At 71.3% G+C, this 57,088-nt stretch carries 50 protein-coding genes (1 of these 50 cut by a window edge); 30 read left to right on the forward strand and 20 right to left on the reverse strand.

Annotation, left to right across the window (positions count from 1 at the left end):
* Window positions 1-95: 95 nt before the first annotated feature.
* Window positions 96-218, reverse strand: coding sequence for a hypothetical protein (locus tag IF83_RS35310; RefSeq protein WP_279617220.1), 123 nt, complete (start codon window positions 216-218; stop codon window positions 96-98).
* Window positions 219-526: 308 nt separating this feature from the next.
* Here IF83_RS35310 and IF83_RS0115900 point away from each other — a divergent pair, with 308 nt between their 5' ends.
* Window positions 527-1,195 carry a lytic polysaccharide monooxygenase auxiliary activity family 9 protein gene (locus tag IF83_RS0115900; RefSeq protein WP_030544845.1) on the forward strand — a complete coding sequence of 223 codons (669 nt, stop codon included), beginning with the start codon at window positions 527-529 and terminating at the stop codon, window positions 1,193-1,195.
* Between the two features lie 149 nt (window positions 1,196-1,344).
* Here the strand turns inward: IF83_RS0115900 and IF83_RS0115905 are convergent, their stop codons facing one another.
* Window positions 1,345-1,887: a helix-turn-helix transcriptional regulator gene (locus IF83_RS0115905; protein ID WP_030544846.1), complete on the reverse strand. Its 543-nt coding sequence runs from the start codon at window positions 1,885-1,887 to the stop codon at window positions 1,345-1,347.
* A 105-nt stretch (window positions 1,888-1,992) separates the two neighbouring features.
* Window positions 1,993-2,403: a VOC family protein gene (locus tag IF83_RS0115910; RefSeq protein WP_030544847.1), complete on the reverse strand. Its 411-nt coding sequence runs from the start codon at window positions 2,401-2,403 to the stop codon at window positions 1,993-1,995.
* A gap of 215 nt (window positions 2,404-2,618) precedes the next feature.
* On the opposite strand from IF83_RS0115910, the gene IF83_RS0115915 reads away from it, so the two are divergent.
* Window positions 2,619-3,194, forward strand: a complete 576-nt coding sequence (locus IF83_RS0115915; RefSeq protein ID WP_030544848.1) for a hypothetical protein — start codon at window positions 2,619-2,621, stop codon at window positions 3,192-3,194.
* Window positions 3,195-3,219: 25 nt separating this feature from the next.
* On the opposite strand, the gene msrA is transcribed toward IF83_RS0115915, so the two are convergent.
* The gene (gene msrA / locus IF83_RS0115920; protein WP_030544849.1) at window positions 3,220-3,882 is read right to left on the reverse strand and encodes a peptide-methionine (S)-S-oxide reductase MsrA; all 663 of its coding nucleotides are present in this window, start codon (window positions 3,880-3,882) and stop codon (window positions 3,220-3,222) included.
* Between the two features lie 302 nt (window positions 3,883-4,184).
* Complete coding sequence (locus IF83_RS0115925) at window positions 4,185-5,291, reverse strand: hypothetical protein (protein WP_030544850.1); 1,107 nt, start codon at window positions 5,289-5,291, stop codon at window positions 4,185-4,187.
* Between the two features lie 165 nt (window positions 5,292-5,456).
* Here IF83_RS0115925 and IF83_RS0115930 point away from each other — a divergent pair, with 165 nt between their 5' ends.
* A complete protein-coding gene (locus IF83_RS0115930) occupies window positions 5,457-6,620 on the forward strand; it encodes a cystathionine gamma-synthase (RefSeq protein WP_030544851.1) in 1,164 nt (387 codons plus the stop codon).
* Between the two features lie 91 nt (window positions 6,621-6,711).
* Here IF83_RS0115930 and IF83_RS35465 read toward each other — a convergent pair whose 3' ends face one another.
* The 3 genes from IF83_RS35465 to IF83_RS0115945 all read right to left on the reverse strand — a co-directional run bounded on the left by IF83_RS35465 (window position 6,712) and on the right by IF83_RS0115945 (window position 8,502).
* A complete protein-coding gene (locus IF83_RS35465; protein WP_347877105.1) occupies window positions 6,712-7,059 on the reverse strand; it encodes a hypothetical protein in 348 nt (115 codons plus the stop codon).
* Entirely contained in the window at window positions 7,056-7,727 is a 672-nt protein-coding gene (locus tag IF83_RS35655; protein WP_208605884.1) for a sigma factor-like helix-turn-helix DNA-binding protein, read from the reverse strand. The genes IF83_RS35465 and IF83_RS35655 overlap by 4 nt, the downstream gene beginning before the upstream one ends.
* Window positions 7,728-7,980: 253 nt before the next feature.
* Window positions 7,981-8,502, reverse strand: coding sequence for a MarR family winged helix-turn-helix transcriptional regulator (locus IF83_RS0115945; protein WP_030544854.1), 522 nt, complete (start codon window positions 8,500-8,502; stop codon window positions 7,981-7,983).
* Between the two features lie 154 nt (window positions 8,503-8,656).
* On the opposite strand from IF83_RS0115945, the gene ilvA reads away from it, so the two are divergent.
* From ilvA to IF83_RS0115960, 3 genes are all read left to right on the forward strand, one after another.
* The gene (gene ilvA / locus IF83_RS0115950) at window positions 8,657-9,907 is read left to right on the forward strand and encodes a threonine ammonia-lyase (RefSeq protein WP_030544855.1); all 1,251 of its coding nucleotides are present in this window, start codon (window positions 8,657-8,659) and stop codon (window positions 9,905-9,907) included.
* Between the two features lie 213 nt (window positions 9,908-10,120).
* Window positions 10,121-11,104, forward strand: coding sequence for a daunorubicin resistance protein DrrA family ABC transporter ATP-binding protein (locus tag IF83_RS0115955; protein WP_030544856.1), 984 nt, complete (start codon window positions 10,121-10,123; stop codon window positions 11,102-11,104).
* On the forward strand, window positions 11,101-11,961 hold the full coding sequence (locus IF83_RS0115960) for an ABC transporter permease (RefSeq protein WP_030544857.1): 861 nt from the start codon (window positions 11,101-11,103) through the stop codon (window positions 11,959-11,961). Before IF83_RS0115955 ends, IF83_RS0115960 begins: the two co-directional genes overlap by 4 nt.
* A 105-nt stretch (window positions 11,962-12,066) precedes the next feature.
* Here IF83_RS0115960 and greA read toward each other — a convergent pair whose 3' ends face one another.
* Together greA and IF83_RS0115970 are read right to left on the reverse strand one after the other, a co-directional pair.
* On the reverse strand, window positions 12,067-12,567 hold the full coding sequence (gene greA, locus IF83_RS0115965; RefSeq protein WP_030544858.1) for a transcription elongation factor GreA: 501 nt from the start codon (window positions 12,565-12,567) through the stop codon (window positions 12,067-12,069).
* A 143-nt stretch (window positions 12,568-12,710) separates the two neighbouring features.
* Window positions 12,711-13,121: a DUF4307 domain-containing protein gene (locus IF83_RS0115970; RefSeq protein ID WP_030544859.1), complete on the reverse strand. Its 411-nt coding sequence runs from the start codon at window positions 13,119-13,121 to the stop codon at window positions 12,711-12,713.
* Between the two features lie 115 nt (window positions 13,122-13,236).
* Between IF83_RS0115970 and mca the strand changes: the two genes are divergently transcribed.
* The 5 genes from mca (at window position 13,237) to IF83_RS0115990 (ending at window position 15,493) form a co-directional block, all read left to right on the forward strand.
* Window positions 13,237-14,109, forward strand: a complete 873-nt coding sequence (gene mca, locus IF83_RS0115975) for a mycothiol conjugate amidase Mca (protein ID WP_030544860.1) — start codon at window positions 13,237-13,239, stop codon at window positions 14,107-14,109.
* A gap of 4 nt (window positions 14,110-14,113) precedes the next feature.
* Window positions 14,114-14,467 (forward strand): hypothetical protein, encoded by a 354-nt coding sequence (locus tag IF83_RS0115980; RefSeq protein WP_051722816.1) that lies wholly within the window; start codon window positions 14,114-14,116, stop codon window positions 14,465-14,467.
* Window positions 14,468-14,796: 329 nt separating this feature from the next.
* A complete protein-coding gene (locus IF83_RS0115985; protein WP_030544862.1) occupies window positions 14,797-15,264 on the forward strand; it encodes a hypothetical protein in 468 nt (155 codons plus the stop codon).
* Complete coding sequence (locus IF83_RS35660) at window positions 15,201-15,344, forward strand: hypothetical protein (protein WP_394297328.1); 144 nt, start codon at window positions 15,201-15,203, stop codon at window positions 15,342-15,344. The genes IF83_RS0115985 and IF83_RS35660 overlap by 64 nt, the downstream gene beginning before the upstream one ends.
* A complete protein-coding gene (locus IF83_RS0115990; protein WP_158711049.1) occupies window positions 15,332-15,493 on the forward strand; it encodes a hypothetical protein in 162 nt (53 codons plus the stop codon). Before IF83_RS35660 ends, IF83_RS0115990 begins: the two co-directional genes overlap by 13 nt.
* A 24-nt stretch (window positions 15,494-15,517) precedes the next feature.
* On the opposite strand, the gene IF83_RS0115995 is transcribed toward IF83_RS0115990, so the two are convergent.
* The gene (locus IF83_RS0115995; RefSeq protein ID WP_244177093.1) at window positions 15,518-16,033 is read right to left on the reverse strand and encodes an SMI1/KNR4 family protein; all 516 of its coding nucleotides are present in this window, start codon (window positions 16,031-16,033) and stop codon (window positions 15,518-15,520) included.
* The gene (locus IF83_RS35315; protein ID WP_051722817.1) at window positions 16,026-23,675 is read right to left on the reverse strand and encodes a ricin-type beta-trefoil lectin domain protein; all 7,650 of its coding nucleotides are present in this window, start codon (window positions 23,673-23,675) and stop codon (window positions 16,026-16,028) included. Before IF83_RS35315 ends, IF83_RS0115995 begins: the two co-directional genes overlap by 8 nt.
* A 706-nt stretch (window positions 23,676-24,381) precedes the next feature.
* On the opposite strand from IF83_RS35315, the gene IF83_RS0116005 reads away from it, so the two are divergent.
* Entirely contained in the window at window positions 24,382-27,897 is a 3,516-nt protein-coding gene (locus IF83_RS0116005; RefSeq protein WP_158711050.1) for an FG-GAP-like repeat-containing protein, read from the forward strand.
* An 81-nt stretch (window positions 27,898-27,978) separates the two neighbouring features.
* On the forward strand, window positions 27,979-28,767 hold the full coding sequence (locus tag IF83_RS0116010) for a hypothetical protein (protein ID WP_051722819.1): 789 nt from the start codon (window positions 27,979-27,981) through the stop codon (window positions 28,765-28,767).
* A 343-nt stretch (window positions 28,768-29,110) separates the two neighbouring features.
* Here IF83_RS0116010 and IF83_RS0116015 read toward each other — a convergent pair whose 3' ends face one another.
* Complete coding sequence (locus IF83_RS0116015; protein ID WP_030544868.1) at window positions 29,111-29,677, reverse strand: Uma2 family endonuclease; 567 nt, start codon at window positions 29,675-29,677, stop codon at window positions 29,111-29,113.
* 231 nt (window positions 29,678-29,908) lie between these two features.
* Here IF83_RS0116015 and IF83_RS0116020 point away from each other — a divergent pair, with 231 nt between their 5' ends.
* Complete coding sequence (locus tag IF83_RS0116020; RefSeq protein WP_030544869.1) at window positions 29,909-32,023, forward strand: thioredoxin domain-containing protein; 2,115 nt, start codon at window positions 29,909-29,911, stop codon at window positions 32,021-32,023.
* 117 nt (window positions 32,024-32,140) lie between these two features.
* Here the strand turns inward: IF83_RS0116020 and trhA are convergent, their stop codons facing one another.
* Window positions 32,141-32,860 carry a PAQR family membrane homeostasis protein TrhA gene (gene trhA / locus IF83_RS0116025; RefSeq protein ID WP_078843519.1) on the reverse strand — a complete coding sequence of 240 codons (720 nt, stop codon included), beginning with the start codon at window positions 32,858-32,860 and terminating at the stop codon, window positions 32,141-32,143.
* A gap of 338 nt (window positions 32,861-33,198) precedes the next feature.
* Between trhA and IF83_RS0116030 the strand changes: the two genes are divergently transcribed.
* Complete coding sequence (locus IF83_RS0116030; protein WP_030544871.1) at window positions 33,199-35,004, forward strand: phosphoenolpyruvate carboxykinase (GTP); 1,806 nt, start codon at window positions 33,199-33,201, stop codon at window positions 35,002-35,004.
* A gap of 173 nt (window positions 35,005-35,177) precedes the next feature.
* Here IF83_RS0116030 and IF83_RS0116035 read toward each other — a convergent pair whose 3' ends face one another.
* The 5 genes from IF83_RS0116035 to IF83_RS0116055 all read right to left on the reverse strand — a co-directional run bounded on the left by IF83_RS0116035 (window position 35,178) and on the right by IF83_RS0116055 (window position 41,672).
* Complete coding sequence (locus tag IF83_RS0116035) at window positions 35,178-35,615, reverse strand: SCO4983 family protein (protein WP_030544872.1); 438 nt, start codon at window positions 35,613-35,615, stop codon at window positions 35,178-35,180.
* Window positions 35,616-35,715: 100 nt separating this feature from the next.
* A complete protein-coding gene (locus tag IF83_RS0116040; protein ID WP_030544873.1) occupies window positions 35,716-36,927 on the reverse strand; it encodes a pyridoxal phosphate-dependent aminotransferase in 1,212 nt (403 codons plus the stop codon).
* A 357-nt stretch (window positions 36,928-37,284) separates the two neighbouring features.
* Window positions 37,285-38,640 carry an amino acid deaminase gene (locus IF83_RS0116045; protein WP_078843521.1) on the reverse strand — a complete coding sequence of 452 codons (1,356 nt, stop codon included), beginning with the start codon at window positions 38,638-38,640 and terminating at the stop codon, window positions 37,285-37,287.
* Between the two features lie 210 nt (window positions 38,641-38,850).
* On the reverse strand, window positions 38,851-40,203 hold the full coding sequence (locus tag IF83_RS0116050) for a M14 family metallopeptidase (protein WP_030544875.1): 1,353 nt from the start codon (window positions 40,201-40,203) through the stop codon (window positions 38,851-38,853).
* A gap of 206 nt (window positions 40,204-40,409) precedes the next feature.
* Window positions 40,410-41,672 (reverse strand): APC family permease, encoded by a 1,263-nt coding sequence (locus IF83_RS0116055; RefSeq protein ID WP_030544876.1) that lies wholly within the window; start codon window positions 41,670-41,672, stop codon window positions 40,410-40,412.
* Window positions 41,673-42,001: 329 nt separating this feature from the next.
* Between IF83_RS0116055 and IF83_RS0116060 the strand changes: the two genes are divergently transcribed.
* From IF83_RS0116060 to IF83_RS0116125, 14 genes are all read left to right on the forward strand, one after another.
* The gene (locus tag IF83_RS0116060) at window positions 42,002-43,387 is read left to right on the forward strand and encodes an Nramp family divalent metal transporter (RefSeq protein ID WP_030544877.1); all 1,386 of its coding nucleotides are present in this window, start codon (window positions 42,002-42,004) and stop codon (window positions 43,385-43,387) included.
* 249 nt (window positions 43,388-43,636) lie between these two features.
* Window positions 43,637-44,485 carry a hypothetical protein gene (locus IF83_RS0116065; RefSeq protein WP_030544878.1) on the forward strand — a complete coding sequence of 283 codons (849 nt, stop codon included), beginning with the start codon at window positions 43,637-43,639 and terminating at the stop codon, window positions 44,483-44,485.
* An 89-nt stretch (window positions 44,486-44,574) separates the two neighbouring features.
* Entirely contained in the window at window positions 44,575-45,285 is a 711-nt protein-coding gene (gene cpaB, locus IF83_RS0116070) for a Flp pilus assembly protein CpaB (RefSeq protein ID WP_030544879.1), read from the forward strand.
* 7 nt (window positions 45,286-45,292) lie between these two features.
* Window positions 45,293-46,948, forward strand: coding sequence for an AAA family ATPase (locus IF83_RS0116075; protein WP_030544880.1), 1,656 nt, complete (start codon window positions 45,293-45,295; stop codon window positions 46,946-46,948).
* Entirely contained in the window at window positions 46,945-47,463 is a 519-nt protein-coding gene (locus IF83_RS35470; RefSeq protein WP_030544881.1) for a TadE/TadG family type IV pilus assembly protein, read from the forward strand. Before IF83_RS0116075 ends, IF83_RS35470 begins: the two co-directional genes overlap by 4 nt.
* A 77-nt stretch (window positions 47,464-47,540) precedes the next feature.
* Entirely contained in the window at window positions 47,541-48,878 is a 1,338-nt protein-coding gene (locus IF83_RS0116085) for a CpaF family protein (RefSeq protein WP_030544882.1), read from the forward strand.
* 5 nt (window positions 48,879-48,883) lie between these two features.
* Window positions 48,884-49,834, forward strand: coding sequence for a type II secretion system F family protein (locus IF83_RS0116090; protein ID WP_030544883.1), 951 nt, complete (start codon window positions 48,884-48,886; stop codon window positions 49,832-49,834).
* 124 nt (window positions 49,835-49,958) lie between these two features.
* Window positions 49,959-50,846, forward strand: a complete 888-nt coding sequence (locus IF83_RS0116095; RefSeq protein WP_030544884.1) for a DUF5936 domain-containing protein — start codon at window positions 49,959-49,961, stop codon at window positions 50,844-50,846.
* A 26-nt stretch (window positions 50,847-50,872) separates the two neighbouring features.
* Entirely contained in the window at window positions 50,873-52,462 is a 1,590-nt protein-coding gene (locus IF83_RS0116100; RefSeq protein ID WP_394297329.1) for a sensor histidine kinase, read from the forward strand.
* On the forward strand, window positions 52,422-53,420 hold the full coding sequence (locus IF83_RS0116105; RefSeq protein ID WP_051722820.1) for a response regulator transcription factor: 999 nt from the start codon (window positions 52,422-52,424) through the stop codon (window positions 53,418-53,420). Before IF83_RS0116100 ends, IF83_RS0116105 begins: the two co-directional genes overlap by 41 nt.
* A 215-nt stretch (window positions 53,421-53,635) precedes the next feature.
* Window positions 53,636-53,890, forward strand: a complete 255-nt coding sequence (locus tag IF83_RS0116110) for a hypothetical protein (protein WP_051722851.1) — start codon at window positions 53,636-53,638, stop codon at window positions 53,888-53,890.
* A complete protein-coding gene (locus tag IF83_RS0116115; RefSeq protein ID WP_030544887.1) occupies window positions 53,890-54,483 on the forward strand; it encodes a pilus assembly protein TadG-related protein in 594 nt (197 codons plus the stop codon). The genes IF83_RS0116110 and IF83_RS0116115 overlap by 1 nt, the downstream gene beginning before the upstream one ends.
* A gap of 32 nt (window positions 54,484-54,515) precedes the next feature.
* Complete coding sequence (locus tag IF83_RS0116120) at window positions 54,516-55,121, forward strand: hypothetical protein (RefSeq protein WP_030544888.1); 606 nt, start codon at window positions 54,516-54,518, stop codon at window positions 55,119-55,121.
* Window positions 55,122-55,128: 7 nt separating this feature from the next.
* Window positions 55,129-55,812 carry an OmpA family protein gene (locus tag IF83_RS0116125; RefSeq protein ID WP_078843522.1) on the forward strand — a complete coding sequence of 228 codons (684 nt, stop codon included), beginning with the start codon at window positions 55,129-55,131 and terminating at the stop codon, window positions 55,810-55,812.
* Between the two features lie 93 nt (window positions 55,813-55,905).
* Here IF83_RS0116125 and IF83_RS0116130 read toward each other — a convergent pair whose 3' ends face one another.
* Complete coding sequence (locus IF83_RS0116130; RefSeq protein WP_037680274.1) at window positions 55,906-56,214, reverse strand: DUF192 domain-containing protein; 309 nt, start codon at window positions 56,212-56,214, stop codon at window positions 55,906-55,908.
* 478 nt (window positions 56,215-56,692) lie between these two features.
* Here IF83_RS0116130 and IF83_RS0116135 point away from each other — a divergent pair, with 478 nt between their 5' ends.
* Window positions 56,693-57,088: the start of a prepilin peptidase gene (locus tag IF83_RS0116135; protein ID WP_030544891.1), read on the forward strand. The gene runs 612 nt beyond the window's last position; 396 of the gene's 1,008 nt are visible here — the first part of the coding sequence; it begins with the start codon at window positions 56,693-56,695; its stop codon lies off the right edge, out of view.

Consider the following 57,088-nt stretch of genomic DNA (forward strand, 5'->3'; position numbering starts at 1 on the left):
GGCGCGCTCAACGTCGCACACAGGGCCGGGCTGGTCCTCTGTGACGGTGCATAGCCACCGCCACAGGAAGCCCGCGACTTCAGTCGTGGGTGGAGTCACTGCAGGCACTTCTCCAGCCGGGGCCGCAGAACGAGATCGACCATGGTCTCGTCGGCCGAAACCGGTTCGAGGACGGTGGGCTCGTGTTCCAGGTGGGGGGCGGAGTGGATCGAATACACCGGAAGCCATGTGCCATTCACCAGAATCTCGGCGCGCACCTGAGTCATCACAACAGCATGGCCCACACACCGCGCCCACGCCCCCCGGCGGCGGCAGCCTGTGACCGAGGGGGCGGGTGTGGTGCCGGGGACCGGTCGTCGGCGGGGGTGCGCGCGGCCCGGGGCGGGTACGGGCGGCCGGCGAGCAGCAGGCCCCCGGCGGACTCCGTCTCCGGGCCCCGGGGGAAGCGTTTGACGCTTCACACAGCCGGGTAGGTGTGGGAGCGCTCCCAATTCCGAAGCCCACAGCCGGAAGGCGGAGATCGCCGATGCATTGGCATGACCCCGCAAACCCCTCTCCGTGGCCGCTTCGCGTCCTCACCCTCCTGTCCGCGGCGCTGCTGTTTCTGATCCCCTGGTCGGGCACCGCTGTCGCCCACGGCTCGGTCACCGACCCGCCGTCCCGCAACTACGGCTGCTGGGCGCGCTGGGGCAGCGACTTCCAGAACCCGGCCATGGAGCAGCAGGACCCCATGTGCTGGCAGGCGTGGCAGGACGACACCAACGCGATGTGGAACTGGAACGGGCTGTACCGGGAGAACGTGGGCGGCGACCACCAGGGCGCGATCCCGGACGGGCAGCTGTGCAGCGCGGGCCTGACCGGGGACGGCCGCTACGCCTCGATGGACACGCCCGGGCCGTGGAAGACCAAAGACGTTGGCGCCGCTTTCACGGTGACGCTGACGGACCAGGCGCATCACGGCGCGGACTACATCCGGGTCTACGTCACCAAACAGGGCTTCGCCCCGGCCACACAACGGCTGGGCTGGGGCGATCTCGAACTGGTGGCGGAGACGGGCAGGATCGCGCCGAGCGGCACCATGCCGGTCGACATCCGCGCCCCGGGCCGCAGCGGGCACCACGTCGTCTACACGATCTGGCAGGCCTCGCACGCGGACCAGTCGTACTACATCTGCAGTGACGTGAACTTCCGCTGAGCCACGGCCCCGCCGGACGCAGCCACCGTCCGGCGGGGCCTCTCCGGGGCATCGGCAGCGCGTCTGCCACGGCCTGGCCGTGTTCGCCGCCGGTTCCGTCCCCGACCGGCCTTGTCGGACGCCGGCGGACGCGGTGATCGCCGTGACCTTCACGGCAGGTGCCGCTCGGCGACCGGAGCCTCTCGATTCCTGACCGGTCTCGCCACCTGCTTCGCCACGCACGCCGGCATCCCCTCCACCGTGCGCACCGTGCTCGCGGAAGCCGCGTCATGTGCCGCGTCCGCGGCATCGGCACGGCCGGCCTCCCCCGCCTCCGCCGCGTCCGCCGCCCGGCGCCGGAAGGCCCCGGGCGGCATGCCGACCAGTTCGGTGAAGCGGGTGGTGAACGTGCCCAGCGACGCGCAGCCGACCGCGAAGCAGACCTCGGTGACACTGAGGTCGCCGCGCCGCAGCAGTGCCGTCGCGCGCTCGATGCGACGCGTCATCAGGTACGCGTACGGCGACTCACCATAGGCGGCCCGGAACTGCCGGCTGAGGTGCCCGGCGGACATGTGCACGCCCCGGGCGAGCGCCTCCACGTTCAGCGGCTGCGCGTACTCCCTGTCGATCCGGTCGCGAACGCGGCGCAGCCGCGCGAGATCGGACAGGCGCTGTGCCTGGACGCGGGCACGCCGCCACTCGGGCTGACACATGAGAACGCTCCCCCTTGTCTCGTCTTCCACCAGCGTTCACGAACGCCCGGGGTGCCCGCCGTGGCAGGCACCCCAGGCGTTCGGCCGCATCGGTGCCCGCGAGGTTCAGCGCAGTTCCTGGATGCGGACCAGGTTCCCCGCGGGGTCGCGGAAGGCGCAGTCCCGGATGCCGTAAGGCTGTTCGGTCGGCTCCTGTACGACCTCGGTGTCACCGGCCTGCACCTTTTCGAACGTGTCGTCGAGGTCCCTGGTGGCCAGAAGGATCCAGCCGTAGGTGCCCTTGGCCATCATCTCGGTGATGGTGCGGCGCTCGTCCTCGGTGATCCCCGGGTCGGCGGCCGGCGGCGCCAGAAGGATTGAGGTGTCGGGCTGACCGGGCGGGCCGACGGTGATCCAGCGCATCTTGCCCTGCCCGACGTCGTTGCGGACCTCGAAGCCGAGGACGTCCCGGTAGAAGGCGAGCGACGCGTCCGGGTCGTCGTGCGGGAGGAAACTCGTGTGAATGGTGATGTCCATGTCCGGCAGATTAGGGCCGCCTCCGTGAGCTGCGCTTCTCGAATCCTGACCGATCAGGACGCTTCTTGCGTGCACGGGTCTGCCGCGTGGAACTCGCATGTTGCCTGCGGCGGGGGGCGCGACGCCCCGTCAGCCGCCGGGAGCGGTTGAGGGAGGCTCGCACTGGTCTTTCGCCCCGATGCGTCAACCCACATGGCCTGGCTTACTGTCGGCGTATGGGAAGCCACTTCCAGACGGTCGTCGACCTGGACGCCACGCAGGCAGACGCGCCGGCCATCGCGGCCAGGGGCCTCGACTGGCTGATCGGGCAGGGGATCGTCCGGGCCGAGCGCACCGACTGCGTCCTCGGGGCGCCGCTGGGGCACCCGCCCGGCCCCCGCTGGGCGGACGCGGTCGGAGCGGAGGACTGGGAGCCCACCGACGGGCTCAACATCGAGACCGGCCGGACCGTCTTCCACGGCGGCCAGGGCGACGCCGCGTTCGCGGCATGTCCTCACTGCTCCGGCCGGGTGGACCTGTACACGGACGACTGGGACGTGATCGAGGACGCGTACGAACCCTTCGGCAAGGCCATCGACACCTGGCACGACACGGGCCGGGCCGCCGTCACCTGCCCGCGCTGCCGCCGCGCCGGCGATCTGACCGCGTGGAGCTGGGACGGCGACTACTACGCCTTCGGCTACCTGGGTTTCGAGTTCTGGGACTGGCCCGCGTTCAGCCCCGGCTTCCTCGAACGCTTCGCCCGCGCGCTGGGCGGCCACCGCACGGTTCTGGTGGGCGGCAAGCTCTGACGGTCCGTGCCCGGAGAGGCGCCGCTCAGCCGTCCGCCTTCGCGACGCCGACCGGACAGGAGACGCCCGTGCCGCCGATGCCGCAGTAGCCGTTCGGGTTCTTGTCGAGGTACTGCTGGTGGTAGGGCTCCGCCGGGTAGAAGGGGCGGGTGTCGGCCGGGAGGATCTCGGTGGTGATCGTGCCGTAGCCGCGGGCGGTCAGGACGGCCTGGTACGCGTCGCGGGAGGACTCCGCGGCCGCCTGCTGGGCGGGGGAGTGGGTGTAGATCGCCGAGCGGTACTGGGTGCCGACGTCGTTGCCCTGGCGGAAGCCCTGCGTGGGATCGTGCGACTCCCAGAAGAGCTTGAGCAGGGCCTCGTAGGAGACGGCCTCCGGGTCGTGGACGACGCGGACCGCCTCGGTGTGGCCGGTCAGGCCGCTGCACACCTCCTCGTACGCGGGGTGGCGCGTGTAGCCGCCCTGGTAGCCGGCGAGTGTGGTCCAGACGCCGGGGGTCTGCCAGAACTTGCGTTCGGCGCCCCAGAAGCAGCCGAGGCCGAAGTCTGCGATCTCCAGCCCTTCCGGGTACGGGCCGAGGAGGGGGTTGCCGAGGACCGTGTGACGGTCGGGGACCGTGTACCCCGGCTCCGGGCGGCCTTCGAGGGCCTGTTCGGGGGTGGGCAGCTGCGGCGTGCGGGTCCAGAACATCAGGTGCGCTCCTCGGCTCGGTGTCCGCTCCGGAGAACGTACGGCGCGTGCCGGGGATTCCGCATCCGGTGGACATCCGGCCGTGAGGCCGGCGCGCCCCGCGCGAGGTGGCGTCACGGGTCGCCGCTTCGCCGGGCCGTCCCGCACCGGGCGCCGCTCTCCGTCACTCGTCCCGTCCGGGACGACCCCGACGCGCGGACGGCGGCGGGCTGCCGGTCCCCCGCCCGGGCGGCGGGGCCGCGTCGCTCCGTGCCTGCCCGGCGCGGGGGCACGGGCGGCACCCCGGCGGCCCCGGACCCGGCTCAGCGCGGCATCGTCGCCGGGGTGCCGCCCGTGGACTCCCAGCCCGCGACGGCCAGGGCGCGGTGGGCCGCGTACTCGGCCGCCGGGTTCGCGCCGTACGACCACGGGACCGCGCCCACATGGCCGTCCACGTGCGCCAGCTGTTCCATGGCGTCGGCCCAGCGCTCCGCGCGCACCAGGAACCACACCAGCAGATGCCGGACGTGCGGCATCACCGGATGCTCGGCGGGCGCACCGCGGACCGCGTAGAGGGCGCCCTCGACCGCCTTGGTGACGACGTCGCTCCGGTAGAGGCTGCTGACGGTGTTGACCTCCGGCAGGTGTTCGAAGACGGCGAACAGCGGCAGCGCGGGCAGCAGGCTCCGCTCCGGGGCCGTGGCCGCCGCGCGCTGCGCGAAGACGTCCGCGAGTTCCTTCGAGCCGTGCCACTTCGCGCACCAGTAGTGCAGCGCGGCGAGATGCGCGCCCATGTGGTGCGGGGCACGCGCGGTGACCGTGCTCCACAGCTCCTCGAAGTCCGCCTGCCGGTAGCCGAGACCGCGGGCGATCGCCAGTTCGACGATGTACGGGGTGGGGTCGCCCGGCGCCAGCAGCGCGGCGTCGGCGCACACGGAGCGCGCCTCCTCCAGGATGATCCGGTGCTCGTCCGAGCCGGCACCGGAGACGGCTGCCGTCTGCCGGGCCTGGTGCACCAGGAACTCGGCGTGCACCAGCGCGGCCCCGGCGTCCTTCGGGGCCTCGACCCGCCAGGTCCGCAGCCACCGGCCGCCCTCCCCGGGGCGCTCCGCCAGCTCGTGGGAGGCCGCCCCGGCCAGGCTCTGCACCCGCTGCCAGCGCAGCTCGTGGTCCGCGGTGGCGGCGAGGAGCCGCTGCGCCGGGCGCCAGTCCTGGGTGCGCGTCAGCTCGTCGAGGGTCTCGGTCAGCTCGCGGTCGGGGCCCGGCAGCCGTACGTCGAGCAGCTCCACCGGGGCGAAGCCGTAGCGCTCCGGGTCGGTGGCCGCGCCGTAACCCCCCGCGGCCTGCGCACCGGCGCGCATGCGCCGCAGGAAGACGACCAGGACAGCGCCGATCATGGTCAGGGCGAGAAGGAGGAAGAGCATGTCCATGGCGGTCCTGTCGGTGTCCTGTGAGATCACGGTGGCGGATCGGGCCGTCCGTGTGCGGGCGCGGGCGGCGGGGCGCGCTCCCAGTGTCGCGCCCCCACTCTCTCTACTCGCGGGCGGTGCGCTCAAGTTCCGGGCGCGGCCCTCGCGGGTACTACTCTCGGGCTCATGAGCGACCAGCACCAGCAGCACGGAGCCACGAGCTTCGAGACCCTTGCCATCCACGCGGGACAGGAGGCCGACGCGGCCACCGGTGCCGTGGTGCCGCCGATCTACCAGGTCTCCACGTACAAGCAGGACGGCGTGGGCGGGCTGCGCGGCGGCTACGAGTACAGCCGTTCGGCCAACCCGACGCGCACGGCCCTGGAGGAGAACCTCGCGGCGCTGGAGGGCGGCCGCCGCGGGCTGGCCTTCGCCTCCGGCCTGGCCGCCGAGGACTGCCTGCTCCGTACGCTGCTGAAGCCCGGGGACCACGTGGTCATCCCGAACGACGCCTACGGCGGCACCTTCCGGCTGTTCGCCAAGGTGGTCGAGCGCTGGGGCGTCGAGTGGTCGGTCGCAGACTCCTCCGACCCGGCGGCCGTGCGGGCGGCGCTCACCCCCCGGACCAAGGTGGTCTGGGTGGAGACCCCGTCGAACCCGCTGTTGGGCATCACCGACATCGCCGCCGTCGCCGAGGTCGCGCGCGGCGCCGGCGCCCGGCTGGTCGTCGACAACACCTTCGCCAGCCCGTATCTGCAGCAGCCGCTCGCGCTGGGCGCGGACGTCGTCGTGCACTCGACCACCAAGTACATGGGCGGGCACTCCGACGTCGTCGGCGGCGCCCTGGTGGTGGGTGACGACACGCTGGGCGAGGAACTGGCGTTCCACCAGAACGCGATGGGCGCCATCGCCGGGCCGTTCGACGCCTGGCTGGTGCTGCGCGGCATCAAGACCCTCGCCGTCCGCATGGACCGGCACACCGCCAACGCCGAGCGTGTCGCCGAGATGCTGACCGGGCACCCCAAGGTGACGCGGGTGCTCTATCCGGGCCTGCCGGACCACCCCGGCCACGAGACCGCCGCCAAGCAGATGCGGGGCTTCGGCGGAATGGTGTCGTTCCGGGTGGCGGGCGGTGAGCAGGCGGCCGTGGACGTCTGCGACCGGGCGCGGCTGTTCACTCTCGGGGAGTCGCTGGGCGGCGTCGAGTCGCTGATCGAGCACCCGGGCCGGATGACGCACGCCTCGGCGGCGGGCTCGGCCCTGGAGGTGCCCTCCGACCTCGTACGGCTGTCCGTCGGCATCGAGGCGGCCGACGACCTGCTGGCGGATCTGGCTCAGGCGCTGGGCTGAGCCCGGCGGTGCCCGCGCGCCCGGCGTACGCCCCGGCGCGCGGGCCGTTCACTCGCCGGGCAGCCGCGGCCACTCGCCGGGCACCCGCAGGTCACAGGCCCCCGACCGGCGGGGTGGTGATCTCGGGCGCGGACCAGGGCTGGGTGGCGGCCGCCCAGACCAGGAGCGCGCCGACCGCCGCGCCCGCGAGGACGACCACCAGCACGTGCAGCATCCGGCGGCGGGCCACCGCGCGCACCCCGCGGGCCGCGGCCCGCGCGCCCAGGTCCGGCGGGACCGGGGGGTGCGGGCCGTCGAGCATCCGCCGGACCATCTCCTCCTTGTGATCCGGTATGCCGGAGAGATCGGGGAGGACCGGGGGTTCGGGCAGGCCGCGGGGACGCGGGTAGCCGGAGGGGCCGGGTGGGCCGGAAGGGCCGGGCGGGCCCGGGAAGCTCATGGCCCGCTCTCCCCGGCCGCGGGCGGGCGAGGGCGCGTGGGGGCCCGGCCGGCGCTGCCCGTACTGCCTGCGCTGCCCGTACTGCCCGCGCCGCCGGGCCGGCGCCACGCGCCACCGTCACCGGCGGAGCCGGTGGTGACGGCCCGGGGGGCGGCGCGGCCCGGTGGGCCGTCGTCCGCGGGTTCGTCCGCGGTCCGCCGCCGCCCCCGCGCCCGCCGCTCCGCGCCGGTCCCGAGCCCCGTCCGGGAGGACGAGCGCAGCCGGGAGACCGCGCGCAGGCAGGTCGCGCGAACCCGGTCGGCGGGCAGGCCCAGTTGGGCCGCGGCCTGTTCCTCGGAGACGTCCTCGCGCAGCCGCAGGACGACGATCAGCCGCTCCTGCGCGGTGAGTCCGTCGAGGACCCCGCCGCGCGGCCGGCGCCGTCGCCAGGCGGTGTTCGCGTAGCGGGCGGCAAGCTCCCGGCGGGCGAGGTCGTACGGGTCCTCGCCGCGCAGCTTGTCCCATCCGGCGTAGGTGCGGGCCAGGGCGGCGGTCAACAGCCGCTCGGCGGCGGCCCGGTCGCCGGTGAGGAGCGTGGCGGTGTGCAGCAGCCGGCCGGCCGCTCCCGCGACGAACGCGTCGAACTCCCGGGCCCGGCGGCGGTCCTGCTCCTCCCACCGCTCTCGCACAGCGCCTCCCGCTCTCCATGGGACGGCAGCCGGGGTGCCCGGTCAAGAGGCGGGCGGCAGAGCGTGCCCGCGGTGACCGGCCGGTAGGTGCGGACCGGGGGCCGCCGGGGGCGGGGGAGTGCCGTGGGGTGGTGCAGCCTGTGCCGCTGCGCCGGAGGGTGCCGGAAAGGTGCCGGGACGCGCCGGGTGGTGTCAGGAGCAGGGAAGCGCAGGACGCGCAGGCGTCAGGGGTGTCGGATGGTGTCCGGCGGTGTCAGGAGCCCGGGGCGCCGGGGACGTCCTGCGGCGCGGTGGCCGCCGCCGTGTGATGGCGGGCCGACAGCGCGGTGTTGAAGCGGGTGAGCAGTCCGCAGAAGAGCGTGCGCTCCTCCTCCGTCCAGTCCTCGGTGAGCAGCTCCATCAGCTGCCGGCGGGAGGAGCGCACCTCGTCGAGCCGGGCCTGGCCGCGCGGGGAGAGTTCGAGGACCACGGCGCGGCCGTCCTCGGGGTGCGAGGCCCGCTTGACCAGGCCGGTGTCCACGAGCGGCGCGACCTGGCGGGTGACGGTCGAGGAGTCGATGCCCATGCCGGCGGCGAGGGCCTTGACCCCCATGGGGCCTTCCCGGTCGAGCCGGTTGAGCAGGAGGTAGGCGGCGCGGTCCATCGAGTTCCGCACCTGCCCGACGCCGCCGAGCCGGGTCTGCTCCGCGCGCCGGGCGAAGACCGCGACCTGGTGCTGGAGGTCGTTGAGAAGGCCGCGGTCGGGGGGAGTCGTCACATCCGGAGTGGGGGGCATGGCCTGGGCTCACTTCGTGAAGGGGCGATGGGATGGCCACAGATTACGCGGCCGGGGCCGGAAGCCGTACGGGCGCCGGGCGAACCGGTGGCACCGGCACGGCGCGGTGATCCGCGGGGCGCGCGCGACCGGAGGGCCCTGCGAGACTGGCGGCATGGCTGCAACCAATGGCTGTGACGCGGACCACAAGTCCGCCGCCCCGTCCGTGCTCACCGTGGAGGATGTGCGCGCCGCGCACAAGATGCTGTCCGGGGTCGCCCGGGTGACGGCGATGGAGGGAAGCCGGCATCTGTCCCGGCTGGTGGGCGCGCCCGTCCATCTGAAGTGCGAGAACCTCCAGCGCACCGGCTCATTCAAGCTGCGCGGCGCCTATGTGCGGATCGCCGGGCTGACGGAGGAGGAGCGCGCGGCCGGGGTCGTGGCGGCGAGCGCGGGGAACCACGCCCAGGGCGTCGCACTGGCGGCCTCCCTGCTGGGCGTGCGCTCGACGGTCTTCATGCCCGTCGGCGCCCCGCTGCCGAAGGTGGCGGCGACCCGTGAGTACGGGGCCGAGGTGCGGACGCACGGGCAGGTGGTGGACGAGACGCTGCGGGCCGCCCAGGAGTACGCGCGGGAGACGGGCGCGGTGTTCATCCACCCCTTCGACCACCGGGACATCGTCGCCGGGCAGGGCACCGTGGGCCTGGAGATCCTGGAGCAGTGCCCGGAGGTCGGCACCATCGTGGTGGGGATGGGCGGCGGCGGGCTGGCGGCGGGGATCGCGCTGGCGGTCAAGTCGCTGCAGCCGCGGGTGAAGGTGATCGGCGTGCAGGCGGCCGGCGCGGCTGCCTACCCTCCCTCGCTGGCCGCGGGGCACCCGGTGGCGCTGGAGTCGCCGTCCACGATGGCGGACGGCATCAAGGTGGGGCGGCCGGGGGATGTGCCGTTCAAAATCATTGGCGAACTGGTGGACGAAGTCCGTACGGTCACGGAGGACGCGCTGTCCCGGGCGCTGCTGCTGTGCCTGGAGCGGGCCAAGCTCGTCGTGGAACCGGCGGGCGCGAGTCCGGTCGCGGCGCTGCTGTCGGAGCCGGAGTCCTTCGAGGGCCCGGTCGTGGCGGTGCTCTCCGGGGGGAACGTGGATCCGCTGCTGCTGCAGCACGTCCTGCGGCACGGCATGGCGGCGGCGGGCCGGTATCTGTCGCTGCGGCTGCGGCTCACGGACCGTCCGGGGTCCCTCGCGACGCTTCTCGGGGTGTTGTCAGAGGCGGACGCTAACGTCCTCGACGTGAGCCATGCCCGGACCGATCCGCGGCTCGGGCTCTCGGAGGCCGAGGTGGAGCTGCGCCTGGAGACCCAGGGTCCGGAGCACTGCGCCGAGGTGCGGGAGGCGATCCGGGAGGCCGGCTACACGGTTCTGCCGTGAGGGCTCGGGGACGGGGGACGGGGGTGAACCGGCGGATGAGCAGACGCGTGCGCCTAACGCGATATATCGTGAGTGCGCTAAGGTGGCGGTCCCCGCGCCGCCTCACCGCTCCCTCCCCCGGCGCCGGGCCGCGGAAGCTGTCCGCCGCCCGGCGGAGAAGACGGGCAGAACGAACCAATCATCTTCAAAAGTCAATAACACCAGGAGACTTCCATGCCAGGCGCCATTTACGCCGAAGGTCTGGTGAAGACCTTCGGCGCTGTGCGGGCACTGGACGGCGTTGATCTCGACGTCCCCGAAGGCACGGTGCTCGGGCTGCTCGGCCCGAACGGTGCCGGGAAGACCACCGCCGTACGGGTCCTCACGACCCTGCTGCGGCCCGACAGCGGTTCCGCGGTCGTGGCGGGCATCGACGTGCTCAAGCACCCCAACGAAGTCCGCCGTTCCATCGGCCTGTCCGGCCAGTTCGCCGCCGTCGACGAATACCTCACCGGCCGCGAGAACCTCCAGATGGTCGGGCAGCTCTACCAGATGAGCGCGCGTGACGCGAAGTCCCGCGCCGTCGAACTGCTCGAACGCTTCAACCTCAGCGACGCGGCCGACCGGCCCGCCAAGACCTACTCCGGCGGCATGCGGCGCCGTCTCGACCTCGCCGCCGCCCTCGTGGTCAGCCCGCCCGTGATGTTCATGGACGAGCCGACCACCGGCCTCGACCCCCGCAACCGGCAGCAGCTCTGGTCGATCATCCAGGAGCTCGTGGCCGGCGGCACCACCCTGCTGCTGACCACGCAGTATCTGGAGGAGGCCGACCAGCTCGCCCACGACATCTGCGTGATCGACCACGGCAAGGTCATAGCGCGCGGCACCTCCGACCAGCTCAAGGCCCGCACCGGCGGGGAGCGCGTCGAGGTCGTCGTGCACGAGCGGGATCAGGTGACCACCGCCACCGAGGTGCTGAACGGCTTCGGCAAGGGTGAGCTCAGCGTCGACGACCACACGCGCAGGATCACCGTCCCGGTCACCGGCGGAGCCAAGCTCCTGGCCGAGGTCATCCGCGAACTCGACGGCCGCGGCGTCGAGATCGACGACATCGGGCTGCGCCGTCCCACCCTCGACGACGTCTTCATCTCCCTCACCGGTCACGCCGCCGAGAGCAGCGGCCAGGAGAACGCCCAGCCCGAGGAGGCCGCCACATGAGCGCCGTGACCGAGACGAAGGCCGCGACGGCCGCCCCGCGCCCGCGCGGCGGGATCGTCCAGTCCGCGAAGGACTCCCTGGTCGTCGCCAAGCGCAATCTGATCCGGATGATGCGCATCCCGGAGATGATCATCTTCGGGCTGATCCAGCCCATCATGTTCGTGGTGCTGTTCAGCTATGTGTTCGGCGGCTCCATCAGTGTCGGCGGCAGCCTCAGTCCCGAGCTGTACCGGGAGTTCCTGATGGCGGGCATCTTCGCCCAGACCGTCACCTTCGCCACGGCGGGGGCCGGCGCCGGTATCGCGGACGACATGCACAAGGGCCTCATCGACCGCTTCCGGTCGCTGCCCATGGCACGCGGCGCGGTGCTCACCGGCCGCACCCTCGCCGACCTGGTGCAGACGACGCTGACGGTCGTCGTGCTGGCCGTGGTCGCCCTGCTGGTCGGCTGGCGGATCCACGAGGGCGTGCTCAAGATGCTGGCGGGCTTCGCCCTGCTGCTGTTGCTGGGCTACGCCTTCTCCTGGATCGGCGCGCTGATCGGGCTCTCCGTCCGTACCCCGGAGGCGGCCACCTCCGGCGGCCTGATCTGGCTCTTCCCGCTGACGTTCATCTCGAACGCCTTCGTGCCCTCCGACAACATGCCGACCTTCCTGCGGCACATCGCCGAATGGAATCCCTTCAGCGCGACCGTGCAGGCGTGCCGGGAGCTGTTCGGCAACCTTCCGGCGGGCTACCCGGTGGCGGACGCCTGGCCCATGCAGAACCCGGTGCTGGCGTCCGTCCTGTGGTCGGTGCTCATCATCGCGGTCTTCCGTACGCTCGCCGTGCGGAAGTACCGTTCCGCGGCCGTCTGACGGTCCAGCCGCCCGGCCCACGCAGGGCGGAGCCCCCGGTACGTCTTCTCCGTACCGGGGGCTCCGCCCTGTGCGGGTATCGCCGTTCGGGGGTGTGCTCGGGGCTCAGCCCGTGTACGGCTTGGCCTTCAGGATCTTCACCGAGGCCATCTTGCCGTTCGGCAGCTCGTACTGTGCCTCGTCGCCGACCCGCTTGCCGTTCACTCCCTGGCCCAGCGGGGACTGCGGGGAGAACGTCTCCACGCTCGACGCGCTGGCGTACTCGCGGGAGGCGAGCAGGAAGGTGGTGGTGTCGTCCGGGTCGCCGTCGAAGGCGATCGTGACGACCATGCCCGGCTCCACCACGCCGTCGTCCGGCGGCGTCTCACCGACCTTGGCGTGCTGCAGCAGCTGGGTGAGCTGGCGGATGCGAAGCTCCTGCTTTCCCTGCTCCTCCTTGGCCGCGTGGTAACCGCCGTTCTCCCGCAGGTCACCCTCTTCCCGAGCCGCCTCGATCTTCTTGGCGATCTCGGTGCGTGCGGGACCCGACAGGTACTCCAGCTCGGCCTTGAGCTGGTTGTACGCCTCCTGGGTGAGCCAGGTGACGTTGTCGCTGGTCTGGGTCACAGGTGCTCCTCGTCCGTGCTGGGAATACAAAGCAACGCCCTACCCGAAGGGTTTGCGCCTTCAAGGGTGGGCGAAACCACGAGCCTAACAATTTCGGCGGAAAAGGGAAGGGAGAAAAACCGGTACGTCCGGGTGTGCGCAGGTCAGCCGGCGGGCGCGGGCCGGCAGCCGAGGAGCTCCACGGCCGTGGCGCGCTCCGTGGTGCGGACGGTCACGACCTTGTCGATCCGGTCCTCGCGCTCATCGAAGCGGATGTCCTTCCAGCCCACCTCGGCACCCGACTCGGAGAGGGAGCGGAGGGTGCACACACCGGGCGTGGCGGCGTCCTTGCGGACTTCGAGATGGGCCTCTACGGCCTCGTCCGAGACCACCTGGAACTTGATCAGCTCGCCGCTCACGTCCTGGCCGGCCACGGAGGAGTAACCGAACCAGCCGAGCAGCCCCAGCAGCCCGGCACCCAGCACCGCACCGGTGACCTTGAGCACACGGTCGGCGCGCTCGTCGGCCGAGCGGCCGTACCGGCCCTCGGGGAGAGGGGTGCGCGTGGCGGTCATCGTGTTCCTCCGGAGCCCGGGAACGGTGGAATGAATAGGCTCCCGCTTCGGTCACTATAGAAGGCGCCGTCTCCGAACGGCGGAGGGGGCCGAGACCACTGACCGAGGATGAGTCTTGACCGAGCAACTGCGTTTGATGGCGGTGCACGCCCACCCCGACGACGAGTCGAGCAAGGGCGCGGCGACCATGGCGAAGTACGTGTCCGAGGGGGTGGACGTGCTGGTCGCGACCTGCACGGGCGGGGAGCGCGGCTCCATCCTCAACCCCAAGCTGCAGGGCGACCCGTACATCGAGGAGCACATCCACGAGGTGCGGGCCAAGGAGATGGACGAGGCCCGTCAGATCCTGGGCGTCCAGCAGGCGTGGCTGGGCTATGTGGACTCCGGGCTGCCCGAGGGCGACCCGCTGCCACCGCTGCCCGAGGGCTGCTTCGCCCTCCAGGACGTGGACGAGGCGGCGGGGACGCTGGTGAAGCTCATCCGTGAGTTCCGCCCGCACGTGATCACCACATATGACGAGAACGGCGGCTATCCGCACCCCGACCACATCATGACCCACAAGATCTCGATGGTGGCCTTCGACGCCGCGGGGGACGCCGAGCGCTACCCGGAGGCCGGGGAGCCGTGGAAGCCGTTGAAGCTCTACTACAACCAGGGCTTCAACAAGCCCCGCACCCTCGCGCTGCACGAGGCGCTGCTGGCCCGCGGCATGGAGTCCCCGTACGGGGACTGGCTCAAGCGCTGGGAGGAGTTCTCCCGCACGGAGCGGACGCTCACCACCTATGTGCCGTGCGGGGACTTCTTCCCCGTCCGGGACAAGGCGCTGATCGCGCACGCCACGCAGATCGACCCCGACGGCGGGTGGTTCCGGGTGCCGATGGAGATCCAGCAGGAGGTCTGGCCGACCGAGGAGTACGAGCTCGTGAAGTCGCACGTGGAGACCTCCCTCCCCGAGGACGACCTCTTCGCGGGCATCCGGGAGAATTGACCCCATGACGATCGACAGCACCCTCCCCCTGGCCTCCGCCTGGGGCAACCAGGCCATGACGCAGCTCGTGCCGCTCGCCAAGGAGCTGGACGAGAACAAGGTGACGCCAGGTGTCCTCGGCTTCATCGTCTTCGCTCTTCTCGGCGGGGCCGTCTGGCTGCTGATGAAGAACATGAGCAAGCAGTTCACGAAGATCGATTTCCAGGAGCGGGACACCGCCGGCGAGGGGGAGGCCGTACCGGCCGCCCGGACGGCGGCCGATTCCGGCTCGGCCTCCGGGGCCGGCTCGGCCTCCGGGACGGACGGGACCACGGGCACCAGCGGAGCCGACCGCCCCGCCGCCGGCACCGGCGACTGACACCGGGCCCGTAGCGGTCCGCGCCGGGCCGCCGCTCCCTTCCGCGCAGACGGCGGAGGGGACGGAGCCCCGGGGCGGACCGCGCGCTGAACCGCGCCCTGGACCGGCATCAACGACGTCGAGATCGTCGTCCCCCAGTACATCGACTGGTCCAACCAGCGACGCCCACGGCGAGCCCGGTCACGTCCCACCCGCCGCGTTCGAGTCTCGCCGTACCCCAACGAGCGCCCCAGAACTCATTCTCAAAACCAGCTGACCCACCGTCTACGAAACCCGGGGCGGTTCACGGTGCCCTTCTCGCCGTCGGTGTCGATGGTGATGCTGACGAGGTGTTTGAGGCCTTCGCCCTTGATCTCGTCGGTGACGGTCTGGGTGGTGGTGTCGCCGGTTTCGGGGTCGGTGGCCTGGCCGGGGTGCCCAAGCCGTGGGTCGGCTATCTGCAGCGCTGGTACGACACCTCCACGCTCACCGTGGCTGTCCGCAACAACATCCGTACGAACATGGCCAAGACCGGCCGCTGGCTGGCAGCCGAGCATCCCGGCGCCGTCGATCCGGCCTGGACGTGGTCGACCTGCGCGAACTGGGGCGCCGCGGTCGACAAGATGGCCGTCGGGGACTACGTCCAGCGCGTCGACCACCTCCACGGGCGTCTTGGCGGTCCGATCGCCCCACGGACCAAGTCCCACATCCTGATGGGCACCCGCTCGTTCCTGCGTGACCTGCAGGAATGGGAATGGATCCCCAGGCGCTTCGACACGAACCGGCCCCGGCGGTGCCCCGCACGGTCACCGCCCTGATCTCCACCGACCCTCGCGTCATCGCGGATGAGGTCTGGGCGAAACTGCTGTGGCGGAAGTCCAGGGGATGGCATCCATGATCAGGCTGCCGCAGGCCCACAGGTCACCGCGGGAGAAGCAGCCGACCATGTCGTTCCAGCCGATGAACTCCTTCAGGACCGCCCAGCCCACCGCCCCGACCCCGGAACTCGCCCAAGCCCTGCCACTGGACTCCACGACTTCAATCTGAGTAGCAGGCGAAGATCTGGCGAGTTCACGCCAGAGAGTCGGCCTCCCCACGATTTTCGACGATCATCCCTCGGAAGAACTCCGAGAAGGTTCGATATCTTTCGATTTCACCGCCCGCAATCCAGATGACCGGCGCGAGTCGATTCGGGTCTCTCAGACACGGCATGACGAGAATGTCGATGTCCGTCCGCGAAGCACCGATGGGAATCAAGCGGGAAAGGTGATCTCCTCGTTCGATCTCGACCTCGTCCTCGATCACACGCACGAGTTCCTCGGCTTCGGTGTAGGCGGCGGTACCGAAATCTGGCGTCCCAAACAGGTCGATGTCCTGCAATATGGCGGGCCAACCGTCCGCGTGCAGCAGGAATTCAGCATACTCAGGGTCCACAGGACACCGCGTCACTGTAGTGATTTTTGCGATTTTCTCAGCCGCGGCGGGAGTGCGACGTATCTCATGACGCCAGAGCCCGTCGCGGTCATTGAACGCCAGCCTGCGCTTAACCGCGTCCATTTCCGCAAAAAGCGCCGCCCAATCAGCCACCGCTACCCCTATTGTCCACCAGAATGAAACCCCTAGGACTGCATCCGACGGGACATCGCTGCCCTTGACCGGAAAGACTACTGTTCACCCGCTTCGTCATGTCGATCCAGGCTGGCGGCTTTCCATGACCGAGCCACATCGCGTCTGGCGCGTGCCCGGCAACACCAGAGTAGGGAGTACCGTCCGCCGCCGCACGGCGCCGTTCAATGGCTGCCTCACGTGCTGCCTCTCTTCTGACTGAACCTGCGGTGGAAACCCGGCCGGTGGGTGACATCAGCCCCTGTGCAATGGCTTCATTGGCTGCATCCACGTAGTCCCCGAACTGCTGCACTTCCTCGTCTGTGGCCCACTCGGGGATCCTGACCTCGGCTTCGCCATTTGCGTTGCAGTTGTGAGCGAGTACCGGTGTGGCCCCCGCCAACACATAGTACGTGTGGGTGTTGGTGATGGTGAGGTTGTGGACGGTGGCGGAGGTGGTGGTGCGGCGTTTGACTGCGGTGATTTGGACGTGGGTGCCGGCGCTGGTGCGGAGCCATTGGCCTGGTGTGAGGTCGGTGGCGTCGATCCAGTCGTGGAGTTCGGGGACCCAGAAGGGGTGGCCGTCGGTGGCGGTGACGGTTGCCGTTCCGGTGCCTTTCCTGCCGTCGGTGTCGATGGTGATGCTGACGAGGTGTTTGAGGCCTTCGCCCTTGATTTCGGCGGTGACGGTCTGGGTGGTGGTGTCGCCGGTTTCGGGGTCGGTGGCCTGGACGGTGTCGCCGTTGTCGACGTCCTCGATGGGTTTGGTGGTGCCGTCGGCCATGAGGACCTTGGTGCCGGGGACGAAGCTGTTGACGGTGCAGGCGGCGGGTTCGCCCTGGTCGGTTTTCTTGCTGCTGGTGCCGTTTCCTGCGCCTTTGGACTGTTTGGCGGCGGTGGTGCTCTTCTTGCCGGCGGCGGTCTTCTGGACGTTGGAACGGGCGGTTTTCTGGACTGCGTTGCCGGTGTTCTTCTGCTGGCGTTTCGCAGCTCTTGTCGCCGCGGCCTTCGCGGCGGCGGCCTTCTTCCTGGCGGCTTGTGCCGCTCGTTTCGCGGCGGCCTTGGCCGCGGCCGCGGCTTTCTCGGCGGCCGCCCAGGCGGCCTTGGCCGCTGCGATGATCTTGCGGGCGCGTTCCTGGGCCTTCTGCCAGGCGCTGATGGCCGAGGAGATCGCGGAGATGGCCCGCAGGATCTTCTTGCCCTTGGAGATGACGGAGGTCCAGGGGATGGCGTCCAAGATCAGGCTGCCGCAGGCCCACAGGTCACCGCGGGAGAAGCAGCTGACCATGTCGTTCCAGCCGATGAACTCCTTCAGGACCGCCCAGCCCACCGAGCGGATCACGTCGGTGAGCGTGCGGTTCATGGTCGCGTTCGCACCGGCGACCGCGCTGTCGGAAGGGCCGTCGTAGAAGTCGTCGGCGGAGATCCCGGAGGACAGCCCGGAGGGGTCGGCGTAGGTGACGGGGTTGTTCTCGCTGTAGGTGTAGCCGTTGAGCTGGACGGGGTCACCCAGATCGACGATGGGATCGGCCGACAGGAACCGCCCGGTGGCCGGGTCGTACTCGCGGGCCCCCAGGTGAACGAGGCCGGTGGCCGCGTCGTCGGTGCCACCCACATAGTCACGGTGAGAGCGCCAGCCGGCATGCTCGGTACGGGACGTGCCGTAGGGAGTGGTACGGGAGAACTTCACCCGGTTGCCCTGGGCGAGGTCGATATCGGCGTAGGCCGTGCCGTTCTGGTCGGCAACCTGGACCGACAGCACGTCAGTGCTGTTGTTGGCGTCATAGCGCATCACCGTGGACGCGCCGGGCTGGGAGTAGTAGCGCTCGGTGTAGGCCGGGCCGCCGGACGCGGTGGTGGCCACGGTGGTGTCGCCCAGGTGGAGCACGCGCTCACCACCCGAGACCGACAGCAGGCGCTCGCCGGTGGGGCCGTAGATGTAGCGGGTCTCGTCGGCCGGTTCCCACACCTGCCCGTTCGTGCCGTCGCACGCGGCCAGCTCCATGTCGGTGCCGTAGGCGGTGCTGCCGCCGGGCAGGGCCGCGCACAGGCCGGAGGCGACGTGCTTAAGTGTGCCGCTGGAGGTGGCGGTCCACTTCTGGTCCGCGGCCCCGGTGCAGTCCTCGGCCACCACGGCCGTGCCGGGGGCGCTCGCTCCGTCCAGCGGCATGATGCAGCGGCCCAGCACCTTCAGCGCCCCGGTGGCCGGGGTGCTCTCGGAAGCGGGATCGATCCTCAGCTTCTGGGCCTTGGTGCCGTTGCACGCCCACACCTGCAGTGGTGTGCCGTCGGTCAGTGAGGAGGACTGCAGGTCCGCGCACAGCCCCGAGGGAGTGTTGACGAACGCACCGGAACCCGAGGCACCGAAGCCGGTGACCGTCTCGGCCTTGCCGTCCCAGGTCCACGAGAGGGCCTGTTCGTCCCCGCCCGTGGAGCGGGAGACGGTGTTGCCCGCCGCGTCGTACTCGAGCGCGGAGGTCTCGGTGACCTGCGCGCCCGCGTCCGTGACGAAGGTCGACTCCATGCCCGTCAGCGTGTGCGGCTGGCTGCCGTCGCTCTTGCCGTAGCTGTAGGTGGTGGTGGCGTCCTTGTTCTCGTCCAGCCCGGGGTCGTGTTCCACGAGCTTCGTGCGGTTGCCCATGGCGTCATAGGTGTAGGTGTGCCAGTAGCCGGAGTTGGCCGCCGTCACGTTGACCGCTCCGTCGGAGTACTCGGGCGCCCTCGTGGCCTTGCCCACCCCCTTGCAGTCGGCGTTCGGAGAGGTCCAGGCGTCGGTCAGCTGGCCGAGCGCGTCGTAGACGTAGCACTGCCGGTCGGTGGTGGAGCCGCTGACGTCGGTGGTCTGAAGGATGTTGCCGGCGTCGTCGTAGGCGTAGGTGCGGGAGTTGACCCGGGTTCCGGTCACCGCCGTGGTGTCGCTGGTCGACTCCCGGTCGATGACCTGACGGGTCAGTTCGCCGGTCGTGGTGTCGTACAGGTTCGTCGTCCACACCCGCGTCGGATTCTCACCCGCCACCGACCGCAGGACCTCGCCCCACGGGCTGTACTCGGTGTCCGCCACATACCAGTCCAGGCCGGAGGTCGACACCGGCAGGCCATCGGAGTTGTAGCGGGTGACGACCTTCTCCGCGCCCAGCGTGCCCGCGGCCGGAAGGGTCGTCGACTTCAGCCGGCCGAGCTTGGAGTAGTCGTAGGAGTAGGTGTAGGTGTCCTTCAGCCCGTAGCTCGTGGCGATGGTGGACGGAAGCTCGATCCGCCGGCCGGTGGGCTGGTAATCGGTGGTGTAGCCGGTGACGGAGACCGTGTAGCCCAGCCCGTCGGTGTAGCGGGTGGAGGAGGCGGGCAAGCCGACGCCGCCGCTGAGCGTGTCGTAGGTGTTGGACTGCAGCAGCGTGCCGGTCGAGCTGTCCTTGCGCTGTTCCAGCGGCCGCGAGAGGGCGTCGTACTTCGTCCAGACCGCCGAGCCACGCGCGTCCTCCGTCTTCACCGGACGGTTCAGGACGTCGTAGGTGGTCGTCGAGGTGCCGGTGTCCGGGTCGGTGGCCGAGATCTGCCGGCCGCGCGCGTCGTACGTCCAGGACCAGGTGTTGTCCTTGCTGTCGACGGCCTTGATCCGGTTCCCGCGCGCGTCGTACTCGTAGCGGGTGGTGCGGAAGGCGGTGCGCGCCGAGTCGGTGAAGGAGTCCACCCGTACGGTGCGTCCGAGCGCGTCGGTGAAGGAGCGCTGGGAGGCGCCGCCGGGCGGCTCGATCACGGTGGAATGGTCGTAGCCGTACTCATAGGCGGTGGCCTTGGCGGGTTTGGCGGCGCCGGCAAGGTACGGGGTCTCGGTCAGCAGGCGGCCGAGACCGTCGTAGGAGTACAGGGTCGCGTTCTGCACCTGGCTGTCGGAGGCCACGTCGAATATCTCCGACGAAGGCGAACCCGTCGCGAAGTATGCGTTGTTGGACTGCCGCACTGTGCCGTTCGCGCTGTACAGCGTGTCGGTGATCAGCCGGCCGGTACCGACGGCCGGCTCCTGGCGCTGGCGTTCACGGCCCAACCCGTCGTAGAAGACGACGGACGTGTCGTAACCGCCGTTCTCCTTCAGCGTCTTGGTGGTGACGTGAACCGGTTGGCCCTGCACGATCGTGTAAGCGAACTTCGCGGACGCGTCTTCGGGGTCCGAGGCGTCCTGGCCGGATGCCCAGGCGTGTGTGGTGCGGCCGTAGGCGTCGTAGGCGTAGGTGGTGGTGCGCCCGTTGGCGTCGGTGTCGCTGAGCGTGGTGCCGCGTGCCGGGTCGATGACCGAGGACGTCGACTGGTCGAGCGCGTTGGTGGTGGTGACCTTGAACACCTGGCCGGTGGGCGGCGTGTAGGTGGTCGTCTCGGTGTTGTCCAGACCGTCCGCGCTGGAGGTGGCCCGTCCGTAGGAGTCATAGGTCAGGCTTCCGCTCTTGACCCATGCCCCACCGCTGCCGCTGATGTCCCACGTGCGAGTGGCCAGACCAAAGGCGGGTGCGGCGCCGAAGGCTTCACCGTCGTAGGCGGTACGCGCGCCCGATATCCAGTCCTCGCCCGTGGCGGTCGGAGCGGCCGCGCAGGTGCCCGCGGTGGTCAGGGCCTGCGACGGCAGACCGATCAGGTGCTTGGCCGTGTTGTGGACATAGGACGTGACCGTGCAGGAGGTGCCGCCGGCCTTGACTTCGGCGGTCTGCTCGACCTGCACCGGCAGCCCGTAGGTGCTCTCGTACGTGGTGTCGGTCGTGGTCGAACGCCAAGTCGCGGTGCCATCACCCGATGTGGAGGAACGGGTCGTGGTCACTGACTTGTCGGTATTCACCCGGTACGCCTTGAGGGCCGGGATGCCACCCTCGCGGACGCGGGTGGCGAGCACCGTGGGCGTGGTCGGATAGTCCACCGCCCTGGTCAGCAGCTCACCACCGTTCTCGGTGAACGTCATCGTCTCGGCGACGCGCCCCTGGTAGGCGGGCAGGTCCTCGGCGATCTCGACGCCGGAGTAGTCGTTGAGCGTGACGAGTCGCTTGGAACCGCCGGGTAGGGGATCGCCGTCCATGCCCCGGAAATAGCGCACGTCGGACATACCGCGGGTGGTGGAGGTGTAGGTGCCGGCGGAGTCCGCTCCGGTGATGGTGCGCACCAGCGAGTAGCCGCGCCACTGGTCGTAGGTGCGGGTCTTCTTCTTGGAGAACTCCGCCTGGTTCAGCGCCCAGGCGCCGCCGCCCGAGTAGACGTACTTGGTCGTCTCGGTAGGGGAGCCGGTGAGATTCGGCAGTTCCTGCACGGAGGAGACCACGTACTTGTGGAACCAGTCGATGGTCTCATCGGCTTTGTCGGGGTCGGGATGCCAGTAAGCCGGGAAACACAGCCCGGTGTTGTCCTCCGGCTCGGGGAACCCGGTGCCGGTGGAGCACGCCCCGGTAGGAGTCGCGTAGTTGACGAGGGTCTCGCCGCCGTACTCGTTGACCACCCGCTGGATGCGCAGCCGGTCGAAGGCCGGGTTCGGATCGTTGGCGCCGCGCTTGACGCGGTTGGGCATCGAGGCGGTGTTGGGTATGAACTCGACCGGGTTCAGGGACTTGTCGGCCGGTTCCCCGTCCGCGGTGTATCCGGTGCGGGTGATCGACTCCAGCCACAGGGCGGTGCCCTCGTCCGTGCGGTGGGCCGGCATGGACTGCCCCAGTGTCCAGCGGTCGACCTTGGACAGGGCGGTGGAACCCTCGGTGCGCTGGGTGTATGTGGTGACCTGGGCCAGGCGCTTGCGTGACCAGAAGGTGGGGACCGGAACCCAGCAGTCCGCGGTCCCGCCCTTGCAGTACAGGTCGGCAGGGGTGTCATACCAGATGCGGTTCTGGGCGAAGTTGCCGGACGTGAAGTTCGTATCCGAGCAGGTCACCTCGCCTTCCTTGAAACAGCGCTCGTCGACGTCGAAGGTGACGCGGGATATCGGAGGGGCCGTGTAGAGCGTCGCCGTCCGCTGGCCGTAGTCGATCCGCTTCAGGTAGCCGCCGCGGTCGTAGGAGACGGCCGCCTTGAACTTGTTGTTCTTCGCGTAGTGGTTGGTTTCCTTGCCCCACCACAGGGACATCATGTTGCCCTGCGGGTCGACCACGAAGTCCAGGTTCCAGCGCCAGCCCTGATCACAGAAGGACTCGGCGAAGGACGCGTTGTAGCAGGGCTCGCCGGACTGGTTTCCCGAGACGGGCACGGACAGCACCGAGTTGGTGAGCGGGTCGCCGGTCTGCCAATCGGTGGTCTTGTTGCGGCCGAAGTAGTAGCGGGTACCGTCCCGGGTGGTGATCCGCCAGTACTCGCCGTCGGCATCCCCGTTGGACAGGTCGGACGCCTTGAGCAGTTCGACCTTGGAGCCGTCCCCGTTGGCGGTCGCCCACTCCCCGGTGGTGTCGTCCTTGACCAGTGCGGTCGTGGTGCCGCCGAGCGTCATGACGGCGTTGTCCGTGCCCCAGCACAGGTCGCCGGTCTTGCGCTCGGCGTTGTTGCCGTTCGTGCGGTCGTCGCGGCACGACTTGTAGGTGCGGGTGATGGATCCGGGGTTGTAGTCCCAGCCGTCGCCTATCCAGGAGGGCTGGTTGTTCGTCGACGACGTACGCCCGTCCACGGCCTGGGAGTTGTAGCCGAAGGACACACTCGGGGAAGGTCCGCCCGGCACGCTCGGCGTGTTCAGCGCGTAGGAATAGGTGAAGGCGCCCGAGGAGCCGCCCGACGACCAAGAGCCCGCACTGGCCAGCGGGGTGGCGGAGAAATCGCCCTGCGAGCCACTGCCATAGGAGTTGGCCACCAGCACCGAGGAGGAACCCTCGCTCGCAGCTGCCACAAGCGTCTTGAGGGCCTTGGGCCCGTCCGGTGGCCCGCGGTACAGCGCCTGGGCCGCCGTATCGGAGCCCTCGCCATCCGCACGCGCGGCGGTGGCGGAGAACGCACCGGAGACGGTCTCGCCGGCCAGCGCCGCGACGTCGACCGTCGCGGTCAGCTTGCGTTCACCGTCGAGTTTTCCGTCGTCGGCGGTGTCACCCGCCTGCGGCGTGACAGACTGGCTGGTGGAGATCTCGACCGGCTCGGTGCAGGTCTCCACCTCGGGCGTGGTCAGAAAGCAGGACGGATACTGCACGAGGTTCAGGCGGTCGGCCCAGTTCGCCCCGTACAGCTCGGCGAACGCGGTGTAGTCCAGCGACACCGTGGCCTCGCCCGTCGCCTCGGCCGGCGGCGTCACGGTGAAGGCGAGCCCTTCCAGGGTCGCCGCGTCCATCTCCTCCTGCGTTGACAGGGAGGCCTGCCAGGAGCCGCTCAGCGCGGCCGCCTCCTCGGTGGTGGCGCCCTCCGGCGCACCGACCTCGATCGGCAGGTCGCCCAGGGCGACCGTGTCGCCCGGTGCGAGGTCCGCCACCGTGGCGGTCGCGCTGCCGCCGGCCGGAGCGGTGGTGGACGCCGGGTCGTATTCCTTGGGCGGAGCTACATCCGAAGTCTCCAACTCATCGAGCGTGTTGTCGGCGCTCTCGGCCGCCGGGTCCTGATCGGGCAGGTCCACCAGGTCGACACCACTGCGGTTGGCCGGCGGTGGTACGGCCACCGCGGATCCCGCGAACGCGCCCGCGACCAGCGCCATGAACAACGCGCCGATCAACGCCAGGCGCGCCCCCGCCCGCCTGCGCCGCTGAGCCGAAGTGCGGGACAGCCGCCCTCGCCCAGCCCAAGACATCGCACCCGACACGTCGACGAAGCCCCCACCCGTACACGGAAGCCACCCCGACGCATGGGACAACGCATGGCGGCCACCTGCTCAAAGATGACCAGGAGTGATCGGCGGAATCCTGCGGCGGGAGATCCACGGCGTCAATGGGACATCCGCATCGCAGAGTGATTTACATCACACTCCAAGGGGGTGCCTGGTCGGCCATATGCCCTGGATGGCGTCAATTCTCAAAAACAGCTCAAGGGTGATGTGCAGGTGCAGTCCTCAAATTGGGAACACGTCATGGTATGTCGCGGGGAGCCTCACTTATCACCCTGCTTGCCCTGATGAGGTGAGGCTTCCGTGCTCATTTCGAGGTGATTTGATGGCCGGTCAAACGGCTGGCCCACTTGCCACCCGGCGGCGACATCACGATCCTGTAACTAACTATGAGTCAGGTGTGAAGGTGGCGTGAATGATCGTCATCGATCATGATCGTGCGGCCTGGCGCCGTCGCGTCGGGGCGCATTCGCCATGACCGTCCTTCAAGCACCGTCATCCGGTTCACCGCAACGGTGAGGCCAGGGCGCGTCGCCTTGTGAGACGCGCGGTCCGCTACGTGGGGGGTAACAACGTGACCGTGCCGGAAGGCCGAGTCCTGCAGCGTCGACGCGCTCGCCGAGCAGCGGGGGTCGCGGGACTCTGTGCCGCCCTGGTCGTCGGGCTGGGGGTGACCTGGCACGCCGGCACCCCCCAGGGCGGGCCCGGTGCCACGCAACGCGAGCCGAAGCCGGTCGACGAGAGCACCGCCCAGGCCAAGGCGCGTGCAGCCGGCGAACGCGTCGAAGTGACGGCCCTGCGCACCGAAACGTCGACCACCTACGCCATGCCCGACGGGAGCTTCACGCTGGAAACCGGCGCCGCCCCGATCCGGGCGAAGGTCGACGGCGAGTGGAAGAAGATTGACACCGATCTGCGGCGTACCGCGCACGGCTGGGCCCCTCACGCGGCCGCCGACCCCGTGATGTTCTCCGCCGGCGGCGGCGAGCCCACCCGGCCTGCGGCCTCACACAAGGGCCGGGCCGGCCGGGCCGCCCTCACCGACACGTCCACCGGAGAGGTGGCACCGGCCGTGTACGTCGCCCCGGCGGGTGGTCCGGCGCGGGGAACGACCGTCGCGGAGCCGGGAGAGAACTACACCGACCTCGTCACGCTCACCTCGGCCGGACACCAGGTCACGGTCTCCTGGCCGGGCACCCTGCCCACCCCGGTGATCGACGGCTCGCGCGCCCTGTACCGCGATGTCTTCCCCGAGGTCGATCTTCTCCTCACCGCCCGGGACAGCGGCTTCAACCACGTCCTGATCGTGCACACCCCGGAGGCGGCGGCATCCGAAGACCTGCGCAAGCTGTCCTACGGTCTGACGTCCCCCGATCTGACCTTCCACCTCGACGAGACCACGAAGGCCGTCACCGCCCAGGACGAGAAGGGCGCTGAGATCGCCATCAGCCCGACCCCTTTCATGTGGGACTCGACCGGCGAACCGGCCGTCACACAGGGCGAAGACCCTGATCCCGCGGAGCCTTCCGCCGAACCCGCTCCCGAGGCTCCGGAGGAGAGCGGGGCTCCGCACGACGGTGAGAGCGAGTCGGACGAAACCCCCTCCGAGACGGACACCGATGCACCGGATGCCCCCGGAGGCAGTCCTGCCCCCTCGACGTCTTCCTCCTCCGAGGCGCCGCCTGCCGGCGAAACCACGGCCGAACCCGCTGCCTTCTCCGGGCCGCGGACGGCCGCCCCCGTTCAGCGAGCCGCGCTCAAGGGCGCTGCCACCCGGCTCGACGACAGCCAGGTCCTGGCGCTCAAGGGACTGACCGGCCCCCATCCGGGAACCCGCGCCGCCACCGCCGGCGCCGCCCTCAGCGCCCCCGGCACCACCGCGGCCACGCTCACCGTCACCCCGGAGCAGAAGCTCATGGCGGCCTCGGGCACCGCGTACCCACTCTTCATCGACCCCTCGTTCTACGGCCACACCACCAACTGGACCACCGCGTACAAGAAGTACCCCTCCTCCAGCTTCTACGACGGCGCCAACTACAACAGCGGCACCACCGAGGCCCGGGTCGGATACGAGTCCACGACTTGGGGCACGTCCCGCTCGTTCTTCCGGCTCGACCTGCAGAACATCAAGGGCGCCAAGGTCACCTCGGCCCATGTGCGGGTGAGGGAGACCTACTCCTGGTCGTGCAGCGGCCGGGTCGTGGAGCTGTGGCACACCGGTTCCATCTCCTCCAAGACGACCTGGAGCAACCAGCCGTCCTGGAAGTCCAAGCTGGACTCCCGGGACGTCGCCCACGGTTACAACTCCTCCTGCCCCGACGCCTACGTCAGCTTCGACGCCAAAGCGCTCGCGCAGGATGCCGCCGATGGCGGCTGGGGCTCGACCACCATCGGCTTCCAGGCCTACAACGAGACCTCCGCCTACGCCTGGAAGAAGTTCCGGGCCGAAGGCAGCTCCGCGCCACGGCTGTCGGTCAGCTACTACCGCAAGCCCACCGTCCCCTCCAGCCTCGACCAGTCCCCCGGTCCCACCTGCTCGCGCACCACCCCCTACCCGCGCGTCGGCAAACGCGACCTGGTGCTGTCCGCACACAGCTCGGACAAGGACGGGGACCTGGAACGTCTCAACTTCGAGCTGTGGCGGACCAGTCACATGGACACCACGCTCATCAGCAAGACGAGCACGACCAACTCCTCAGGCAACGCCTCGGTGACGATCCCCTCCACGTCGCTCACCAACGGCTGGACGTACTCCTGGCAGGTCCAGGCAGAGGACGAGATCGGCGCCACCTCCGGCTGGGCACCGCTGAACAAGGCCGACTACGCCCCGACCTGCCGATTCATCTACGACAGCAGCTTCCCCAACTCGCCATCCGTCACCTCCGCCGACTACCCCGAGGAGACCGAGAACGGAGATACCTGGTCGGTCAAGGAGCTTGGCCAGTCCGGCACCGTCACTTTCGCTCCGGAAAGCGATGCCGATGTCACCGCTTTCGGCCACTCCCTGAACACCCCCTCCTGCTCGACCACGACCACCGTCGCGGCCGGAGCCTCGGCCACCATCACCATCAAGCCCCAGCTGGCCGGCCCCAACGTCCTGTACGTGTGCGCCAAGGACAGCGCCGGCAACGCCTCCCAGCCCACCGCCTACGTCTTCTACGTCAGCCCTCGTGACACCGCCGACAAGCCCGGCGACGTCACCGGTGACGCGCTGCCCGACCTGTACGTCGTCGACTCCGACGGCAACTTGCGCATGTACCCCTCCAGCAGCGCGGGCGATCTGCACCGTGGCCTGGAGGCCGCGCACGAGGACGGCACCCTGCTCATCCTCGATCCGGACGCCGACGGCCAGGCCGTGGCCCCGGGCTACTGGAAGGGCGCCGACGGCAGCCCGGCCCTTATCGCCCACGGGGGTGATGTCCTGCCCGGGGACGGTGTCGGCGACTTCTTCGCCCGCATGCCCGACGGCGAGCTCTACGTCTACCGGGGCGACGGCTACGGCGGCACCGACATCTCCCGCCGCCTGGACGCGCGCCTGCCGGACGACGCTCCCGACCCCGCCACCTTCGACCAGATGATCGTTGGCGACTACAACCTGGACGAACGTCCCGACCTCTTCGTCACGACGAGCACGGGCGGCATGTGGGCGCTGACCGGCTACACCGGGGCCGAATTCACCCAGGCAACCCCAATCGCCACTTCCGCCTGGCTGGACCGCGACCTGGTCACTGTCGGCGACATCAACCAGGACGACGTCCCCGACCTGCTGTTCCGCTCCGAGTCCGACAACCTGCGCCTCCGCCTCGGTGTGGAGGCCAACTCCGGCGGCGCGACCCTGGCCTCGCTGTCCACCTCCGCCGGCTCTCTCGGCGGCTCGGACAGCACCTACGCCAGCGGCTGGACCACCACCGACGCACCCTCCGCCTTCCTCCGCGGAACGCCCGACGTCAACGGCGACTCCATCCCCGATGTCTGGTCCATGGCCGCCGACGGGAGCATCAAGTTCTACCCCGGTGGCAAGACCTCGATCGGCACCGGAACCACCGTCATCAGCTCCGGCAGCAACTGGGGCACCACAAAACTCAGCTTCGGCTGACCTGATACCGGCCAACACCAGCCCGGATGCCGGGGCGCGGCCGGCGCCCCGGCGCCGCCGCATCCCGAGGAACCACATCGCGTGCCCCAGCCCTCCCGCTTCCAGTACAACCGCCGTCTGCCGGCCGTATGCATCCTGCTCGGCGCGACACTCCTCACCGCCTGCAGCGGCAACGAGCCGAGCGAGGCCGACTCAACCGGCCGGAACATCGCCGACGGGCCCTCCGCCGCGCCGTTCGGCACGGAGGCCGGACCCCGGGCGATGAAAACGGACCAGCTCGAAAAGGCGGCCCTCACCCAGAGCGAACTCGACGAGGGCCGCATAACCGCGAAGGTCTCGCGCCGGCGTTTTCTCGACCAGGACGATGTTGACGCCGACCGCGCTGCCTGCCTCCCGCTGGCCTACGTGCAGTCCGGGGCCGTGCTCGGCGATCCCACCGCGGTGGCGCGGCGCGAATGGACGAGGAAAGTCGGGAAGGCGGACAAGTCCGCGAAGCGCGAGACGATCGTCCCCGCATCCCTCCATCTCACCCTGGCCTCCTACTCCCAGGACGACGCTCTCAAGGCCATGAATGAGCTCAACACCGCGGCCGGGGCCTGCCGCAAGGGATTCACCTACACAGCCGACGGCCGCGACCTGGAAGTCCGCAAGGTGACCAAGACCCTCGCCCCTGCGGGGGCGGACGAGGCCATGGGGCTGGAAGTGACCGTTACGGCCGCTGACGGCTCCAGGACACCCATGAAGATCATCGTTGCCCGAAAGGGCGCCACCCTGGCCTACTTCCCGGCGGTCTTCCCCGAGAGCAAGCAAGGTCACGACTTCGCCCTCCCGGAGGAGTTCGTCATGGCACAGCTCGGAAAGATCGGCTGAGTGATTTTCTCAGCGAAATGATCTACGCAAAGCGGCGTGAACTGTTCCAGTCGTGGGCAGGCGGGACGGGCTGAGCCCGGCTGCGGACAGATGTAAAGCCCCTGGTGGGCCAGGTCTCACCACAAGAACATCCGCTGCACCAGAGGCTTCACGCTGGTCACCCATGTTGTCACGCTCGATGTCCCGCGCCATGTCGTGGAGTACCCGTCACTGCATCTTCCCTCCGGACCGCCTACGACGGGTCCGGGCCGAGCTGGGGGCCGCTGCCCAGAGGCCCGGTCGCGGACTTGTCCTAGCCCACAGGACGTCGGAGGCGCCGAGGGCGCGGGCGATTCCTCGTTGCTCACAGGGTCCCGAGGTCGACCGTGACAGGGAATGGCGCGGTGGCCTTCACGGTGCCGGTGAACATCTCGCCGTCCCGGTAGCCCCTGCTGGCCGGGTCGAGGACGTAGGTGTAGACGATCGGAACACCGGTGGCGGTCTGCTCGACTCGCCAGTAAAAGGGGATGCCGGCCTTGGCGTACTGGTCCACCTTCACGATCCGGTCGGTGGTCTCCGAACCGGGCGACACGACCTCGACGACCAGGAGTACGTGCTCGGGGCGGGTGGGTGTGACGTCGATGGTCTCCGCCCGGTACACGGTGACGTCCGGACGGCGGTTGGTGAGCGGAACGTCCTGCAGTCGGACGTCGAAGTCCGTGTCGGCGTTCCAGTCCGGGCCCGCGGCGGCGTCCAGGGCATTGGCCAGGATTCGGGCCAGCCGGTTGTGCCGCTTGGAGGCGCTCGGGCTCACGACGACCATCCCGTCCACGATCTCGATGCCGGCGCACTGCTCCTCGGACCAGGAGTCGTACTGTTCCGCGCTGATCTGCGTGTGCATCCACGCGGGCGCCACCATCTCGGCGGTCATGAAGTACCTCCTTCGAGGATGCGGTGCTGCTCGACTCAGCGTACTGCCCGCTTCCAGTCGGGCACCGGCTTTGGGTCGGGGCGGAACCTCCAGCGTCCACAGGGCGACCTGGGTGCAAAAGGGGTGATGCGCATTAACCGCGTGATGGCGCATGAGTGTAAAACGGCCAAGTAGGGCGGGGGCTTGCGGGCCGAGCCGGCAGGGTCGCGTCGGCGTGAGAGGCTGGGTTTCATGAACCGGTTGGCTGGCGTGACCTCGCCTTATTTGCTGCAGCATGCCGAGAATCCGGTCGACTGGTGGCCCTGGGAGCCGGAGGCTTTCGAGGAAGCGCGGCGGCGCGATGTACCCGTTCTGTTGTCGGTCGGCTACTCGGCGTGCCACTGGTGCCATGTGATGGCGCGCGAGTCCTTCGAGGACCTGGAGGCCGCCGCCTTTCTCAACGCCCACTTCGTGTCCGTCAAAGTGGATCGCGAGGAGCGGCCGGATGTGGACGCGGTGTACATGGAGGCCGTCCAGGCGGCGACGGGCCAGGGCGGCTGGCCGATGACCGTCTTCCTCACGCCGGATGCCGAGCCGTTCTACTTCGGCACCTACTTCCCGCCCGAGGCCCGCTACGGCATGCCCTCCTTCCGCCAGGTGCTGGAGGGGGTGCACGCCGCGTGGAGCGACCGCCGCGAGGAGGTCGGCGAGGTCGCCGGGCGCATCGTCGGCGAACTCTCCTCGCGCTCCCTCGCGCTCGGCGGGGGAGCGGAGGCCCGGCCGCCCGGCGAGGAGGAGCTGCACGCCGCGCTGCTGGCCCTGACCCGCGACTACGACGCGGCCCGCGGCGGGTTCGGCGGCGCGCCCAAGTTCCCGCCGTCGATGGTGCTGGAATTCCTGCTGCGGCACCACGCCCGGACCGGCTCCGAGGGCGCCCTGCAGATGGCGTCCGACACCTGCGAGGCCATGGCGCGGGGCGGGCTGTACGACCAGCTCGGCGGGGGCTTCGCCCGCTACTCCGTCGACCGGCGCTGGGTGGTGCCGCACTTCGAGAAGATGCTCTACGACAACGCCTTGCTGCTCCGGGTCTACGCGCATCTGTGGCGGGCCACGGGCTCCGCCCTGGCCCGGCGCGTGGCGCTGGAGACCGCCGACTTCCTGCTGCGTGAACTGCGCACGCCCGAGGGCGGGTTCGCCTCCGCGCTGGACGCCGACAGCGAAGTACCGGACGGCGCGGAGGCCGCGGCCGGTGCGGAGGGCGCGGAGGGCGCGGCCGGTGACGGCGGCTCCGGCGCCGGTCACGCACGGCACGCCGAAGGCGCGTACTACGTCTGGACACCCGCCCAGCTCCGGGAGGTCCTCGGCGAGGAGGACGCCCGGCTCGCCGCCGGCTACTTCGGGGTCACCGAGGAGGGCACCTTCGAGGAGGGCGCCTCCGTCCTCCAGCTCCCGGGGGAGGGGCTCACCGACGCCGACCGCATCGCCTCCATCCGCGGGCGCCTGACCGAGGCGCGCGCCCGCAGGCCCCGTCCGGGGCGGGACGACAAGGTGGTCGCCGCCTGGAACGGGCTCGCCATCGCGGCCCTCGCCGAGACCGGCGCCTACTTCGACCGCCCCGACCTCGTCGAGGCCGCGACCGCCGCGGCCGATCTGCTGGTACGGGTCCACATGGACGGCACCGGCCGGCTCACCCGGACCTCCCGGGACGGCACCGCCGGGGCCAACGCGGGCGTCCTGGAGGACTACGCGGATGTCGCCGAGGGCTTCCTCGCGCTCGCCTCCGTCACCGGCGAGGGCGTCTGGGTGACGTTCGCCGGGCTGCTCCTGGACACCGTGCTGCGGCACTTCCGGGACGAGGACGGCGCGCTCTACGACACCGCCGACGACGGCGAGCGGCTGATCCGCCGCCCGCAGGACCCGACCGACGAGGCCACCCCCTCCGGCTGGTCCGCCGCGGCCGGGGCGCTGCTGTCCTACGCCGCGTACACCGGCAGCCCGGAGCACCGGAGTGCGGCGGAGCGCGCCCTCGGCGTGGTGCGGGCGCTGGCGCCGCGCGTTCCCCGGCACACCGGCTGGGGGCTGGCCGTGGCGGAGGCGGCGCTGGACGGGCCGCGCGAGGTGGCCGTCATCGGTCCGCGGGACGATCCGGCGACGGCCGCTCTGCACCGTACGGCGCTGCTGGGCACCGCGCCCGGCGCGGTCGTGGCACGCGGGGAGCCCGGTGCGGAGCACCCGCCGCTGCTGCGGGACCGCCCGCTGGTGGACGGCCGTCCGGCCGCGTATGTGTGCCGCCACTTCACCTGCGACGCGCCGGTGACGGACCCGGAGGCCCTCACCGGCCGGCTCGGCGGCGCCCCCTCCAGGTAGGCGACCCGGGGTGTGCGCGGCCGGCCGTTGGCCCGGGCGCGCGGGGAACGCCGGCGCCCCGGCCGTAGGTGAGCGGCCGGGGCGTCGGGCCGGGCCCTCGGGGGGCGTTCTCCGGGGTCAGATCGCCACCAGCGAGATGCCGATGTAGTGGGCGATGAAGGCCGCCAGGGTGAGGGAGTGGAACACCTCGTGGAAGCCGAAGAACCGCGGTGACGGATTGGGGCGCTTCAGCGCGTAGATGATGCCGCCCGCGCTGTACAGCAGCCCGCCGGTGATCACGAGGAGCAGCACCGCCACCCCGCCCTCGCGGAGGAAATCGGGCAGGAAGAAGACGGCCGCCCACCCCATCGCTATGTAGCAGGGGGTGTAGAGCCAGCGCGGGGCACCCACCCAGAAGACGCGGAAGGCGATACCGATCAGCGCGGCGGCCCAGATCGCCCACAGCAGCGTCTCGCGGGTGCCGCCGGGGAGCAGCAGGATCGTCAGCGGAGTGTAGGTGCCCGCGATGATCAGGAAGATGTTCGCGTGGTCGAGTCTGCGGAGTACGGCGTTGGCGCGCGGTCCCCAGTTTCCGCGGTGGTAGAGCGCGCTCACCCCGAAGAGCAGGCAGGCGGTGAGGGTGAAGACCGCGCAGGCGATCCGGCCGGGGTCGGTTTCGGCCAGCGCGGTCAGGAAGACGCCCGAGATCAGGACCGCGGGGAACATGCCCGCGTGGAGCCAGCCCCGCAGCCGCGGCTTGACGGGGTTGGACAGCTCCTGCGGGAGCACACCGGAGGTCTCGGAGGGCGCGGTGTCGTCGTGCACGGCCTCGCGTGAGGCGCCGGATGTGGCAGTCATGTCCCAATGCTAGCTACGGGTCCGTAACTTGCGGGGGGCCGAGTGGCCCGAAGAGGGCGGTTCCGAGTGGCGATGCTCACGTGGGCTGCCCTCTGGACAGATGAGCCCCACAGGCGGATGATCAAATGAGTGCGGTCGGCACCGGATGAGCGCACAGGACGCATCCGGGTCGCAGCCCCCACGGGGCAACTAGGCAACTCAACGACATATGCGGGTATCAGGGACAGAGATGCCCGTATTGACCCTCGCTATCTGACGCCGGAGCGGCGCGGTTCCGGCGGAACGGAGTGATCGTGGCGCTCAGCGCTGTGTCTGCCGGGGGCGACCCCAAGACCCCCGTGGCCACCAACCCACCCACCAACCACCGGGAACTGGTCTCCTGGGTCGGCGAGATCGCCGCCATCACCGAGCCGGACCGGATCGTCTGGTGTGACGGCTCCGAGGCCGAGTACGAACGCCTCTGCGAAGAGCTGGTCGCCAAGGGGACGTTCACCAAGCTCGACCCGATCAAGCGGCCGAACTCGTACTACGCCGCCTCCGACCCGAGCGATGTGGCGCGCGTCGAGGACCGCACCTTCATCTGCTCCGAGAAGGAGGAGGACGCGGGCCCGACCAACCACTGGAAGGCCCCCGCCGAGATGCGGGAGATCTTCGCCGGTGAGAACGGGATCTTCCGCGGCTCCATGCGCGGCCGGACGATGTACGTCGTGCCCTTCTGCATGGGTCCGCTCGGCTCGCCGCTGTCCGCCATCGGTGTGGAGATCACCGACTCCGCCTACGTCGCCGTCTCCATGCGGACCATGACCCGGATGGGGCAGCCGGTCCTCGACGAGCTCGGCTCCGACGGCTTCTTCGTCAAGGCCGTGCACAGCCTGGGCGCCCCGCTGGCCGAGGGCGAGGCCGATGTGCCGTGGCCCTGCAACACCACCAAGTACATCTCGCACTTCCCGGAGAGCCGCGAGATCTGGTCCTACGGCTCCGGCTACGGCGGCAACGCCCTGCTCGGCAAGAAGTGCTACGCCCTGCGCATCGCCTCGGTCATGGCCCGCGACGAGGGCTGGCTCGCCGAGCACATGCTGATCCTCAAGCTCACCCCGCCGCGCGGCGAGTCCAAGTACGTCGCCGCGGCCTTCCCGTCGGCCTGCGGCAAGACCAACCTCGCCATGCTGGAGCCCACGATCCCCGGCTGGACCGTGGAGACCATCGGCGACGACATCGCCTGGATGCGCTTCGGCGAGGACGGCCGGCTCTACGCGATCAACCCGGAGGCGGGCTTCTTCGGTGTCGCCCCCGGCACCGGCGAGCACACCAACGCCAACGCCATGAAGACCCTCTGGGGCAACGCCGTCTTCACCAACGTGGCGCTCACCGACGACGGTGACGTCTGGTGGGAGGGCATGACCGAGGAGCCCCCGGCGCACCTGACGGACTGGAAGGGCAACGACTGGACCCCGGAGTCGGAGACCCCGGCGGCGCACCCCAACGCCCGCTTCACCGTCCCGGCCGGCCAGTGCCCGATCATCGCGCCCGAGTGGGAGGACCCGAAGGGCGTGCCGATCTCGGCCATCCTCTTCGGCGGCCGCCGCGCCTCGGCCGTGCCGCTGGTGACCGAGTCCTTCGACTGGCAGCACGGCGTCTTCCTCGGCGCCAACGTCGCCTCCGAGAAGACCGCCGCCGCCGAGGGCAAGGTCGGCGAGCTGCGCCGCGACCCGTTCGCCATGCTGCCGTTCTGCGGCTACAACATGGGCGACTACATGGCCCACTGGGTGAAGGTCGGCCAGCAGGCGGACCAGGAGAAGCTGCCGAAGATCTACTACGTCAACTGGTTCCGCAAGGACGCGGGCGGCCGCTTCGTGTGGCCCGGCTTCGGCGAGAACAGCCGCGTGCTCAAGTGGATCGTCGAGCGCCTGGAGGGCAAGGCGGAGGGCGTCGAGACGCCGATCGGCGTGCTGCCGGCCAAGGGCTCCCTGGACACCGAGGGTCTCGACCTGGCGGAGGAGGACCTCGACTTCCTGCTCAGCGTGGACGTCGACACCTGGCGGGACGAGGCCTCGCTGGTCCCCGAGCACCTGGGCACCTTCGGCGACCACACGCCCAAGGAGATGTGGGACGAGTACCGCGCCCTCGTCCGGCGTCTCGGCTGAGGGAACCGTCTCCCGTACCGCGCCGGCCCGGGACCCGGGCCCGCGCGGTACGGCACAACCCCTGGCCGGAAACCCCGATGGCCGGGTGCGGTGGGAAGCCGCACCCGGCCATCGGGTTTCACGGTGGTTGCGCCGGGGCCGCGGGCGCTGATGCGGGGCGCGGCCCCGGCGCGTCAGTGGGCCGCCCCCGAGAGGGCGGGGTCGGCGCCGTCGAGGGCGGCGGCGTGCGCGTCCATGCGCTCGGCGGAGAGGATCGCGGCACCCGTGTCCGCGCGGGACGCGGCCACGACCAGGGCGCGCCCGGCGAGCGTGTGCGCGCGGCGGTGCAGCGACGCGATCCGGTCGGCGTCCCGCCGCCCCGGCGCCGGGGCGGCGGAGGACCGGGCCGGCCGGGAACCGTCGCGGAGCCGGGTGACGCGCTCGGTGAGCCGCTGGGCCGCCCGGTCCAGGGACGGGTCCGGAGCGAGGGCCCGCAGTTCGTCGGTCACGGTCAGCAGCGCGGCCAGGTGCCCGGCGAGCTGGATGTCCAGCTCCTCCTGGCGCGGCCGGCGGGGCAACGGCGTCGGCTCTCCCATGGCGTGGACCGACTTGGAGCGGATCGGTTCGTACATGGATGGCCTCCTCATGTGAGAAGGCCATCCTAGCTTGGATTCTGTCTAAAGTTGATCCCGTTCGCATCGAGGGAGACCGCTGTCCGGGTTCCGGACGGGCTCAGAACTGGCTGTAGCCGTCCAGGAACTCCCCGATCCGGGTGACCGCGTCCGTCAGGTCCTCCTTGTACGGCAGGGTGACCAGCCGGAAATGGTCGGGTTCGGGCCAGTTGAAGCCCGTGCCGTGCACGATCATGATCTTCTCGGCGCGGAGCAGGTCCAGCACCATCTGCCGGTCGTCCTTGATCTTGTAGACCTTGGGGTCCAGCCGCGGGAAGGCGTACAGCGCCCCCTTGGGCTTGACGCAGCTGACGCCCGGGATCCGCGTCAGCGCCTCGTACGCCGCGTCGCGCTGCTCCAGCAGCCGGCCGCCCGGCAGCACCAGCTCGTTGATCGACTGCCGGCCACCCAGGGCGACCGCCACCGCGTGCTGTGCCGGGACGTTGGCGCACAGCCGCATATTGGCGAGGATCGTCAGCCCCTCCATATAGCTGGAGGCGTGCTCCTTCGGACCGCAGACCGCGAGCCAGCCGCTGCGGTAGCCGGCCACCCGGTACGACTTGGACAGGCCGTTGAAGGTGAGGACGAGTAGGTCCGGGGCCAGGGCCGCGGTCGGGGTGTGGGTGGCGCCGTCGTAGAGGATCTTGTCGTAGATCTCGTCGGAGCAGACGATCAGATTGTTGCGGCGGGCGATCTCGGCGATCCCGCGCACCAGTTCGTCGTCGTAGACCGCGCCGGTGGGGTTGTTCGGGTTGATGACGACGATCGCCTTGGTGCGGTCCGTCACCTTGCGCTCGATGTCGGCGAGGTCCGGCATCCAGTCCGACTGCTCGTCGCAGCGGTAGTGCACGGCCGTGCCGCCGGAGAGCGAGACGGCCGCCGTCCACAGCGGGTAGTCCGGGGAGGGGACGAGCACCTCGTCGCCGTCGTCGAGCAGCGCCTGCATCGACATCTGGATCAGCTCGGAGGCGCCGTTGCCGAGGTAGATGTCCTCGACATCCAGCTCGATGCCCTTGGTCTGGTAGTACTGCATCACCGCGCGCCGGGCCGTGAGGAGGCCCTTGGCGTCGCCGTAGCCGTGCGCGTCGCCCAGCGTCCGGAGCATGTCCTCCAGGATCTCGGGCGGGCACTCGAAGCCGAACGGCGCCGGGTTGCCGGTGTTGAGCTTGAGGATGCGGTGACCCGCCGCCTCCAGCCGCATGGCCTCCTCGAGAACCGGACCCCGGATCTCGTAGCAGACATTGGCGAGCTTCGTTGACTGGATCACCTGCATGTTCGCCACCATACGGCCGCCCGGGTGGGGCCGCTCGGTGTTTTCCGCCACGTGGGGGGCGCCCCGCCGGGGGACCCCGGAGCGCCGCGCACCGCCCCGGCGGCCGCGGTCCGGGGAGCTGCCCGACGGCGGGTTCGGCGGCTGTCTTCGATGCCGAAGCGGCCGCCGTCCGGCACATGCGGAACACCGGCCGGAGGAGTCCGCGGGGCTTCGAAAGTGGAAGCGGAGGCCTCGACTCCGCCGGCCGGGACGGTGGCCGGGGGAGCGGCCGCGCGGGCGGCCGCGGAGGCGCCGGGCCGCCGGCGGGGCGCGGTGTGAGCTCCGCCACGCCCGGCCTGTGGCGGCGCCCGTCAGAAGTCAGAAGAAGGTGCGGACGAAGTCCGTGACCGTGCCGTCCTCCGTCACCACCGGGATCAGCTGCCACTTGTCGAAGACCGTGCAGGGGTGCGACAGCCCCAGCCCCACCCAGTCGCCCACCTCCAGGGCCCGGGCCTCCGCCGTGACGTCCAGCCAGGTGTGCTGGTCGGACAGGGCGGTCACGGTGAGGCCGGCGGCGGGCCGCTCCGTCCCGTCCCGCGCGGACCGTACGAGCAGCGGTTCCGGCAGGTGCAGATCGTAGGGGGCGTCCCGCTTGCCCGCGTTGAGGAAGGCCTGGCCCGGCTCGGGCCGGGAGAGGACCTGCGCCCACAACCGGAAGGCGGGCCGCAGCGCGCCCTCGTCCGGGATCCGGTTGAAAGGGGTGAGGCGGCGGTAGTGGCCGTCGTCGTGCGAGACGTACGCGCCGGAGCGGAGCAGCCGGAGCACCGGGCGGGACAGCTCCGGGATCTCGGCGAAGACCCGGGCGACCGCGTCGAACCAGGCGCTGCCGCCCGCGCTGATCACGATCTCGCCGGTGTCCGCGAAGCGGCCGGCCGCGTCGAGAGCGGCGGTGAGGGCGACCAGCCGGCGCAGCCAGGCGGTGACCCGCCCGGTGTCCGCGCCGGGCACCTCGCCCTCGTACCCGGCGACGCCGGTCAGGCGGAGGGTGGGGGCGGCGGCGACGGCCGCGGCGACCGCCGCGCAGTCCTCGTCCGTGCGCGCCCCCGTGCGAGCCCCCGGTCCGGCACCCAGTTCGATCACCACGTCGAGGGGCCGGGTGGCACCGCATGCGCTCAGGGCGGCGTCCATCAGTTCGACCCCGCGCACCGAATCGGCGTATACGACGCAGCGGAACTCCGGGTCGGCGTCGAGCTCCCCGGCGAGCCAGCGGAGTGCGGCCGGGTCGACGAGCTGGTTGGCGAGGAAGATCCGGCGGACGCCGAACGCGCGGTAGACGCGAGCCTGGTGCGGGACGGCCGCGGTGATGCCCCAGGCACCGTGCTCCAGCTGGCGTTCGAAGAGGGCCGGAGCCATGGAGGTCTTGCCGTGCGGGGCGAAGGCCAGCCCGTGCCGGGCGGCGTAGCGGCCCATGAGGGCCAGATTGTGCTCCAGGGCCTCGGCGGAGAGGGCCAGCACCGGCGTGGTGAATCCGCCGCCGAACAACGACCGGCGCTGATCGGCGAGTTCGCGGACGGTCAGGCCCGCGGCGTCCGGCGGCAGACCCTTGAAACGGTGGTCGACGCGCTCCCCGGCCAGGCGGGCGGCGGCGCCGGCGGCGCGGCCGGAGACGGGCTCGCCGGCTCCGGGCGCGGAGGTTCCGTCGTTGGGCCGGCCGGTGGGGTGCTCGGCGGTCATGGGGCACCTTTCGCGGGCTGCGGTGCGGGCGGGACTCCCCGAATCCTCCCGCACGCGCGGGCGGCGGCGTACGGAGCGGTGGCACAGGGGGCGGTGACCGGGCGACCGGGCCCGGGCCGCCGCGGCCCGACGACGGCGGGCGCCCCCGGGAGGGACCCCGGGGGCGCGCCGGCGTCGTGGCGGGCCGGTCGGCCGGTCAGCCCTCAGCCGTCAGCCGGCGGCGCAGTACTGCGCTTCCTTGCCGATCGAGCGGTACATGCAGTCCGCGTTCTCGACGAGCTGGAGCACCGCGTCCCGGTTGCGGCTGGTCTCCCGCTCGATGACCTCGTCGGGCGGGTAGAAACCGCCGCCGGAGGCCGAGGACGGGTACATCTCGTAGGTGTAGGAGAAGATCTTCTGGTCGGCCCACATCCAGTCGTTGACGCTGCCGTCGGTGATGTAGAGGTCGCTCGACTGCTGCGGGGTGTAGCCGTTGCTGGCGGCCATCTTCTTGCCGATGGCGGCGAAGGCGTCGCGGTCGTCCCGGGTCATGCCGGACGCGGTGTCGGAGTAGGTGTAGCCGTACGGCCAGAGCACCAGCTCGCTGTAGGTGTGGAAGTCGATCCCGGCCTTGATCTGCTGCTTGCCGCCGACGACCCGGCTCCGGACGAAGTCGGTGACGACCTTCACCTCGGGGGTGGAGGCGGCCGACGGGCCCCGGTAGGTGTCCGAGGAGGGGCTGCCGGAGGAGCCGCCGCAGCAGCCCCACTGGTAGGGCCAGTTGCGGTTGATGTCGGTGCCGACGGCCGAGGAGCCGGAGTTGGGCTGGCGGTTCTTGCGCCAGGAGCGGTAGGAGCCGGAGGCGATGTCGTACTCGCCGCCGTCCGGGTTGAGGTCCGGGATGATCCAGATCTCCCGGTCGTTCACCGCCTTGGTGACGCGCTGGTCGGTGCCGTAGTCGTCGCCCAGTTCGCGCAGCAGGTAGAGCGCCATCTCGACGGTCAGGTGCTCGCGGGCGTGCTGGTGGTGGGTGAAGAGGACCTCGGGCTCGTTCTCGTCCGTCTTCACGTTGTCGCTGATCTTGACGGCGACGATGTCGCGGCCCTCGTAGGACTTGCCGATCACCCGCTTGCTCATGATGTCCGGGTGGGCGGCGACGCGGGAGTTGATCTCCGCCGTGGCCTCGGCGTAGTTGTGGTACTTCGAGTCGGCCGGCGGGAAGTCGTACGCGCGCAGGCTCTGGCCGGCCGCCCGCCGGGACGGGGGAGCGGGCAGCGGCTCCAGCGTGTAGCCCCGGGCGCGCAGTTCGCGCGCCTGCCCGGAGTCGGCGGAGACGACGACGGAGTGGTCGCGCACCTCGTCGACGGAGGCGCCGGTGGCGAGCAGACGGGTGCGCTGGGCCGCCGTGGCCGGACCGGCCACTTCGTACTGACGGGGGGTCTCTTCGGCGGACGCGACGCCGGTGAGCGCGTCCGCACGGTCGGTGGGGGGAGTCGTGCCGGCCTGGGTCAGGGGAACGGCCAGCGCGAGTGTCAGAAGAGCGGCGAGGGCGGTGACCCGCCCGCCGCGTGATGGCAGTCGCATGCTGCGTCATGCTGAGGCTTTGGCATGGGCGGGTCAATGGTGCCGCGCCGACCGGAAGAGGCCACGCCGGTTCCGGCCGGACGGTTCCGCCCGTACGGCCGGGTCACGCTCCCGGGTCGCCACGGCGTACGCCCCGGCGGGGTCGCCACGGCGTACGCGCCCCCGCCGGTGCGGCGTACGGGGCCACGGGTCCGGCTCCGGTGCCCTCAGCCCGCGCGCCGTGCACCCCGGCGCACGCCGTACAGCACCGAGCCCGCGGCGAGAACGGCGGCGCCCGTGACCACCGACGGCAGCGGCAGCGTGACGGCGAGCAGCACACAGCCCGCCAGCCCGACGACCGGGACGGCACGCGGCGGCCGTCCCTCCTCGCGGGTCAGCGTCCACGCGGAGGCGTTGGCGATCGCGTAGTAGACGAGCACCCCGAACGAGGAGAAGCCGATCGCCCCGCGCAGATCCGCGGTCGCCGCCAGCACCGCGACCACCGCGCCGACCGCCAGTTCGGCCCGGTGCGGCACCCGGAACCGCGGGTGGACGGCGGCCAGGGCCCGCGGCAGATGCCCGTCCCGTGCCATGGCGAGCGTCGTCCGGGAGACACCGAGCACCAGGGCGAGCAGCGAACCGAGCGCCGCGACGGCCGCCCCGGCGCGCACCACCGGCGCCAGTCCGGGAACCCCGGCCGCCCGCACGGCATCGGCGAGCGGCGCGCCCGCGTCCGCCAGCCCGTCCGGGCCGAGTACCGCGAGCGCGGCGACGGCCACGGCCGCGTACACGGCGAGCGTGATGCCGAGCGCCAGCGGGATGGCGCGCGGAATGGTGCGGGCCGGATCGCGCACCTCCTCGCCCAGCGTGGCGATCCGCGCGTACCCGGCGAAGGCGAAGAACAGCAGGCCCGCCGCGCCGAGCACCCCGGCCACCGAGGCGTCGGCGCCGAGCGCCAGCCGCGCGCCGTCCGCCTCCGGCGAGGTCAGCCCGGCCGTCACCACGGCCGCGAGCACGGCGAGTACGACCGCGACGATCGCCCGGGTCAGCCAGGCCGACTTCTGGACTCCCCGGTAGTTCACGGCCGTCAGCGCCACCACGGCCGCCACCGCCACCTCCCGGTGGTGCCCCGGCCACGCGTACGCCCCCACGGTCAGGGCCATCGCCGCACAGGACGCCGTCTTGCCCGCCACGAAGCCCCAGCCGGCCAGATGGCCCCAGAACGGCCCGAGCCGTTCCCGCCCGTAGACGTAGGTGCCGCCCGATTCCGGGTAGCGGGCAGCGAGCCGCGCGGAGGACGTGGCGTTGCAGTACGCGACGACCGCCGCGACCGCCAGCGCCGGCAGCAGCCCGGAGCCGGCCTCCCGGGCCGCGGGCGCGAGCGCGGCGAAGATGCCCGCGCCCACCATCGCGCCCAGACCGATCACGACGGCGTCGAAGAGCCCGAGCCGCCGCCGCAGCCCAGGGGTGTCCGGTGAGGTGGTGTCCATGGGCGGGACCCTAGCGGCCGCGGGTTACGGCGCGCCGACGGGCAGGAGGACCCGGGCGTGAGCGGCACGGGTGCGGCGCCGGCGGCGGTGGCGACCGCGGCTTCGGGAGCGGGGCGTGAGCGGGACGGTGCCGGAGGGGCACGGGAGTGGAGCGGACGCCCGTGGGGAATGGCCTTCTTGTGCGCCGGCGCCCCGGCCGGTCGCCCGCGGGGCGGCAACGGTGGCGGACGCGGCAGCGGGGCGGCGCACGGCAGCGGGGCGGCACGGCAGCGCGGCGGCGTTGAGCGGGGCAGCGGTGACAGCGGCGGTACGGACGCGGAGGCGGGCCAGTGGCACGTACGGACGAGGCGGGCGAGAGCACCGGGCCGGTCACCGGGGACCTGCGCAGATCGAGTTGGCGGTACATCGGCCCCGGTATCGTCGTCGCCGCGACGGGTGTCGGCGCCGGTGACCTCGTCGCCACCCTGATCGCGGGCAGCCGGTTCGGCTACACCCTGCTGTGGGCCGCCGTGATCGGATGCCTCGTCAAGATCTCCCTCGCGGAGGCCGCCGGGCGCTGGCATCTGGCCACCGGCAGAACCCTGTTCGAGGGCTGGCGCACCCTGGGGTCGTGGACCACCGTCTACTTCGCCGGCTACGTCGTCATCTGGGGCTTCGTCTACGGCGCGACCGCCATGTCGTCCAGCGCCCTGCCGCTGGCCGCGCTCTTCCCGGACTTCCTGGGCCTCAAGACCTGGGCGGTGATCACCGGGCTGACCGGTCTGGTGTTCGTCTGGTTCAACCACTACGCCGTCTTCGAGAAGGTCATGACGGTGCTGGTCGGCGTGATGTTCGTGGTCGTCGTGTACGTGGCGCTGCGGGTCGGCCCGGACGTCCCCGCGGCCGTCGCCGGACTGGTGCCCGCGCTGCCGGACGGCTCGCTGCTCTACACCCTCGGCCTGATCGGCGGTGTCGGCGGCACCATCACCATGGCCGCGTACGGGTACTGGGTCAACGCCAAGGGCTGGACCGGCCCCGGGTGGATGAAGGTGATGCGGCTCGACAACCGCGTCGCCTACGTGACGACCGGCGTCTTCGTGATCGCGATGCTGATCACCGGCGCGGAACTGCTGCACTCCGCCAACATCGCGCTGGCGAGCGGCGACAAGGGCCTGCTCGCCCTGGGCGAGGTGCTGGAGTCACGCTTCGGCGCCACCACCGCCAAGCTCTTCCTGATCGGCTTCTTCGCCACCTCCTTCTCCTCGCTCATCGGCGTCTGGCACGGCGTCAGCCTGCTGTTCACCGACTTCGTGGACCGCATCCGCAGCGACCGGGCGGCCGCCCGCGCCGCCGGGCCCGCCACGTCCGCCGCGCCCGTGCCCCTCTCGAAGGCTCCGGCGCCCGCCGGCGCCCCCGGGGCCGCCGACCTCGTGGTCACCGAACTCGCCACCGGCGCGGCGGAGAAGTCGCTGCCGTTCCGGGCCTATCTGCTCTGGCTGACCTTCCCGCCCATCAGCCTGCTCTTCCTCGACGAGCCGTTCGGGCTGGTGATCCTCTACGGCGTCCTGGGCGCCTTCTTCATGCCGTTCCTCGCCCTGACGCTGCTGTGGCTGCTCAACTCCGACCGCACCCCGCGCGAGTGGCGCAACGGCATGCTCAGCAACGTCATGCTGGCCGCCGCGGGGCTGCTCTTCGTCGTGCTCTGCGTCCAGCAGGTCCGGGAACTCCCGTGGTGAGCGCGGGCCGTGAGGGGCGCCGGGAGGCCGGACGGGCCGTTCGCCCGCGAAGGGGCGTGAGGAGACATGACGAGACAGAAGACACTCCCGTGTCGGTTGAAGATCGAACTCCCCGATACCGGCGAACTGTTCTCCAATGCAGACGACACGGATAAAGTGCTGTGACAGTAGCGAAGCAGTTGCGCTGCGCAGTGTTGGTCCACGGCGCCCGCAGTCTTCCGGCCGCCGGAGTGAACGGGGAAACCTGACGTGCACACCGCGATAGCAGTCACCGCCCCCGACCTCGTTCTCCCGGCCCTCGACCGGCAGACGCCTCCGGCCACCGTCCTCACGCCGGAGATGCCCCTGGAGGACGCCCTCGCCCGGACCTACGGACTGATCGAAGCCCACGGCTATCTGATCGTCCTCTACCCGTCCGCGGGGCCCGCCGCCGTCCACCGCCGCCTGCACAGCGTGCGCTCCATTCTGGAGAGCGACCGGATCGCCCTGGTCGGCGTGGAGTTACCGCCGCTGGCCGTCGCCGTTCTCGCGCACCAGCTGCGCCGCCTCTCGCTCTGCGACTTCAGCCCCGGCATCCTCGGCTCGGCCGCCCGGCTCCTCACCCACTACGTCCACGCCGGCGCGCTGCTCTCCTCCGTCTCCCGCCTCGACCACGTGCCCGTGGGCCTCCGGGAGCACGCCGCGTCCTGGATGCCCGGCAGCCAGTTCGCCGTCCTGGCGAGCCCCGAGCCGCGGCTCGGCCGCGCCACCTCCGGCGGCACGGTCCCCGGCGGTCCCCAGTTCGGCACCGAACTCGTGGTCGCCCGCGGGCAGTCGCCGTCCGACTGGGTGTTCAGCACCCTCGCCCCCGCCTGGCGCGTGCACGGCGTGCGGGAGGCCACCCTGCCCGCCGACTCCGCGCGCTGGTGGGGCAGCGGCCGGCTCGTCGAGTTCGCCGCGGCCATCCCCGATCTGTCGGTCCTCTACCAGCTCGTCGCCTCGGTCCGCACCGCCGAGTGCCGCTGGTGCGGTCTCGAACTCATCGGCGACCGCTGCGCGTTCTGCTGCTCCCCGGCGTCCGCCGGGAGAGCCGCCCTCAGCTCCGGCGCCGGCACCTAGCGCCGGCCGCCCACAGCCTTCGCCGCGTGCCCTCCCGCTCCCCGCCCCCCGTCCGCCCCGGACACGTCCCTGAACGAGGTTCTACGCCGATGAACTCACGTCAGCGCCGCGGAGTGATCCTGCTCCTGCTCTCCGTCCTCTGCGCGGCCGGTGCCTTCGTCGGAGTCCTGATGGTGATCGGCGATGTACGGTCCAAGGTCGGCCCGGAGACCACGGCCTACGAGGTGAGGGCCGACATCCAGCCCTACGAGGAGCTGTCGGCGGCCAAGTTCGACGAGATCACCATGCCGGAGCGCTGGCTTCCGGAGACCGCGGTCACCGACCTCCGCGACCTCAGAGGCAAGATCGCGCTCACCCCGCTCCGCAAGGGCTCGCTGCTCCAGCGCGACATGATCGTCGAACGCCCGGCGCTGGAGGAGGGCGAACAGGAGATCGCCATCATGATCGACGCCGCCACCGGAGTGGCCGGCAAGATCCGCCCCGGCGCCCGGGTCAACATCTACGCCACCTTCGAGGGCCGGGAGCGGGACGCCGAGCCGCAGTCCAAGGTGATCGTCGAGGGAGCCGAGGTCATAGACGTCGGCGAACTCACCCCCTTCGACCGCGACGACGACGCCCGGCGGCGCGGGCAGACCACCGAGGCCGTGCCGATCACCTTCGCCCTCGGCACCCTCGACGCCCAGCGCGTCGCCTACGCCGAGTCCTTCGCCTCCCATGTCCGGCTCGCCCTCGTCGCGCCCGGCGGCACCGAGTCCATCCGCCCGCGCGACCGTACGTACACCCTCGACGGGGACAAGTGAGGCACGGATGACCACCAGAATCCTCCCCGCCGCCGGCGACCCCGACGCCGCGCGCTCCCTCACCACCCTGCTCAGCCAGCTCCCCGACGCCGAACCGGCGCCGCCCGTCCCCGACTCCACCGCCCTCCTCGACACCCTCGCGCGGCTCGCGGGGGAGTCGGTCGGGGAACTCCCCGAGGTCGTCGTGGTCCACGAGCGGATCGGCCCGGTGCCCGCCCTGGACCTCATCCGGGAGACCGTGCTCCGCTTCCCGGCGGTCGGGGTGGTGCTCGTCTCGGCGGACGCCGGGCCGCAGCTCTTCCAGGCGGCCATGGACGCGGGCGCCCGCGGGCTGGTGGCGCTGCCGCTGAACTACGAGGAGCTGTCCGCCCGGGTGCAGGGCGCCGCCCAGTGGGCCGCCGGCGTCCGGCGTCATCTCGGCGCGGGCCCCGAGGCGCTGGGGCCCGGCGGCACCGTCGTCAGCGTCACCGGCGCCAAGGGCGGTGTCGGGACGACCGTCACCGCCGTGCAGCTGGCACTGGCGGCGCGCGCCTCCGGGCGGTCCACCGCCCTGGTCGACATGGACCTCCAGTCCGGCGACATCGCCTCCTACCTCGATGTGCAGTTCCGGCGCTCGGTGGTGGACCTGGCGCAGATCAACGACATCTCGCCGCGCGTCCTCCAGGACGCGGTCTGCGACCACGCGACGGGTCTGGGGCTGCTGCTCGCCCCGGCGGACGGCGAGCGCGGCGAGGAGGTCACCGACCGGGCGGCCCGGCAGATCGTCAGCTCGCTGCGGACCCGCTACGAGGTCGTGGTGATCGACTGCGGCACCCAGATGAACGGGGCCAACGCGGCGGCGATCGAGATGTCCGACACCGCGCTGATGGTGACCACGCCGGACGTCGTCGCGGTCCGGGCCGCGAAACGCCTGGTGCGGCTCTGGGACCGGCTCCAGATCCGCAAGGCCGAGGAGACCCTGACGCTTGTCAACCGGCATACGCGCGCCACCGAGATCCAGCCGCCGCTGGTCGAACGGATCACCGGTACGCGGGTCGCCCGGACCGCCGTGCCGGCCGGCTTCAAGGAGCTCCAGCCGTCCGTGGACGCCGGGCGCCTCCAGGACCTGGACCACCGCTCCTCCGTCAAGCAGGCGCTGTGGGCCCTCGCCGCAGAACTCGGCTTGGCGGGAGACGCCGCGGGCACCGGCGGGCGCCCCGGCCTGGGCGGCGCGGCGCGCGGGCGGGCGCTGGAGAAGTACGGCGACCGGGGCGCGCTGAGCCTCCGGCGGCGCCGGGGCGGGACGAAGGGGGGCGGGGGCCGGGGCGGCGACAGCGGGCAGGTCGCGGTGGAGTTCCTCGGCATGGTGCCGCTGCTGGCCGTGGTGCTGATCCTGTGCTGGCAGTGCGCGCTGCTCGGCTACACGTACTCGCTCGCCGGCCACGCGGCCGACCAGGGAGCGCGCACCGCCACCGCCGCCGAGAGCGCGGGGGCGTGCGAGACGGCCGCGGTGGAGGACCTGCCGGGGGCGTGGCGGAGCGGTGCCTCCGTGAGCTGCGCGCGCGAGGGCGGGCTGTGGAAGGCCGATGTCGGGCTGAGGGTGCCGGTGCTCTTCCCGGGCGCGGTGGACTTCCCGGTCACCGTGAACGGCGGGGCCGGCGCGGCGGAGGAGGGCAAGCCATGACGGCGGCGGCCACGGACGGCGCGGGGACGGACGGCGCGGGGACGGACGGCGCGGCAGCGGATGGCGCGACGGCCCGCGGTGCTGGGGCGGAAAGCGGCGGGGCGGTCGGCGCGGGCGCGGGCGCGCGCGCCGGAGCGGGGCCCGCCCGGCGCTCCGTCCGGGGCGCCGGGCGTGAACGCGGCCAGGTGGCCGTGGAGTTCATCGGCTTCGTCCCGATCCTGCTGCTGGTGGCGTTTGCCACGATCCAGCTCGGCGTGGTCGCCCACACGGTCTCCCAGGCCGGTACGGCCGCCCGGGCCGCCGCCCGCACCGCCTCCTACGAGGAGGCCGACGCCGACCCGGTGGCGGCCGGGCAGGCCGCGGTCAGCGGCTGGCTGGCCGGCCGCACCAGCATCGGCATCGGCGGCGGCGGCGAGGAGGCCACCGCGACCGCCACCGTCACCATCCCCTCCCTCATCCCCGGGGTCGGCGACTTCGGCACCGTCACCAAAAGGGCCACCATGCCCCGCGACTGACCGCCCCGCACGGCGCCCCAGGACCGCAGCACCGCAGCACCGCAGGACCGGCACGGCACGACGACGAGGAGCACACCATGAGCCTGAGGGCGCGCGTCACCTCACCCGAGGACAACGGCGGCACCCGCGAGGACGGGCACCTCGTCGCCGTCTACCGCGCCAAGCTGCTGGAGGAGATCGACCTCGCCGAGATGTCCGCGCTGGCCGCCGCCGAGCGCCGGGCCCGCCTCGAACGCGTTCTCGGGCACATCATCAGCCGGGAGGGCCCGGTCCTCTCCACCTCCGAGCGCGCCCAGCTCATCCGGCGCGTCGTGGACGAGGCCCTCGGCCTCGGCGTGCTCGAACCGCTGCTCGAAGACGCGTCCATCACCGAGATCATGGTCAACGGCCCGGACCAGGTGTACGTCGAACGCGGCGGCCGCGTCGAACGCGTGCCCGTGCGCTTCGCCTCGCACGAGCAGCTGATGCAGACCATCGAACGCATCGTCTCCACCGTCAACCGCCGTGTGGACGAGGCCAATCCGATGGTCGACGCCCGCCTCCCCTCCGGCGAGCGCGTCAACGTCATCATCCCGCCGCTCTCCCTGAGCGGCGCCACCCTCACCATCCGCCGCTTCCCGCGCGCCTACCGGCTCCAGGAGCTGATCGACCTCGGCACCCTGGACGAGCGGATGGTGATGCTGCTCTCCGGCCTGGTTCGCGCCAAGTTCAACGTGATCGTCTCCGGCGCCACCGGCTCGGGGAAGACCACCCTCCTCAACGCCCTCTCCGGGCTCATCCCGGAGGGCGAACGGATCATCACCGTCGAGGACGCGGCCGAACTCCAGCTCCAGCAGTCCCATGTCATCCGGCTGGAGACCCGGCCGCCCAACGTCGAGGGCAAGGGCCGGATCACGATCCGCGACCTGGTCCGCAACTCCCTCCGCATGCGCCCGGACCGCATCATCGTCGGCGAGGTCCGCGGCGGCGAGACCCTCGACATGCTCCAGGCCATGTCCACCGGCCACGACGGCTCCCTGGCCACCGTGCACGCCAACAGCGCCGAGGACGCCCTGATGCGGCTGCAGACCCTGGCCTCCATGTCCGAGGTGAAGATCCCCTACGAGGCGCTGCGGGACCAGATCAACAGCGCGGTCGACTGCATCGTCCAGCTCTCCCGGCACGCCGACGGCAGCCGCAAGGTCGGCGAGATCGCCCTGCTCTCCTCGCACGGCCGGGAGACGTACCGGATCGCCACCGTCGCGCGCTTCACGCCCCGGCCCGTCGGCGCCGACCGGGTCGTGCGCGGCACCTTCGGCTATTTCCCGCTGCCCCGCCGCGTCGCCGACCGGCTCCATCTGGCGGGCGAGCCGGTGCCGTCCGGCTACGGGATCGCCGCTTCCGAGGAACAACTCACCATCAGGGAGGCGAGCTGACCGCCATGGAAGCACCGGCGAACCTTCCGCTGCTGACGCTCGGCGCCGCCCTGCTGTGCTGCGTACTGGCCGTCGCCGGGGTGCACGCGTACGCGGCCGGCCGGGCGCAGCGCCAGGAGCTCATCGACCGGCTCACCTCGCCGGGCAAGCCGCTTGCGGGCGGCGGACGGGAGCGCCGCTTCCGCACCGTCGACCGGAAGCTGCGGCGGACCCGCTTCGGCAACCGGCTGGAGAAGCGGCTCGCGGCCACCGGACTGGACGTCACCCCCGGTGAGTTCTTCGTCTACGTGGCCGGCGGGGTCGCCGCCCTCTGGCTGCTCGCGGCCTCCCTGCTCGCCGCCTTCTTCGGACCCGTCGCGGGCCTCATCGGCCTCTGGGCCGCGCGCGCCTTCCTCAGCTGGCAGAGCGCGCGCCGCAACGAGCGGTTCATCAACCAACTGCCGGAACTCGCCCGGGTCCTGGCCAACGCCACCCAGGCCGGGCTGGCCCTCCGCACCGCCCTCGCCATGGCCGCCGAGGAACTGGAGGCCCCGGCCGGGGAGGAACTCGCGCGGGTCGCCGACAAGCTGGGAGTCGGCCACTCGATCGACGACGCGCTCGGCGAACTGGCGGAGCGGCTGCCCTCCCGGGAGCTCTCCGTCCTCGTCACCACCCTGATCCTCTCCAACCGGGCGGGCGGCACCGTCGTCGGCTCCCTGCGCAATCTGACGAAGACCCTGGAGGAACGGAAGGAGACCCGGCGCGAGGTCCGCACCCAGCTCTCCCAGATCACCGTCACCGCCTACGCCGTCCCGGCGTTCGGCCTCGGCGCGCTGCTGCTGCTGGACCGCGTGATGCCGGGGGCGCTGGAGCGGATGACCGGCTCCTTCTACGGGCAGGCCGCCGTGGTCGCCGGCTTGGGCCTGTACGCGCTGGGGTTCGTGCTGATCCGCCGCATGTCCAGGATCGACGTCTGAGGCCGGTGACCATGACAGTGACCGTTACCGCGACCGCGACCGGCGCTGCGGCCGAAGCACCGGCCCGGACCGGGGCGCGGGCCCCCGGCCGGGCTTCGGGTACCCGAGAGGGGGACGACCACCGATGACCGCTCTGCTGCTCGCCTTCCTGGCCGCCCTGAGCGCCGCCGGCATCGGCTACGGCATCGCGCTCTACCGCCGCGAGGCCGAACTGCCCGGCGATCTCCAGGTGGCCCTGGAAGTGGGTGCCACCCGCACCACGGCCGTCGGCTCCGCCGTCGACCGCCTCGGCATGCGCCACGCGCCCCTGGTGCTGCGGCTGATGGGCCCCCGCCGCGTCGACAAGGTGCGCCGCCGGATCGACCGGGCCGGCAACCCCGGCGGCCTCACCCTCGACCGCTACGCCGCCCGCCGCGCCGTCTACGGCCTTCTCGGCTTCACCGGGGCACTGGCGATGCTGCTGCGCGGCCAGTTCGTCATCGCCGTGCTGCTCGTCCTCTTCGGCCTCTTCTGGGTCGAGGTGGGTATCTGGGCGGCGGTCCAGCAGCGCAAGGCCGACATCGAACGCACGCTCCCCGACTTCCTCGACGTCCTCGCCGTCGTCGTCAGCGCCGGACTCGGCTTCCGGCAGGCGCTCGACCGGGTCTCCGAGAAGTACCGGGGCCCGTGGGCGGACGAACTGCGCATCGCGCTGCGCCGGATGGACATGGGCGTCAGCCGCCGCGAGGCGTTCGACGAACTGCGCCGCCGCAACGACAGCGACCAGGTCGCCATGTTCGTCACCGCGCTGCAGCAGGGCGAGGAACTCGGCGCGCCCATCGTCGACACCCTCATCCAGATCGCCGACGACATGCGCCGCACCGACGCCCAGAACGCCCGCCGCCGCGCCGCCCGCGCCGTGCCCAAGGCGACGCTCGCCGTCACCACCTTCATGCTTCCGGGGACGCTCATCCTGCTGGTGGCGGGCTTCGTCTTCGGCTCGGGAGTCGACTTCGGCGCCATCACGGGCTGACGCGCGGGGGAGAGAAGGAGAAGGAGGTGAGAGCGGTGGGACGGGAACGGACCGGAACGGGGACGCGCACGGCGGGTCACCCGCCCGCGGACGCCGCGGCGACGGCGCATGTCCCCGTGGCCGGGGACGAACAGGGTCTGCGTCTCCAGCTCAACGCACTCCAGGCACTGGCCCGGCACGTCTTCGGCTTCCGCCTCGCCATGATCGCTCTCGGCACCCCGTTCGCCCTCCACCGCACCGCACCGGGCCCCGCGACCTGGCTCATCGGTTCGGCTGTCGTGTGCACCTTCATGGGCTCCTACGTCCTCTTCCGCGACTGGGAGCGCTTCGGCCCGCTGCTCCTGCGGCACCCCGCGCTGCTGGGCGTCGACCTGCTGTTCGGCGCCCTGCTGCTGCTGACCGCGACCCCCGAGTCCACCCTCGGCTATGTCACCGTCTGCACCCCGCTGCTGGCCGGGCTCTGCTACGGCTGGCGCGGCGCGGGCGTCTTCGCCGGGCTCCAGATCCTCGTCCTCGCGGCCGCGTACGGCGGCAACCCGAATCTGAGCGGCGGCCTGGGCTCGCGCCTGGTCCTGCCCGGTTTCTGCGTCATCGCGGGCGCCGCCGGAGTGGTCCTGCGCAACCTGCTGCTCCGCTTCGGCGCCGCCGGCCGCGCCCTCGCCGAGACCCGCGCCCGGCTGGCCGCCACGGAAGCCGTCTGCGGTGAACGCGCCCGCCTGGCACGGGAGATGCACGACTCGGTCGCCAAGACCCTGCACGGCCTGGCCCTGGCTGCGGAAGGCTTGGCGGCCTCGGTGGACCGTACGGACCCGGGGGTCGTGCGGGAGCGCGCGGAACTGGTGGCCCATGCCGCCCGGCGCGCGGCCGCCGAGTCCCGCGAACTCCTGTCCGATCTGCGCCGCACCCCGGGCACGGCGGACCCGGACCCCGTGCCGGGCCGTTTCCCCGGGGAGGCCGCCTGGGTCGCCATCGGCCGGGAACTGGCCGCCCGGACGGCCGACTGGTCCCGCCGCACGGGCATCCCCGCCGACGTCCGGACGGAGGGCGGGGCCCCGCTGCCCACCGTGCCGCCCGCGGTGGCGCGGCAGTTGCTGACGATCACGGCCGAGGCCCTGGAGAACGCGGGGCGCCACGCCCGGGCGGAACGGGTCACCGTGGAGGCGGCCGTCACGGAGGGCCCCGCCCGGGGCCCCGCCTCCGGGAGCCCGCCCCCTGGACGCCCGGCCCCCGAGCGGCCCGGCTCCGGCGGCGGACCGGCGGTCCGCACCCTCCACATCGGCGTGCTCGACGACGGCCGGGGCCTGCCGCCCGGGACCGACCTGGAAACCCTGCGCCGCGACGGCCACTTCGGGCTGCTGGGCATGGCCGAGCGGGCGGCGGGCATCGGCGCGCGGCTCCGTATCGGCAGCGGGCCGCGGGGGACCGGTACGGAGGTCCGGCTCGAACTCCCGCTGGAGCCGGTGCCGACGCCGTCCACCGCGCAGCCGCCGCCGTGCCCCCTGCTGGACGGCGTCCCCGGACAACCCCCGGGCCGAGAAGGCCCGGCACCCGTGAGAACCGAGAGGAGGCCCGGCCATGCCGGCAGAACACCCGGCCGCGAACTCGCCGGTCCCTGACCGCCCCGGCGCGCTTCTGAGGGTCGTCGTCGCCGACGACAACCCGGTGGTGCGAGCCGGGCTGTCCGCCCTGCTCGACGGCCGGGACGACATCCGGGTCGTCGCGGAGGCGGCCGACGGCGACGAGGCACTGCGCGCGGCCCGCGAACACCGTCCGGACGTGGTGCTGCTGGACGTCCGGATGCCGGGGATCGACGGCATCGACGCGCTGCCGTACCTCGTGCCGGTCGCGCCGGTGCTGATGCTCACCTACAGCCGGGAGAGCGAAACCGTGCGGGAGTGCCTGCGGCTGGGCGCGGGCGGTTACCTGGTGCACGGCGAGTTCACCGCCGACGCGCTGGTGGCGGCCGTGCGGGACATCCGCGCCGGTCACTGCCCGATGACCACGACCGCGGTCAACGCCCTGGTGGCGCACGTCCGCCGGGAACCCGCCCCCGAACCGGCCCCCGGGACGGCCCGCGCCCGGCGGAGCCGGCGCACGGCGACCGGACGCCTCCGCGCACCGGACCGGGCGACGGCGCCCGCGGCCCGTAACCGCACGGACCCGCCAACCGGCAAACGCAAAGCCGATGCTTCTGCACACGTTCTCCCGACTCCTTCTCGCTCCTTCTCTCCGCGAGGCGGAAACTGGGCCTTGACGGAACCGGCCGAACGTCAACAACCCCCTTCGCAAGCGCAACTATTTATGGGACAGTCGTTGGCCGGGCGGCCCCATCGGCGGGGGAATCGCGACGAGTTCGGGCTGAGCAGCCGGGAGGCGGAAGTGATGGACCTGATCGCTTCCGGCCTCAGTAACCGGGACATCGCGGCGGCCTGTTTCATCAGCGAGAAGACCGTCAAGAACCACATCAACCGGATCTTCGCGAAACTCTCCTCCGCCAGCCGCTCCGAAGCCATACTGACCTGGCTTGGCAGAGGGCGACGGCAATGGGGACCGGCCGGGGGCGGCCATGGCTGAACGGGGGACACGGACGATGCCCACTCCGCACCGCAACCGCCGGCACCCGGACCCACGCTTACGGCCTGCGCCCGCCACCGCCGGTTCGAACACCGCGCTCTGGGCCCGCATTTGGGCCCACGGACCCTCGCCCGACCCGGGTACGGTGCCGTACGGTCCGGCGGAGACGTATGCGTCGGTCGACGTGCGGCCGGCCAGCACGGGAGGACAGTCCCATGTCGAAGAAGACCTTGGCGAAGGCCGCGGCCGACACCAGGATCCGCGTGCACGGCCGATGGAACACCGCGACCGAATCCCTGGCCGCCCGGGCAGCGAGGACGGGCAGCGCGGACCGGGGGCAGACGGCGCTCGAATACCTGGGCATCATCCTGGTCGTCGTACTGATCATCGGAGCGATCGCGGGCTCGGGCATCGGCCAGGCGATCCTGAGTCGGATCATGGAAGCCATTTCGAGCATCAACTCCGGCTGATACGCCGCCCGCTCGGTGACGCAGGGCAGGCCTTCCCCATCTACATCACGGTGGTGGCGGGCCTGCTCTTTCTCGCTTTCGCCTATTTCGCGGTCGGTCAAGCCGCTGCCACACGCAATGGCGCCCAGACGGCGGCGGATGCTGCCGCGCTGGCCGCTGCCCAGGACGTCCGGGACCAGATGTACGACGGCTTTCTGGAAGCCGTTGAGGCGGAAGAGGCATGGGAGGACTGGCTCGGTGGCGGCGGCCTCACGGACGTGGACGAGGGCGCGGCCTGTGCCCAAGCGGCCGACTTCGCGGCCAGGAACAACTCCACAGCGGATCCGTGCGAGTGCTCCGAGAGCGAGTGCACAGTGGCGGTCCGCACCGACTACACCATCGGAAAGTCCATCGTGCCCGGTACGGAGAGCACGCACGGCGAGGCGGACGCGACAGCAGTCGTCGAGCCCCGCTGCCGCGTCGAAACCGGCGACACGGACTCCATCGAGTTCTCCTGCGACGGCGAGGACTGGATCATTGATCCGGGCGAACTGGACGATCCGGATGTACTGCCGGAAGCGGCGGATTTGTTCTCCGTCTACCTGTCCGAGTGATCAAGGACCACACCAGCAAAGGAACGCACTTCATGAGTATTCGGCACACAGCGAAGGCCCGAAGGAGAGCTGCCGCAGTAGCACTCGCGGCGGGCTTCGTCCTCGCCGTGGCCGGTTGCGGTGAAGGAGGTGGGGAGAAGTCGGGCAAGGAGTCCTCATCCGGCGAGATCCCGGACGGAAACTCTGATGGGGGAGGCAAGGGGGAAGAGGAGAACAGTTCGCCGCCCTCCGAACCGTCGAAAACTATCGCTGAACTCAAGGGCGAGAAGGGGCTTGTGCTCGCTGTGCACGAGGTCAAGCGGGACTCCGGAGGGTTCCTGACTCTCAACGGCACGGTGCGTAACGAAGGCGACAAGCCCTATTTCGATACGACCAAGTGGCAGGGAAACGAGAAGGAGATCGTCAATAACGGCTACTCGCTGGGTGGTGCAGCTCTGGTGGACCAGAAAGGGAAGAAGCGTTACTACACGCTTCGGGACACCGAAGGCAGGTGCCTCTGTACGACTGGCATCACCAAGGTGGAACCGGGCAAGGAAATCCCTGTCTTCGTGCAGTTCCCCGCCCCGCCCGAAGGCACCACCGAGGTGGAGTTCTCCCTGCCCACGTTCGACTCCGCCACCGTAGAGATCACCGAGTGAGTCCCTCATGACCTCGACTCGTCCTCACCCCAAGGCCCGGCCCGTGCCCCTGCCCCGCACCCTGATGGCCCCCACGGCCGTCGCCATGGTCTTCGCCCTCTCCGCGCTCGGTGTGCACACCGCCGACGCCGCCCGTGCCGAGGAGGGGCCCGGATCGCCCGGTGGGCCCGGAGCGGCGATCACGCCCTCACCGCCCGTCGAGGTCGACGCCGACGACCCGGACCTCAAGATGGTCGCCGGGGCCCAACTCGCGGACGCCAAGGTGCTCGACATCAAATCCGTGGTGGAGGACCTGGGCGGTGACGAGCGCCGCGAGGACACCAACGCCGACGTCACCTTCGCCCTCCAGGCCGAAGTGCTCTTCGGCAGGGACAGCGCCAAACTCGACGGCAAAGCGAACGCGCGCATCGCCGCCATCGCCGAGGAGATCAAGAAACAGGACGCCAAGCGCGTCCAGGTTTTCGGCTTCACGGACAATCTCGGTTCCTCGGCGCACGGCGACGTCCTGTCCAAGAAGCGTGCCAACGCCGTGCACAAACAGCTCGCCAAGGATCTCGATTCCGGCGTCGCCTTCGATATCCGCGGCTACGGCGAGCAGTTCCCCATCGCGGACAACTCCACCGAAGAGGGCCGCAAGAAGAACCGCCGCGTCGAGGTTTCCTTCCCCCGGACCGACAGCAGCGCCAACTGACCCTCCCGGCCCCTGCTCGCCACAGAGCCGGTGCCGGCCGGCCGTTCCGGCCATCCGGCATCCGCCCGGCGGTATGCGACAACCGCCGCCCCGTCAGCCGATGCGTACCCGTGCGCCCCTGACCAGACCCCAGTTCCGCATCGCACCGGCTTCCGCCTCCAGGAGGTGGCGTGCGCGGAAGCGGGGCCGGCCCAGCCGCCCGGGGTGCATGGTGCGTACGGCGAGTACCCGGAAGTCCCGGCTCAGATAGGCGACATCGATCGGGAAGCGCATCCGGAAGGTGTGCACGCTGTTCGCCGGGGTCAGCAGCATCGCCCCCTCGATGCCGTCCCGGCCGAGGAGGCCCCGGGTGCGGGCGCGCAGGGAAGCGGCGATCTCCAGGGGGACGGCCCGGCCGGCCACCCGCGGTCCGGAGTCGCCCGGACCGGCAGAGCCGTCGCCGGCGGAACCACCCCCGCTGCCGGCATCAGTGGCGTCAGCGGCCGCCAGAGTGTCGACGGTCTCGGCGGCGTCGGCGGTGTCGGCGGTGTCCGTGATGTCCGTGGTGGCCGTGATGACGGTCAAGGTGGTGGTGCCGTCGCGCAGGCGGCCCGTGCCGCCCGTGTTGCCAGTGTCGTCCATTCCGCTGTCTCCCCGCCGGTCCGTCCCCCGCGTCGTACGGAGGTGCGGTGAATGCGGCGGGCCGCTGTCCGCTCGCCCTCTCCCCGCCCACTGGCCCTCCTGCGGGCCCGAGCTCAACCGTCGTGCACATCACGCAGGTTGGCCGGACGTGCCGCCGCCCCAGCGTTCTACCAGAGGGCGGCCCGGCCGGTCCCCGGTTCGTCCCCTTGTGGGCCCACGGGCCCGTGACCCCTCGCATCGCGATCCGTACAGTCGGTGCGTGCCCCTGTCGCTGACCGTTCTCGCCGCCCTGTACGGCGCCGCCGCCGGACTGCTGATTCCCCGCGCGGCCTACCGGCTGGCGGTCGAGCCCGGGGAGCCGTGGCGGGCCGGCTGCCCCGGCGGGCATCCGCTCACCGGTCCGGCGCGGGGCTGGGCGGGGCTCAGCCGCTGCGCGCTCTGCGCGTCCGGTGTCCGCGTCGGTACGGCGTCGCCCACCGAGCCGGCCTCGACCACTGAGTCCGTGCCGCCCAGTGATGCGCCGTCGCACGCCGAGCCGGTGCTGCCCGCTGCGCCGATGCGGCCCACTGCGCCACCGCCCGCCGAGCCGCCACCGCCCGCCGAGCCGCCACCGCTCTCCGAAGGGGCGCCGCGGCCCGTGCCCCCGAGCGCCGGT

Origin of the sequence: Streptomyces albus subsp. albus (genome assembly GCF_000719865.1) — a bacterium.
Classification (GTDB): Bacteria; Actinomycetota; Actinomycetes; order Streptomycetales; family Streptomycetaceae; genus Streptomyces; species Streptomyces albus_E.

What these genes read in the sequence shown, in the direction of transcription:
- IF83_RS0115900 (WP_030544845.1), top strand. Translation starts at nt 527, where the DNA reads ATGCATTGGCATGACCCCGCAAACCCCTCTCCGTGGCCGCTTCGCGTC.
- IF83_RS0115905 (WP_030544846.1), bottom strand. Translation starts at nt 1,887, where the DNA reads ATGTGTCAGCCCGAGTGGCGGCGTGCCCGCGTCCAGGCACAGCGCCTG.
- IF83_RS0115910 (WP_030544847.1), bottom strand. Translation starts at nt 2,403, where the DNA reads ATGGACATCACCATTCACACGAGTTTCCTCCCGCACGACGACCCGGAC.
- IF83_RS0115915 (WP_030544848.1), top strand. Translation starts at nt 2,619, where the DNA reads ATGGGAAGCCACTTCCAGACGGTCGTCGACCTGGACGCCACGCAGGCA.
- msrA (WP_030544849.1), bottom strand. Translation starts at nt 3,882, where the DNA reads ATGTTCTGGACCCGCACGCCGCAGCTGCCCACCCCCGAACAGGCCCTC.
- IF83_RS0115925 (WP_030544850.1), bottom strand. Translation starts at nt 5,291, where the DNA reads ATGGACATGCTCTTCCTCCTTCTCGCCCTGACCATGATCGGCGCTGTC.
- IF83_RS0115930 (WP_030544851.1), top strand. Translation starts at nt 5,457, where the DNA reads ATGAGCGACCAGCACCAGCAGCACGGAGCCACGAGCTTCGAGACCCTT.
- IF83_RS35465 (WP_347877105.1), bottom strand. Translation starts at nt 7,059, where the DNA reads ATGAGCTTCCCGGGCCCGCCCGGCCCTTCCGGCCCACCCGGCCCCTCC.
- IF83_RS0115945 (WP_030544854.1), bottom strand. Translation starts at nt 8,502, where the DNA reads ATGCCCCCCACTCCGGATGTGACGACTCCCCCCGACCGCGGCCTTCTC.
- ilvA (WP_030544855.1), top strand. Translation starts at nt 8,657, where the DNA reads ATGGCTGCAACCAATGGCTGTGACGCGGACCACAAGTCCGCCGCCCCG.
- IF83_RS0115955 (WP_030544856.1), top strand. Translation starts at nt 10,121, where the DNA reads ATGCCAGGCGCCATTTACGCCGAAGGTCTGGTGAAGACCTTCGGCGCT.
- IF83_RS0115960 (WP_030544857.1), top strand. Translation starts at nt 11,101, where the DNA reads ATGAGCGCCGTGACCGAGACGAAGGCCGCGACGGCCGCCCCGCGCCCG.
- IF83_RS0115970 (WP_030544859.1), bottom strand. Translation starts at nt 13,121, where the DNA reads ATGACCGCCACGCGCACCCCTCTCCCCGAGGGCCGGTACGGCCGCTCG.
- IF83_RS0115980 (WP_051722816.1), top strand. Translation starts at nt 14,114, where the DNA reads ATGACGATCGACAGCACCCTCCCCCTGGCCTCCGCCTGGGGCAACCAG.
- IF83_RS35660 (WP_394297328.1), top strand. Translation starts at nt 15,201, where the DNA reads ATGGATCCCCAGGCGCTTCGACACGAACCGGCCCCGGCGGTGCCCCGC.
- IF83_RS0115990 (WP_158711049.1), top strand. Translation starts at nt 15,332, where the DNA reads ATGGCATCCATGATCAGGCTGCCGCAGGCCCACAGGTCACCGCGGGAG.
- IF83_RS35315 (WP_051722817.1), bottom strand. Translation starts at nt 23,675, where the DNA reads ATGGCGCTGGTCGCGGGCGCGTTCGCGGGATCCGCGGTGGCCGTACCA.
- IF83_RS0116015 (WP_030544868.1), bottom strand. Translation starts at nt 29,677, where the DNA reads ATGACCGCCGAGATGGTGGCGCCCGCGTGGATGCACACGCAGATCAGC.
- IF83_RS0116020 (WP_030544869.1), top strand. Translation starts at nt 29,909, where the DNA reads ATGAACCGGTTGGCTGGCGTGACCTCGCCTTATTTGCTGCAGCATGCC.
- trhA (WP_078843519.1), bottom strand. Translation starts at nt 32,860, where the DNA reads ATGACTGCCACATCCGGCGCCTCACGCGAGGCCGTGCACGACGACACC.
- IF83_RS0116035 (WP_030544872.1), bottom strand. Translation starts at nt 35,615, where the DNA reads ATGTACGAACCGATCCGCTCCAAGTCGGTCCACGCCATGGGAGAGCCG.
- IF83_RS0116040 (WP_030544873.1), bottom strand. Translation starts at nt 36,927, where the DNA reads ATGCAGGTGATCCAGTCAACGAAGCTCGCCAATGTCTGCTACGAGATC.
- IF83_RS0116045 (WP_078843521.1), bottom strand. Translation starts at nt 38,640, where the DNA reads ATGACCGCCGAGCACCCCACCGGCCGGCCCAACGACGGAACCTCCGCG.
- IF83_RS0116050 (WP_030544875.1), bottom strand. Translation starts at nt 40,203, where the DNA reads ATGCGACTGCCATCACGCGGCGGGCGGGTCACCGCCCTCGCCGCTCTT.
- IF83_RS0116055 (WP_030544876.1), bottom strand. Translation starts at nt 41,672, where the DNA reads ATGGACACCACCTCACCGGACACCCCTGGGCTGCGGCGGCGGCTCGGG.
- cpaB (WP_030544879.1), top strand. Translation starts at nt 44,575, where the DNA reads ATGAACTCACGTCAGCGCCGCGGAGTGATCCTGCTCCTGCTCTCCGTC.
- IF83_RS0116075 (WP_030544880.1), top strand. Translation starts at nt 45,293, where the DNA reads ATGACCACCAGAATCCTCCCCGCCGCCGGCGACCCCGACGCCGCGCGC.
- IF83_RS35470 (WP_030544881.1), top strand. Translation starts at nt 46,945, where the DNA reads ATGACGGCGGCGGCCACGGACGGCGCGGGGACGGACGGCGCGGGGACG.
- IF83_RS0116085 (WP_030544882.1), top strand. Translation starts at nt 47,541, where the DNA reads ATGAGCCTGAGGGCGCGCGTCACCTCACCCGAGGACAACGGCGGCACC.
- IF83_RS0116090 (WP_030544883.1), top strand. Translation starts at nt 48,884, where the DNA reads ATGGAAGCACCGGCGAACCTTCCGCTGCTGACGCTCGGCGCCGCCCTG.
- IF83_RS0116095 (WP_030544884.1), top strand. Translation starts at nt 49,959, where the DNA reads ATGACCGCTCTGCTGCTCGCCTTCCTGGCCGCCCTGAGCGCCGCCGGC.
- IF83_RS0116105 (WP_051722820.1), top strand. Translation starts at nt 52,422, where the DNA reads ATGCCGGCAGAACACCCGGCCGCGAACTCGCCGGTCCCTGACCGCCCC.
- IF83_RS0116110 (WP_051722851.1), top strand. Translation starts at nt 53,636, where the DNA reads ATGTCGAAGAAGACCTTGGCGAAGGCCGCGGCCGACACCAGGATCCGC.
- IF83_RS0116120 (WP_030544888.1), top strand. Translation starts at nt 54,516, where the DNA reads ATGAGTATTCGGCACACAGCGAAGGCCCGAAGGAGAGCTGCCGCAGTA.
- IF83_RS0116125 (WP_078843522.1), top strand. Translation starts at nt 55,129, where the DNA reads ATGACCTCGACTCGTCCTCACCCCAAGGCCCGGCCCGTGCCCCTGCCC.